We start from the raw sequence: 57507 nt of genomic DNA, 5'->3' as shown, positions 1-57507 counted from the left end.
CCAGCCACCGCAGGAGGATCCATGACCTCGGACCACCGCCGCGCCCGCGATCTCGTCGACTTCGACGGCACACCGGGGCCGTGGAACGCCATCACCGACGTCCCCGGGGTCGAGGTCGGCTACACCACGCTGATCGACGGCGATGGCCCGCTCGTCCCCGGCGAGGGTCCGGTCCGCACCGGTGTCACGGCGATCCTGCCCCTCGGCCACGAGGGTGTGGGGACGGCAGTCGCGGCGGGGATGTTCTCCTTCAACGGCAACGGCGAACTCACCGGCAGCCACTGGGTCGAGGAGAGTGGTTCGCTCGCACTGCCCGTTGCGATCACCAACACGCACGCGGTCGGCCCGGTGCACCGTGGCGTGCTCGAGTGGTCGCTCGCGCAGAACCCGGCACTGCAACAGGGCTGGCACCTGCCGGTGGTCGGCGAGACCTTCGACGGTTACCTCAATGACATCAACGGCCGGCACGTGCGCGAGGAGACCGCGATCACCGCACTCGACGCCGCGACGTCCGGACCGCTCGCGGAGGGCAGCGTCGGTGGCGGCACCGGGATGAACTGCTACGGCTTCAAGGGCGGCACCGGGACCGCGTCGCGCGCCGTCACCGTCGGCGAGCAGCCCTATGTCGTGGGCATTCTCACCCAGGCGAACTTCGGCTCCCGCGAGGAACTCACGATCCGCGGCCGGCAGCTCGGCAGACAACTCGCGGACGACAACCCGATGGAGACCAGCGACTGGCTCGCGCCGCCCGGGTCGGGCTCCTGCATCACGATGGTCGCGACGGACGCCCCGCTACTGCCCGGGCAGTGCAAGGCGCTCGCGCGGCGGGTGTCGATGGGGCTGGCGCGCACCGGCACGACCGGCAGCCACGTCTCCGGCGACGTCTTCCTGGCCTTCTCGACGGCCAACGCCGGAGCACTCGACAGCGGAATCGGTTCAGCAAGAACCGGATGGCGGCAGCTCGACTTCCTGCCCTGGCCCGCGATGAACGTCCTGTATGACGCCGTCGTGCGGGCCACCGAAGAGGCCGTCGTCAACGCGTTGGTCGCCGCCGAAACCATGATCGGCCGGGACGGTCACCGCAGTCCGGGCTTCCCGAACGACGTCCTCGGCGGACTCAGGGATTGACGAGTCCCGTTCGCAGAGCACGCATCGCGCCGGCCCAGCGCAGCAGTGAGTCGAGCATCGCGTCCAGGTTGCCGACTTGGTAGTCGCGCGGCGTGAGCTGCACGAAGTCGATCATGTCGTCGTAGATCGACAGCGACACCTGCGCGCGAACGGTCGCGATCTGCACCTCGCCCAACGTCGACTTCAGCTGCTCGCCGGAGCGCAGCCCGCCACTGGACCCGTAACAGATGATCCCGGCGGCCTTGTCGTTCCATTCGGCATACAGGAAGTCGATGGCGTTCTTCAGCGATGCCGCCATGCCGCGGTTGTACTCCGGTGCCACGAAGACGAAACCGTCATACGACTCGATCAGGCGGGACCAGCGCTTCGTGTGATCGTGCCGATAGTGTTGCGCGGCAGCGGGTTCCGGCTCATCCAGCAGCGGGAGGCCGACGTGCGCCAGGTCGATCAGGTCGTATGACGCGTCGCCGCGCGCAGCCGCCCGCTCGAACGCCCAGTCGGCGATCGTCGGGCCGACGCGGTCGGGTCGGGTGCTGCCGATGATGATCGCGATCCGCAGAGAAGTCACCTGCGGACTATAGGACGAAGCCGGCGTCCGGCGACCCGGCCGGACGCTCCCGGCGCCCAGGTGTGCCTGGCACGATGGCTGTGTGGAGTTGCGCCAGTTGGTGTATTTCGTTGCGGTCGCAGAGCATCTGCACTTCGGACGTGCTGCGGCGGCCTTGTCGATCGGTCAACCCGCGGTGAGCCAACAGATCGCCCGGCTCGAACGCGAACTCGGAGTTCCCCTGTTCGACCGTTCACGTCGGACCGTGCGGCTGACGGTAGCTGGCGGACGTTTCCTTCCGGAGGCACGAGCGGTGCTGGCGGCGGCCGAGCGCGCGGCGCGTGCCGCCGCGGTCCCGGGAGGCGGTGCGCTGCCGTCCGGAACGTTGCGGCTGGGCACCAGTGCCGGACTCGGCGAACGGTTGGGCGAAGTGTTGCGGGTCTTGGGTGAGCTACTTCCCGGCACGGCGCCTGAGCTGGTGACCGCGCCGACGCGAGCACGCCTGGAACGAGTCGCAAGCGGCCAGCTGGATGCCGCGTTCGTCCGCGGGGTGACCTCGGCTGCCGGCACCGAATTGATCGAGGTATGGCGCGATCGCCTGCTCGTCGTGCTGCCTGCGTCGCTCGCGCCCGGCGAGGACACGATCGGATTGACCGAGCTGGCCGCGCTGCCGCTGAGGATCGTCCCGCGCCGGCAGAACCCACCGCTGGTCGATCTGGTGCAGGACGCTTGTGCGGCACGGGGTTTCGCACCCGTCATCACTGAACACGTCGGTCTGCTCGAAGGCCTGATCGCATCGATCGGCTCCGGTCCGCCCAGTTGGTCGATCATCTACGAGTCACAGGCACGGACGTTGCGGCAGCCGCATGTCGTGTTCCTTCCGACCGAGCCCGCGATGTTCATGCCGACGGCTCTCGCCGTCCCGGCGGATGCCACGTCGCGGCAGGTCGCACCACTGCTGCGGGCCTGCGCCGCTGCCGCGTCGATCGATCGGGAATCGTGATCGCTGCGAGTCCGGATCACGTCTGGTTCGGAGCAGCGCCAGTGGGTCGAATGGACCTGGCGGCGATTCCGTCGCCGAGTCCACCGACAGGAGACCTGCCATGCCCACCGTCACCGTTCAGCAAGGTCCGCGCAGCGTCGAGCTGAAGCGCGCCCTGGTCGCCCGCATCACCGAGGCGTTCGTCGACGCACTCGACGTGCCCGCAACCAGCGTGCAAGTGTGGATCCAGGAGACGCCGGCCGACAGCTGGGGCCAGGGCGGCACCCTGACCGCCGACAAGTAGCGGCGGCACGGACCATGCGCGCGATGATCCCGGACGGCACCGGGTCTGTGGTCGAGGCCGACGTCGCGGAGCCAGCACCCGCTGCCGGCGAGGTGGTGGTGACGGTCGAGGCCTACTCGGTCAACCGAGGGGAGACCTTCCTGCTGGAGGCGCCGCCGCGCGGCTGGCGACCGGGCAAGGACGTGGCAGGTGTCGTCGCCTCGGTCGGCCCGGGTGTGCACGGTCTCGAGGTCGGGCAGCCGGTCGTCGCGCACCCGGAGCACTCCGGCTGGGCCGAGCGCGTCGCCGTCGCGGCCGACCGCCTGGCGCCCCGCCCGGCGGACATGCCCGCGACCGTCGCGGCGGCCCTGCCGCTGGCCGGACTGACTGCACTGCGGCTGGTCCGGCTGATCGGGGCACTGCCGGGCCGATCGATCCTGCTGACCGGTGCGTCCGGCGGGGTCGGGCACTACTTCGTGGAACTGGCCACGGGACTCGGCGCACGGATCACGGCACTTACCGCGTCCCGGCCGCGCGGCCGGCGGCTCGCCGAGTTGGGGGCCGAGGTGCTCACCGATCTCACCGCCGCTCGCGGCGGGTATGACGTGGTGGTGGAGTCGGTGGGCGGCGCGTACTTCATGGCGACCTGGCGACTGCTGGACCCGCACGGCCTGTTCGTGTGGATGGGACAGGCGAGCCGGGAGCGACCGCTGCTCGACTTCTTCGACTGGACCGGCGGCACCAGCGCCACGCTGCGCCGGTTCGACTACACCGCCAGTCCGGTGTCGGTCGCGGACGACCTGGTAACGCTGCTCCGCCTGGTCCACACCGGCCGTCTTCATCCCGAACTCGGACTCGTCGCCGAGTGGGAGAACACCCCGGAGGTCCTCGCTGACCTCATCCGTCGCCGCGTCCGTGGCAACGCCGTCCTGGAGGTCACCTCATGACATCGACACGACCGACGCCCCACGCGAGCACCGAGGAGAGCCGCGCCGTGCTGACGGCATACCTCGACGCCCTCACCCGTGGCGACCTCGACGCGATCGCGGCGAGCTTCGCCGACGACGTCACCTGGTCGTTGCACGGCACGCTGCCGTTGTCGGGCACCCGGCGCGGGCGTGACGAGATCATGGAATTCTTGGTGGGAGCGATCTCGCTGTACGCGCCAGGCACGTTGTCCTTCACCTTCGGTGAGATGACCGCCGAGGGTGAGCGGGTGGTGCTCGAATGGCGCGCCCAGGGCATCGCGGCGGCGACCGGGAAGAGGTACGACAACGCCTACTGCGGGATCTTCGTCATCCGCGACGGCCGGATCGCCGAGGTCCGCGAGTATCTCGATTCCCTGCATGTGGCCCAGACCCTTTACGCCGCATGATGTGCTCATCATCCGTGCGGGTTCGCCCGGACGGGCGACGGTGTTGCTGCTGCGCGAAACGATCGGATACTGAGGATGAATACTGAGGATGTTGAGGAGCCACCGGATACCGAGGAGCCGTCACCATGAACGCCGCTGACGACGAACACCCGCCCGCCTCAAGCGCGTTCGGCTTCCGGCTCGCCGACGTCTTCGCCGCGTCGAGTTACCAGGGGAACGGTGTCGCCGTCTTCGTCGACCCACCACGGCTGACCGCAGGACAACTCCAAGCGGTGACCGTCGAGGTCCGCCAGTTCGAGTCGATCTATCTGTGGCCGACGCAGGACGATCGCGCGTTCGACACGAGGATCTTCGTCACGGATCGGGAGCTCCCCTTCGCCGGACACCCCATCCTCGGTGCAGCCGCCGTGGCGCACGAGCGGCTCCTGTTCACCGAACCCACGGGCGTTCCCGCCGGTGAACCGGTCGAGTGGACGTTCCGGTTGGGCACTCGCGCGGTGATCGCCCGCAGCGTCGCGGACGGCGAGGGCGGCTTCGACATCGAGACCGAGCAGGGCCGCCCCAGCCTCGGCCAACCGATGCCGGACAGCTACCGGGAACGCATCGCGGCCGCGCTGCATCTCGAACTCGGCGATCTCGATCCCGAGCTGCCGGTCCACTGGGTCAGCACCGGCCTGAAATACCTCATGGTGCCGGTCTCCGGCGCCGGTCTGGCCCGCGCGCGGATCACGATCCCCGACTTCGAGGAGCTGCTCGGCGAAGCGGGCGCAGAGCTGGCCTACGTGCTGGATGCGGACGGCCTCGAGGGACGCAACTGGGTCAACGACGGATCGGTCGAGGACATCGCGACCGGCAGCGCGGCGGGACCGGCGGCGGCATACCTCGTACGCCACGGTCGCGCGACCGCGGGATCCACGGTCTCCCTGTCACAGGGCCGGTTCGTCGGACGGCCCAGCACACTGCGCGTCGACGTGAGCGGCCGTCCCGACGACATCACGCGCGTGGTTCTGCACGGGCACGTCTGCCTGACCGGCACCGGCACCCTGGACCGGACACCCCGTCCGTGAGAAACCTCCCGGCAGGCACGGAATCGAGTCGCATCCTCGTTCGTTGGGCGTGATGTGGAACGCCTGGCGTTCCGGCACGGTCGTATGACGTGCACGGGCTGTTGAAGGTCCGCGTCGAATACATAAGGTATGAGGAACACTCGGGGGTCCGCGGAACGCCCGCGGCAGCTAGGAGGCTCGCAATATGTCCAACCTCGATCTGAGCGGTGGGCTCGGTGACCAGTTCCAGCAGAACAACGGTGGGCAGCAGCAGTCACCGACGCCGCAGCAGCAACCGGCGGCACCGCAGCAACAGCAGGCCCCGGCGCCGACCGCGCCGGCACCCGCTCCCAACGTGCCGCCGGTCGCGGCCCCTGCCTCGACGGGTCTCGTGCTCGAGGCGCCCAGCGCTGTCCCGGTGATCCAGGACCAGCAGGCCGTTCAGGCGGTCCCGGTCGCGCCCGAGGCGCAGACCGAGCTGGACAAGAAGGCACACGCGTTCGTCACCGAGCTGACCTCGATGGACATGAAGGCGCCGTCCTTCACCGACAAGGTCAACTCGATCGTCAACATGGGCGACAGCGAGATCCGCCGCACCTCCGACGTCTCCAACCGGATGTTGCAGCGCCCGGCCGCGCAGGCCGGCAAGGACTCCGCGCAGTCCAAGGTCGGCGGCACGCTGGTGGACCTGCGCCGCACGATCACCGATCTCGATCCCAACCGGGCCGACCTCAAGGGCGCCAAGAAGATCCTGAAGTGGCTGCCCGGCGGCAACAAGATCGAGAACTACTTCATGAAATACCAGTCCGCGCAGAGCCACCTGGACGCGATCATCCGCTCCTTGGCCGCCGGTCAGGACGAGTTGCGCAAGGACAACGCCTCCATCGAGGTCGAGCGCAACAACATGTGGCAGGCGATGCAGAAGCTGGGCGAATACAACCAGCTGGCAACGGCGTTGGACGGCGCGGTCGAAGGGAAGATCGCCGAGCTGTCGGCTGCCGGCCGCACCGAGGACTCCGACATCCTGAAGTCCGACGTGCTCTTCGCGGTCCGCCAGCGGCGGCAGGACATCATGACCCAGATGGCCGTGTCGGTGCAGGGCTACCTCGCCCTCGACCTGGTCCGCAAGAACAACCAGGAGTTGATCCGCGGTGTCGACCGCGCGCAGACCACGACGGTTGCGGCACTGCGCACGGCGATCATCGTCAGCCAGGCGCTCGCGCAGCAGAAGGTCGTGCTCGACCAGATCACCGCCCTGAACAGCACCACCTCCACCATGATCGAGGAGACCTCGAAGCAGCTGCGCACGCAGGGCACCGAGATCAACAAGCAGGCGGCGAGCAGCACGATCGAGATCGACAAGCTGCAGGCGGCCTTCGACAACGTCTTCGCGACCATGGACGAGATCGACAAGTTCCGTTCGGAGGCCACGGTGTCGATGTCGCAGACCATCGGTGCTCTCGAGGGCCAGGTGCAGCGCGCCAAGCCCTACCTCGAGCGCTCGATGCGTTCGCAGGGCATCGACGCCAAGACCGCGGCCAGCTTCGAGCCGACCGGCGGCAACCAGCAGCTGCCGGGCGGTCAGCAGTAAGGCCGAAGAACCGTGGGATTGCTGTCACGTCTCTTCGACCCGGAGGGCTCGTCGGGTCGCCTACGCGCGCAGACCCAGGCCCGTTTCGATGCGGTGTCCCAGTCGGTCACCGACCCGTCGGGCGACTCGGTCGAGGCGTTGCTGCGCAAGACCCAGTCGTTGGTCCTGGAGATCAACAGCAGCGCCGGCGACCTGCCGACGATCGGTGTGGTGCTGGCGCGAGCGGTCACCGACACCGTGCGTGAGGTGCTCACTTCCGGTGAGGCGGACCGGCTCGACATCGGCGTGCGCGTGGCGATCAACGGCACGTTGACCGACTACCTGCCGGGGTCGATCAGGGCGTATGTCGGAGCGGTGCGCGCCGCAGGCGCTGACGCCGAAGAACGCGCGACCGACGCTCTGGTGGAGCAGCTCACGACATTGCGGCACAGCGTCGAGCAACTGGCCGAGGCCAGCCGCATGCGGGACATGCAGGCTCTGCAGGTCCACGGCCGCTTCCTGGAGGACAAGTTCGGTGAGTCCGACCTGGACCTGTGAGACTGGGTGGGTGAGAGTACGCGTCCGGGTGGATCTCGGAATGGAGAGGTGTAGACCGTGAGCCCGATGGCCAAGGGTGCCAACATTGCACTGCAGCGCGAGTTGCCCAATCTGACCGGTGTGGTGTTCGGGGTCGACTGGGAGACCGGTGGCGAGCGGGTGCTCGACGACAACCTCACCCTGTTGACGGTGCTGGTCGGCGCCAACGGTCAGGCGCTCTCCCCCCAACACGTCGTCTACTTCAACCAGTTGGTCTCGGCCGACCTGTCCACCGCGCAGCTCGAGCAGGCGCTCGGCAGCGACGACGAGCAGGTCGAGGTCGAGTTGTCCGAGGTGCCGGACGAGGTCGCCAAGGTGGTCTTCGTGCTCTATCTGTCCGAAGGTAGCGGCAGCAGCCGCCACCTCGGCCAGTTGAAGAGCCTGGTGGTGCGGCTGCTCAACCTCGACGGAGGCGCCTCGATCATCTCCTCGGTCGACCTGGCCGATGACCTCACGAGCGAGAGCGCGCTGAAGCTGGCCGAGCTCTACCGGCACGCCGGCCAGTGGAAGCTGCGCGTCCTCGGCATGGGCTATTCGTCCGGGCTGGCCGGCGTGGCCAAGGAGTACGGAGTCCCGTTATGAGTGGGACCCGCACGGACCTGCCGTACCTGCGCTCGCGCAGGTTGCGGCGGCCTGCTGACGCCGCGCCCGCTGCTCCGGCTCCCGCCGCTGCGCCCGCCCCGCAGACTTCCGCTTCGTCGCTGGACCTGAGTGCGCCCTCGGCGCCGGACCCGGCGCCGTCGAGTTCGTCGCTGGACCTGAGTGCGCCCTCGGCTCCGGCGCCGTCGAGTTCGCCGCTAGATCTGAGCGCGCCGGTCTCTCCCGAGGCTCCGAGCACCGGCTCATCACTCGACCTCGGCAGCACTGACCCCGCGGCGCCGTCGACGCCGTCTGGCGGTACGTCGCTGAACCTCTTCGATGACGAGGAGCCCGCTTCAAGTGGCGGGACGTCGCTGTCGCTGGACGCACCGTCCGGCGCACCGGCCCCGGTGCGGACCTCACCCCGCGGCCACGCCCGCCTCGCGGAGCACGACCTCGGGTTGCCCTCGATCCGGGCCGACGAACGCCGGCTGATGACCGAGCACGAGCCGGTCGTGGCGCTCACCCGGATGCAGTCCGCGGCCGGCGCTCTGGAAGCCAAGGTCGCCGTACCCAACCCCTCCGAAGTCGTCCTCGGCCTCGTCTTCGAGACCAGCGACGGTCGCCAATCCCTCGTGCTACCAGGCCTTTCCCAGCAGGGACCCGACCCGCGGCGCCCGATCTTCCGGGCGACCTCCAGCGGCGTCGCGGTCAACCTGCGTCGCATCCCCGGCGTCCATCGGCTGTTGCTCTTCGCGGTGCCGACCAGGCCGTCCAAGCAGTTGCCCGGCGGCACCGTCACCGTCACGACCTACGGCGGGTCCCGCCTGGAGGCGCCCCTGGTGGCCGGTCCGACGCTCGGCGCCCAGGCGTTGATGACCGCGTACGTCGTGGAGGGCCGGCTCGTCATACGCGCTGAGCACGACCCTTACTCCGGCACCCTGCAGCAGATCTGCGCGGCATACGGTTATCGAGAGATCTCCTGGCGCGACCCCTACACCCCGCTCGTATGACGAGCTACCACAAGGTTTACGACAAGAAAGGAAACTCACCATGGCAGTGAGCCTCAGCAAGGGCGGCAACATCTCGTTGGCGAAGGCTGCTCCCGGGATGACGAACGCCGTGGTCGGCCTGGGCTGGGACCCGCGCACCACCGACGGTGCACCGTTCGACCTGGACGCGTCGGTGCTGCTGCTGGCCGACACCGGCAAGGTGCGCAGCGACGCCGACTTCGTCTTCTACAACAACCTGACTGGCGACAACGGGTCCGTGCAGCACATGGGAGACAACCGCACCGGCGAGGGTGAGGGTGACGACGAGGAGGTTCACGTCGCGCTCAACCAGGTCTCCGCCGACGTGCAGCGCATCGTCGTCGTTGCGTCCATCGACCAGGCGGACGCCCGCGGGCAGAACTTCGGCCAGGTGGCTGATGCCTATATCCGCGTCTACGACGGCGACGACCCGCACAACACCGACAAGGGTGTGCGCTTCGACCTCGGCGAGGACGCCTCGACCGAGACCGCGCTGATCTTCGGTGAGCTCTACCGCAACGGCGGCGAGTGGAAGTTCCGCGCGATCGCGCAGGGCTTCGCCGGCGGTTTGGCGAGTGTCATCACCCAATTCGGCCTGCAGGTCGGATGATCCCATCCGTCATCTGACGTCTGCGGGGCCACGACCGGGGAACCCTCGGTGGTGGCCCCGCGTTGGGCACACCGTGAAACCGCTCACCGGTGGCGGTCGTCATACTGGCACTTCCGTCTGTCCCCGTCACGCCGAGATGAGCTCCTTTTGCAAGCCCTGAAGCACTTCCGCATCGACTTCGTCATCACAGCCGCCGTGCTCGTGGTTGCGTTCCTCTACGACAGCTGGGCCGGCGTCGGTCTGACCGCGATCCTGATCGTGGTCGAGATCGTCTTCTCGTTCGACAACGCGGCGGTCAACGCCAAATACCTCGACCGGCTGAACCACTTCTGGCAGACGATGTTCCTGACCGTCGGTGTCATCGTCGCCGTCTTCGGCATGCGGCTGGTCTTCCCGTTCGTCATCGTCTGCCTGTCGGGTTCGATCAGCCCGTGGAGTGCGCTGAACCTGGCGCTGGAGAAGGGTGACCCGCACACACCGGGCACCTACGGCTACATCCTCACCGAGGCCCACCCGGCCATCGCGGCGTTCGGTGGCATGTTCCTGCTGTTGCTCTTCCTGGACTTCATGTTCGACGAGGACCGCGAGATCAGCTGGCTCACCTGGATCGAGAAGCCGCTGAAGAAACTCGGCAAGCTCGATGTGCTGTCCGTCATCATCGCAGGCATCTTCCTGCTGGTCGCCAGCGAGACGCTGGTGCACGAGACGCACGTGCACACGGCCGTGCAGATGCGCTCGATCGTGCTCTTCTCGGGTCTGCTCGGCATCATCCTCTACCTCGCCGTCAGCGGTCTGTCGACGATGATGGAGGAACGCGAAGCGGCCAAGGACCACGAGTTCGAGGAAGCCGACGCACACTCCTCGACCGGGCAGAAGGTGCTGCTGGCGGGCAAGGCAGCCTTCTCGATGTTCATCTTCCTCGAGGTGCTCGACGCGACGTTCTCCTTCGACGGCGTCATCGGCGCCTTCGCGATCACCCCTGACCCGATCATCATCATGCTGGGCCTGGGCGTCGGTGCCATGTACGTCCGGTCGATGACCATCTTCCTGGTCCGCAACGGCACACTGGCCGAATACCGCTTCCTGGAGAACGGCGCCCACTGGGCGATCGGCGCGCTCGCGGTCATGCTGGTCATCAGCATCCGCTACGACCTGGGTGAGTTCGTGATCGGTGGTGTCGGCATCGCCTTCATCCTGGCTGCCTGGGCCAGCTCGATCCTGGCCAACAAGCGAGACGCAGTGGCCGAGGGGGCCACTGACTCAACCGAACAAGGAGCCAACGTATGAGTATCAGCCTCTCCAAGGGTCAGACCGTCGACCTGCGCAAGCAGGACGGCGGCAACCTCACCCGGGTCCGGATGGGCCTGGGCTGGGACGCCAAGGTCGTCACCAAGAAGAAGATGTTCGGCGGGAGCAAGCAGGTCCAGCGCGACATCGACCTGGACGCGTCGGCTCTCGTCATCAGTGGTGGCCGGGTGCTCGACACCGTCTACTTCGGCAAGCTGCGCTCCAGCGACGGCTCGATCCAGCACACCGGCGACAACCTCACCGGTGAGGGCGAGGGCGACGACGAGTCGATCAACGTCGACCTCGGTGCGGTGCACGGCTCGGTCGAACACATCGTCTTCGTGGTCAACTCCTACAGCGGCGAGAACTTCACCGAGATCGACAACGCCTTCGTGCGTGTCGTCGACTCGGTGGCCGGTGACACCGAGCTGGCCCGTTTCCAGCTGACCGGCTCCGGCACGCACACCGCACTGGTGATGGCACGCGTGTCGCGCACCCCGTCCGGCTGGAACTTCACCGCGATCGGCGCGCCCGGCAACGGCCGCACCGCACGTGACCTCGAGCCGCTGGCCCTCAGCGTCCTCTGAGCGCGGATCCCTGCCCCAGATCTCGCATGACGACGCGCGACGGTGATCGGCCGCTTGGTGTCAGCCTCGACATCTGGGGCACGCTGCTGGGCAGCGACCCGGCGTTCAAACCGGTCCGCAACGCCATGCTGCGGGACGCGGTGGCGCCGGACCTGCCCGCCGACACCTTCGACGCGGCGATGCGGCAGGCCGATCGTGACGTCGACGACCGCTGTGTCCGCGACGGCATCGACGTCGGTTTCGTCGGGCGGATAGCGGCCACCTTGGTGGCACTCGGCCGTCCGATCGACGAGGTCGCTGCCCGCGCCCCCGAGCTGTATGTCGCGCAGGAGGCCCTGGCACTCGCACACCCACCGCGACCGTTGCACGTGGAACTTCCCGCCGCCGTGTCCGCGCTTCCCCTGCCGGTGGTGCTGACCAGCAACACCGGCATGCTGCCCGGTGAGCTGATGCGAAAACTGTTGGCACTGGCCGGTTTCGGCGCGGTCCCGGGAGTCTTCTCCAACGAGCTCGGAGTCGCCAAGCCGCACCCGCGGATGTTCCGGGCTGCGTGCGACGTGCTCGGCATACCAGCTGGTGACGTGCTGCACGTCGGCGACAACCCGGACGCCGACGTCGCCGGTGCCGAAGCCGCCGGTATGACGGCCGCGCTCGTGCAACCCGATGGCATTTCCACGCTGCGCGTCCTGGAGAGCTTGCAACCACCCCACGAAGTTCTCCCCCGCTCCGCTCCTCCGATACTTCGCGGGGACCCCGGATGAGCGCCCCGATCACCCAGGTCGTCGCACACCCGCTCACCGGAACGTCGACTCACCCCGTCGACGCGCGGACCGGCGCCGACTTCGACACCGCGACCTACTCGCGGATGAAGCACGGCGACCTGCCGGCGATGCACCGGCTCGCCGACGAGCTGGCCGACGCCCTCCTGACGCAGTGCCCGTCGCTGGCCACCGACACCCGACCGGTCATCCTGCCGGTCGCCTACCTGGTGGCGCCGCCCGCCTGCCGCTACCTCGCCGACCGCATCGCCGCACGGCTGAACGCCGCCCGGCCGGTCGCGCCGGAGGCGCGCGTCATACACGTGCACAAGGACTCGGTGACCCACATCGACTACGCCGCGTCGTCCGCGCAGGATCGCCGAAACGACTTGGCAAGCATCGGTTTCCGGCTGACCGAGCCGGTGCGTGACGCCGTCGCCATCGTGGTCGACGACGTGCGCGTGACCGGCCTCGCCGAGCAGGTCATGGTGGATCTGTTGCAGGACAACGGAGTCGGGCAGATCGTCACGGCATACGTCGCCACCTGCGACGAACAGCTGGCGGCCGACCCCAGCGTCGAGGCGGCGCTCAACCACGCCGAGATCCGCTCGATCCACGACATGCTCCCCGCCGTGCGACGTGGTGACTTCGTGCCGACGATCCGTTTTCTCAAGCGGTTATTGGCCGACCCGGGCGCTGCCGACTTCCTCGCGGCTTGCCCGACCGAGCTCGTGCAACGCTTCCGCGGCGATGCCGAGGCCACCGGCCCGACGTTCCTCGCCGGCTATCCCGCCGGAACCGCCGCGCTGTTCGCGGAGTCCGACCTCCGGTCCGAAACGACGCCGGAAAGGGTGGGCCCGTGAATCGCACCAAACGCATCTGCCTGGCAGAGCTGGAGTCCGAGCACGGACTTCCGCAGGCCGCACTCGTCGACGCGCGCGGCTACTCGCGCTTCAAGCACGGCGACGCCGCTGCGGGCCGGCGTTTCGCCGTCGCGCTCGCGGCGTTGGCCGCCCAACGTCTCGACAGCCGCCAGGTGCTGGTCACGAGCTCGGCGTTCGGGCAGGTGCCGCCCGCGGCATACAGCCTGCTGATCCCGTTCGTGGAGCACCTGCGCCTGCTGCGTCCGGACCTGCAGGTCGGCGCCTTCCGAATCAGGCGTCGTGGCGTGAGCAACGGCGACTACTCGCGGATGACCCCGGCCGACCGACGCGCTGCGATCGGAGACGCGGAGCTGACGCCCGAGCGGGACATCACCGGCGCGATGGTGCTCGCCCTCGACGACATCCGGGTGACCGGCAACCACGAGCGCGTGATGGACCGCTGCCTGACCGAGGCGGGTGTGGCCGACGTCTGGCACCTGTATGTCGTGGACGCGGCCGACTTCGCGCAGTCCCCGCAGATCGAGTCGGTGCTCAACGAGGCGGCGATCGGCGGCCCGCACGACCTGCTCGAGATCGCCGGCGAGCGCCGGTTCGTGCCCAACGCGCGACTGTGCCGTCGAGTGTTGGCGCTGCCCGAGGAGCAGCTGCGGCACTTCGTGCAGCAGGCCCAACCGGCGCTGCTGGGCTGGCTCGGTGCCGCCATTGAGCACGATGGGCTGGGGCGCGTTCCGGCATACGAGGCACGGGTGCAGGTGTGGGACGCGATGCTCGCCGAGACCGCGCAGGAAGCCGACGCCGGCGCGAGCTGACACACGCCCGTCGAGATGCGCCGGACGGCACGGCACCCCCTGCGCAAGTGGTGCCACGTCACGACTTGATATCGAACCCGTAGCTCCCAGGGAACTCCCAATGGTCTCCCACCATGCGAATTTAGCGTGGCCGCAAGTTGGTTCCACATCCTGATCAGCCCGCTCGGCATCGGCCGGGACGATCGATGCGCGATGCGAAACGGCGGGGGTGGTTACGGGGGCGGCCACACGAGCAGACAGCGCGCGCCGACGTCCGAGACGTGCCGGGTCGACGACCACGACCTGGAGTGATGAACCGGCTCTTCCTGGCGACGCCAGGAAGTGACGACAAGGAGAATCACATGCGCTGGACACAATTGGTCGCCCTCACGGCCGCAGGTGCGGCCGCTGTTTCATTGGCCGCCTGCGGTAGCGGCGGATCGCCGAGCAAGAGCAGCGGCGGTGGTGGCGCCAACACGGCAGCCGCCGCGCAGACCAAGGCAGCGGTCGCCGCGACGAACCCGAACCTCAAGGGCCCTGCGCCCGCGATCTCGGGCGCGAAGAAGGGCGGCACGCTCAACATCGATGACGGGTCGAACCCGCCGACGATGGACCCGTCGGGCATCTACTACATCGACTCGAACGCCTACGCGACGCAGTACCTCTTCCGCACCCTGACGCAGTACAAGATCGTGAAGGGCAAGCCGGTCCTGGTGCCGGACCTGGCCGAAGGTGTCGGCAAGCCGTCGGCCGACGGACTGACCTGGACGTTCAAGATCAAGTCCGGCCTGAAGTACTCCGATGGCAAGCCGGTCAAGCTGGCCGACTTCGTCTATGCGATCAAGCGGTCGTTCGCCACGGAGAGCGTCGCCGCCAACGGCACCAACTACCAGATGGAGTTCCTGAAGGGCGGCAGCACCTACAAGGGCCCGTTCCGGCAGCCGAACGCGAAGTTCCCGGGCGTGACGACCCAGGGCAGCGACACGCTGGTCTTCCACCTGACCAAGAAGATGCCGTCGTTCAACTACTTCGCGTCGTTCCCGGAGTTCAGCCCGATCCCGCAGAGCGCGGACACCAAGGGCAAGTACCAGATGCACCCGCTGACCACCGGCCCCTACCAGGTGCAGACCTACACCAAGGGCCAGAAGATGGTGCTGACCCGGAACAAGTACTGGAACGCCACGTCCGACCCGGTGCGACACGCCTACCCGAGCAAGATCCAGATCAACTTCTCCGTGCAGGACCTTCCGTCGCAGCAGCGGATCCTGGCCAACAGCGGTGTCGGCACCAACACGATCAACATCGACGCGATCGATGCCTCGCTGGTCTCCAAGGTGACCGGTGCGCAGAAGGACCAGTTCGCGCTCGGATCGTCGTCGTGTGAATACTTCGACGAGCTGGACAGTCGCAAGATCCCGCTGAACATTCGCAAGGCGATCGGCTACGCGTGGCCCTTCAACGAGATGCGCAAGGCGGCCGGCGCCTCGTCGCTGAGCTACCAGCCGGCGACCACGTATGCCGCACCCAGCCTGCAGGGCTTCAAGAAGTACCCGGCACTGCCCTACGCCACCGGTCAGGGCAACGGCGATCCCGCCAAGGCCAAGGCGATCCTGAAGAAGGCCGGCAAGACCGGCTTCCAGCTGTCGTACTACTACATCAGCGACAAGCCGACGAAGGTCAGCGCGAACAACGCGTTGAAGGCCGGACTCACGGCCGCCGGCTTCAAGGTCAAGGACATTCCGGTGTCCACAGCCGAGTACGAGAAGAAGATCTCCGACCCGAGCGCCCCGGTGAACATGGGCCAGGGCACGCCCGGCTGGTGCTACGACTGGCCGACCGGTGACTCGGTCTACCCGGTGCTCTTCAACGGCGCCGGCATCTCGAACGGCCTGTCCGTCGGCCAGTTCAAGAACGCGGCCGTCAACAAGGAGATGGATGCGATCGGTCAGCTGCCTCCGGAGAAGGCGGCGCCGAAGTGGGCGGCTCTCGACAAGGAGCTGATGACGAAGTACTTCCCGTCGATCCCGGACGACTACTCGATGAACTCCGCGACATACGGCAAGAACGTCCAGAACGTCGAGATGAACCCGCTGATCAGCATGCCCAGCCTGACGGCGCTGTGGGTGAAGTGACGCCCTGACGCAGCGCCCCATGACCGGGTGGTCGGGAGAGGTGACTCTCTCGACCACCCGCCGGGCCACCACTCTCCCTTGTGATGACCCGTTCATGCGGCTGCGGATCCGGTGAGCCAGCGCCGATCCGGGTCCGCAGCTCGCAGCACGCTTCCCGGAGCACGAGCGGCTCAGCCGGCGACCGCGCTCCAGCGCCCGCGCCGGCGGACCACCTCGATGGGGTGGTCGAAGCACTCGGTCACCAGCTCGGTCGTCAGCACGTCGGCGACCGGACCGGCGGCGACCAGCCGACCCTTGCGCAGTAGCGCCGCGTGGGTGGTCGACGGTGGGAGCTCCTCGAAGTGATGGGTGACCATCACGCTGGTCAGTTGCGGGTGCGCCACGGGAAGTTCGGCGATCGTGCGGATCATCTGTTCGCGGGCCGCGACGTCCAGGCCGGTGGACGGCTCGTCCAGCAGGAGCAGCGGCGGATCCGTCATCAGCGCACGGGCGATCAGCGCGCGACCGCGCTCGCCCTGCGACATCGTGTGCCAGCGGGGCTTCTCGTCGATCCCCATCGTCTTGAGCAGCAGGTGCGCTCGATCCAGGACGGCGTCGCTCGGTTGCCACCGCGGCACCAGCTCGATGGACCCGGTCTCACCGGTGAGCACGATGTCCTGCGCGCTGAGATTGGAGCGCAACGGGTGGCGGGGATTGACGAAACCGATGAAACGGCGCAAGTCGCGAAGGTCGACGTGACCCAGTTGCTCGCCGAGGATCTGCGCGGTGCCCCGGCTGGGAAAGGTCACCGCGCCGCAGATGTTCAGCAGTGTGCTCTTGCCGGCGCCGTTCGGTCCGATCAGCGCCCAGTGCTCACCGCGTCCCACGGTGAGGGTGATGTCATCGAGCAGTCGCTTCCCCTCGCGGATGAAGGCGACCTCGTGCAGTTCCAGGGCGGTGTCGGTCATCGCGCTCCACTCTGGCATTCCGCCGGACCGACGGACACGCTGTCTCAGGCGTCGGGCGTAGGGGTTACTCGTCAGTTGACTCATGGGTAAGTTGGTGAGGATGACGGACCAGCACCAGCTCGACCAACACCAGCTCGACCAACACCAGCTCGACCAACAGCGGGCGACCAGAGTCCACGCTTTCACCGACGACGCGTTGGGCGACGACGACGCGACCGGGGTGGCGCAGCGGATCCGCAGTGGCGAGATCAGCGCGGTCGAGGCGGTCGACGCGGCCATCGCCCGCGCCGAGCAGGTCGAGGAGTCGCTGCAGGCGCTCCGGCATCCCGACTTCGAGCGGGCCCGCACACGCGCGCAGGACCCTGGAAGCGCCGAATTCGCCGGCGTACCAGCGGCGTTCAAGGACAACATCAAAGTCGGCGGTATGCCGATGACCGAGGGCTCGCAGGCGTTGCCGCCGACCCCGCAGCCGAAGGACGGCCGGATCGCCGCGCAGTTCCGGCAGACCGGCATCATCCCGATCGGTACGACGACCATGCCGGAGTTCGGCTGGACGGCGACCACCGAGACGCTGACCGGTCAGACGCACAACCCGTGGAACCTCGGCTACTCCAGTGGCGGCAGCTCCGGCGGTTCGGCCGCATGGGTGTCCTCCGGTGTCGTCCCGATCGCGCACGGCAACGACGGTGGCGGCTCGATCCGCATCCCGGCCGCGGTCTGCGGGCTGGTCGGGCTGAAGCCCACCCGTGGGCGGCTGCGGTTGACCGACGGCGGCGAGGCGATGCCGGTGCGGATCGTCACCGACTCGGTGCTCGCCCGGTCCGTTCGCGACGTCGCGAACTTCTACCTGGCCGCGCAGCGGGTGCACCGCAACCGGCTGCTGGCTCCCATCGAGGGCGTCGACCGGCCGATCGACCGTCCGCTGCGCATCGGGCTGTTGCTCGACTCCCCGCTGGCGCCGCCGACCGACGATGCGACCCGGGCGTCCGTCGAGGCTCTCGGCCGGCTGCTGGAGACGCTCGGTCACCACGTCGAGCCCTACACGTTGCCGGTGCCGGAATTCTTCAAGCAGGACTTCATCGACTACTGGCGGTTCCTGGCGATGGCCGTCGAGGGCTCCGGCGCGCGGATGTTCGGCAAGGGCTTCGACCGGTCCAAGCTCGAGCCGTTGACGCAGGGGCTCGCCGAGCAGGGCAAGCACCGGCTCTGGAAGGCGCCGGTCTTCATCAGCCGGTTGCTGGCGACGTCGGCAGCCTCACGCATCGCTTTCGCGAAGGGTCCGGACGTGGTGCTCAGCCCGGTGCTGGCGCACACCACCCCGAAGCTCGGCTACTTCTCGGCCGATCTGTCGGCGGAGGAACACTTCCGGCGGCTCGTCGACTACACCGGCTTCACGCCGCTGCACAACGCGACCGGCGGCCCGGCGCTGTCCGTGCCGTCCGGCATGACCAACGAGGGCCTGCCGATCGGCGCGATGCTCTCCTCGAACCACGGCACCGAGTCGCTGCTGCTGCGGCTGGCCCTGCAGATCGAGCAGGCCCAGCCGTGGCAGCGGATCCAGGACTGATCCGGCTCAGCCGAGGGACACCGAGCCATCGAGCAGCACGTCGCTTGTCTCCATGCGTGGTTCGACACCGGAGTCCGGTCCCTGGCAGACGCCCTTGATGCGGGTCCCGAAGATCGTGCGGGTGCCGCTGTAGGTGCCTTCGCCGGTGGCGCCGGCATAGGCGCCGGTGCCGTGGTCGATGGTCCAGTCGCCGGCCAGCGTGACGACGGCGTGGCAGGCGTTGAGATTCAGGTCCATCGTCTCGCCGGCGGACGAGACGTCGACGACGACGGACCCGTTCGGGAAGGTGAAGACCGCCTGGCCGCCGTTGTCGTCCATGTCCTCGACGTCGGTGCCGACGCCGGCGATCGGCCCGTGCCCGATGACCTGGCTGAGCTGGTCGGAGACCTGCGAGTTGTAGTGCAGCTGGAACGCCTGCTGACCGCCGGCCGGTGCCGCGTGGGCGACGCCGACGGAGGCGGCCGTGAGCAGGGCGGCGACCGCGGTCGTCGCGAGTGTGGTTCGGGTGAACGTACGCATGATGAATCCCCTTGTGGATGAGTGCGATCCGACCTGACGGTTGGTCGGCCGCCGGCGATTGGCCGGCACGTCATACGTTGTCGTTCCGGTCGGCTGCGCGCGTCTGCCCGTGGGCCGAACCCGTGGGCGTTCGGGTATGACGTGCTCCGGTGTGCACGTCCACCCACGGGTGGAGGCGTATCCACCCGGAAAAAGACGCGGGTCGACCCGTTGCGGGGCCACGATGACGGGATGGACCGACCCACTCGACCGTCGCGCTTCGACCTGGCGCTCAGTGGGTTGCTCACGGTCGCGGCGGTTGCCGAGGTCGCGCTGACTCCGGCACTGACACCGAAGGTGCCGGCGATGGTCTTCGAGGTCGTCATGGCGGTGGCGCTCGCATTCCGCCGAGTGCGTCCGATCCCGGTCGTGGTGACCGTCGCTGTCGCGGGGACCGTCGACACCCTCGTCGGTGTGCCGCTCAACCAGGGGACGATGGTGCTGGCCGCACCGGTCATCGCGGTCTACTCGGTGTGTGCGTGGGCGTCGACCCGAGAAGCATTGCTCGCTTCGGCGATCTTCTTGGCAGCGTTCGCGATTCAGTCCTGGGCGTTCGACGCCGGTGTCGGCAACTGGCTGTTCGGTTTCGTCTTCGTCGTCGCCACGCTCATCGCGGGGATCACCATCCAGGTGCGGACGCGCGAGGCGGAGCGGTTGCGGGAGGCGGCGGTCCGGCACGAGGCCCAGCTGGAGATGCAGGCGCGCGATGCGGCCGAACACGAACGCACCCGGATCGCGCGCGAGTTGCACGACGTCATCTCGCACTCGGTCACGGTCATGGTCGTGCAAGCGGGTGCGGCCGAGCGGGTGAGCGTGGCCGGCCCGCCCGCTCCGGAGGCTCTGGAGGCGATGCGCACCATCCAACACGTCGGCCGGCAGGCGCTCGGTGAGCTCTCCGGGCTGCTCGGAGTGTTGCGCGACGGAGACGAATCCGTAGGCCTAGGACCGCAACCCGGGCTCGGCGCGCTGCCGGAACTCTTCGAGCGGTCGGCTGCCGCGGGCGTTGTCGTCTCGGCGGACGTTGCCGCGGACCTCGGTCGCAGCCTGCCGGTGGGGCCGCAGCTCGCGACGTTCCGGATCATCCAGGAGGCACTGACCAATGTGCGCAAGCACTCGGCCGCTCCGTTCGCGCGGGCGCAGGTGTGCGTCGCCGACGGCATACTCCGGCTGACGGTGGACGACGACGGCCCGCCGCGTGAGCAGGGACCGGTCGCACCGGGTGGCGGGCTCGGGCTGCGAGGAGCGCGCGAGCGCGCCAAGGTGTATGGCGGCACGGTCGACGCCGGTCCCACGCCGACCGGTGGCTTCCGGGTGTCTGCCACGATCCCGGTGGGTGACGGGCGATGACTGATCGCGAGTCCGGCGACGGGGTCGGTGACGTCGGCGTCTCCGGGGACGCACGAGGTGCCGCCCCGTTGCGTGTCGTCATCGCTGACGACCAGGCGCTGGTGCGTGCGGGATTCCGGATGATCCTGCAGAGCGACCCCGGCATCGAGGTGGTCGCTGAGGCCGAGGACGGCAGTGCGGCCGTGGCGGCGTGTGCACGGCATACGCCCGACGTGGTGTTGATGGACCTGCGAATGCCGGGCATGGACGGGCTGGAGGCGACTCGGGCCCTGCAGGCCGCCGGGTCGCCCGTGAAGGTGCTGGCGCTGACGACGTTCGACACCGACCGCCACGTGTATGCCGCGCTGCGCGCCGGCGCCGCCGGCTTCCTGCTCAAGACCGCTCCGCCGGACCGGCTGGTCGATGCCGTCCGCCAGGTCGCGGCCGGTGACACGCTGCTTGCCCCGAGCATCACCCGTCGACTGATCGAGGACTTCACCCGCCGCCCGCCGCCTGGCGAGGCCGGGTCCGGGGCCGGCCTGCTGGCCACGCTCACCGCGCGTGAGGTGGAGGTGCTGCGTGAGATCGCGCACGGGAAGTCCAACGCGCAGATCGCGCAGTTGTTCTTCGTCTCCGAGGGCACGGTCAAGACGCACATCAACCGGATCCTCGCCAAGCTGGGCGCCCGGGACCGTGCGCAAGCGGTGATTGCCGCGTACGAAGCCGGGCTGGTGCGCCCGGGTGAGCGCGCGCCGGAGTGATGAGCTGGAGTGATGAGCCGGAGCCGGCGGTCACTCGTCCGTGAGATCATGCTGCGTGGCTTGTGTCCTCGCCGATGTCCGACCTGCAGCGCAGCCCGACGTGGCAGTGCTGTACGCGATGAGGTCGGGCTGCGAGCGGTGGCTCGCTGAACGCGGCATCGAGCAATGGGGCGTCGGTGAGGTCTCCGTCGATGAGATCGCCGCACAGGTCTGTCGAGGCGAGTGGTTCGTCGGTGTTGCAGCGTCGCACGTGGTCGTCGGGGCGCTCCGATATCTCGCTACTGATGAGGACGTCTGGCCGGACATCCCGTCCGGCGCCGCGCGCTTTGTGCACGGGTTGATGGTCGACCGTCGCACCGCGGTGGCCGGAACCGGTGCGGCTCTATTGGCGTGGGCGGAGGCTCGGGCGACGACGGACGGCATCGGTGTGATGCGACTCGACTGTGTCGAGTCCAACCATCGATTGCGAGATTTCTACCGCGGCCTCGGGTACGTCGAGGTCGGGCGTCATGACTTCGACGGACAGTGGTTCAGCGCGACGTTGTTCGAGAAATGCCTCGCTCCGCCGTCAGATTGAGCGGGCAGGGCCCGCTCCGGAGTCGTTCGGGAGGGCGGGTTCGTCTGTGCGGGTGGCGGCGACATGAGAGGTCATCCGGGTCGGGCGCTCGAAGTTGACACGCCTGCAGCTCACTGTCCACATCTCTACCCTGCCCACTGTGGACGAAGGCGCCGGCAAGCGGGGGATGTGCACAACATTGGCTAATGAAAAGTGTTGTGCATCAAGGAGATTCGTGAAAGAATCGAACACATGAGCGATGAATCGACAGATGCGATCGAGGGCGCAGCTGGCGTCCTCGATGCGACTGCCGTACGCGCGTTCCACGACCGACTCGACGGAGACGTCGCGGTCGACGCCGAGGACCTGTTCGCCGAGATCCGCGCCTGCGAAGAGCTGAAGAACGCCCTGTGCGCCCGCCAGGCCCGAGCGGCGGTGGCCGCGCACACGATCCAACGCTCACGCGACCTCGAGCACGGCATCAGCAAGGCCGACACCGCCCGGATGGTCGGCTCCCAGGTCGCCGCCGCCCGCCGGTCCGCGCCGCACCTGGGTTCCCGGCTGCTCGGCCTCGCGCACGCCGTGACCGAAGAGATGCCGCACACCCGGGAAGCGCTGGCCGCCGGCGTCATCTCCGAATGGGACGTCACCGCCCTCTGCCGGGAGACCGCGTGCCTGTCGCGGGATGACCGCGCCACCGTCGATGCCGCCGTCGCCGACCAACTCGGCACGGTGAGCCACCAGCGGCTGGAGGGATCGGCCCGCGAGCATGCTTACCGGCTGGATCCCGAGGCGTTCACCGCACGTCGAGCTCGCGCCGAATCCGAGCGTCGCGTCACCCTGCGACCGGCGCCGGACTGCATGACGCGACTGACTGCACTGTTGCCGGTCAAGGACGGCGTGGCCTGCTATGCCGCACTGTCGGCATACGCGAAATCCCATGCCACACCCGAGCATCCGCGCGGCCAGGTCATGGCAGACGCCCTCGTCGAACGCATCACCGGCCGCGCACCCGCAGACGGCGCCGACGTCGAGGTCAACCTCGTGATGCCGTTGGACAGCCTGACCGGCGACGCGCCGGCATACGTCCCCGACTACGGGCCGATCCCCGCCGACCTCGCCCGTGAATGGGTCGGCGACGACCCGGACCAGCAGACCCAGGTGCGGCGGTTGTTCACCTTCCCCGGCTCCGGCGACCTGGTCGGCATGGAGTCACGGGCCCGCACCTTCACCGGACTACTCGCAAAATTCATCAGACTGCGCGACCAGACCTGCCGGACCCCGTTCTGTTCAGCGCCGATCCGGCACATCGACCACATCACCCCTTACGCCGACGGCGGTCCGACCGACGAACGCAATGGCCAAGGGCTGTGTGAGCGGTGCAATTACGTCAAAGAACACCCCGACCACCATGTCACCGGCGACGCCACCCGCACCACCACCTCGACCGGCGGGCTGGTCGCAGCCAGTCACCCACCGAGTCCACCCGGTATACCGCCACCGACCAGATCACACGCCGAACGCACTCTCATCGACGTCATGTGGACGCACTACACAACGCCGCCCGATCACGGGGACGTCGGCTGAGCACTGCCCGTCTCGGCCCGAATCAGTCGCGTTGCCAGCGTGTTTCGCCGCCGACGACCGACTGCAGCACCTGAGCCTCCCGGATGCGCACCGGCTCGTCGGCGAGGATCGCGGGATCGGTGATGTCGGTGTCCACGGCGATGAAGTCCGCGAGCATCCCGGCGGTCAGCATGCCGCGATCGCCGGCGGCGCCGGTGAGCTTGGCCGGACCGGTCGTGTAGCCGGCGATGGCCTCGGCGACGGTGACGCGCTCGTCGGGCTGGAAGCCGCCCTCAGGCGTGTTGTCGCCGCGCTGCCGGGTCACCGCGGCATGTATGCCGTGGAACGGATTCGCCTCCTCGACAGGCGCATCCGAACCGAACGCCAGGTCGACACCGGCATCCAACACGGAGCGCCAGCCGTACGCGACGAGGTCGTGATCCGGAAGAAGCGAACGCACCAGGTCGATGTCGCTGGTGCAGTGCGTGGGCTGCATGGACGCGGTGACGTCCCACTTCCGCAGACGCGCCACGTCGCCGGGCTGGAGGTACTGCGTGTGCTCGATGCTCAGCGGCAGGGTCGTGCCGGTGTCGCGGCGGATCTGCTCATAGACTTCCAGCACGTCATGGCACGCCTGGTCACCGATCGCGTGGGTCGCGACGGCGATACCGGCGTCGACGGCGGCGCGTGCGGCGTCATACATCTGCCGGTGGGTCATGACCGCCATACCGAGGTTGGTGGGGTCGTCGGCGAAGCCGCGGCTCATGTGGCAGGTACGCGAGCCGAGCGCACCGTCGCTGAATAGCTTGACCGGCCCGACGCGTAACCAGTCGTCGCCGTCGCCGGTACGCCGACCCTGCTGGATCGCCAGGTCGAGCGCCTCCATCGGGATGCCCTTGACGACCCGGATCGCGAGTTCGCCGGCCTGGTGGAGCTGGATGTATGCCGCCCGGGCCTCCTCGCCGTTGAGGTCGGTGACCGCGGTCAGCCCGACCGACAGCAGGTGCTCCTGGGCAGCCAGCAGCAACCGGGGCAGGTCGCCCGCGTCCGGTCCGGCGGCGATGTCGCCGATGGGGTCCTGTGCCGACTCACGCAGGATGCCGGTGGGGTTGCCGCCTGCGTCGCGGACTGCCATACCGCCGGGCGGGTCCGGCCACGACGCGACGATGCCGGCTCGGCGCAGCGCCTCGGAGTTGGCCCACATGGTGTGTCCGTCGATGCTCGACAGCGCGATCGGGTGGTCGCCGCTGACGGTGTCGAGGTCGGCCGCGGTGGGCTGCACCGGGCGCTCCCACTTGTTGCTGTCCCAACGGCCGCCGAAGATCCAGGCGCCGGCCGGCAACGACTGCGCGTGCTCGCGCACCCGCTCCAGCGCGTCCTGCAACGATCTGGCACCGCGCAGGTCGACCGACACGAGGGACCGGGCGATGCCCGCCGTGTGGATGTGCGCGTCGTGCATGCCCGGGAGGACGACCTCGCCGGGCAGCTCGACGATGTCGGAGGGGCTGTGCGTGGTGGCGAGCTCGGCACCGTCTCCGACGGCGGTGATCCGGTCGTTCTCGACCAGGATTCCGGTGACGAACGGCCGGCTCGGGTCACCGGTGAAGACGCGCGGATGGCGGAAGAGTGTTGACACGGCGGCCAGCTTAGGGAGGGATAGGAGGGGAATGGTGATCGGTGTCCGGGTCCGGATGCCGACATCCGTCGACGTTCTCCATGAAAGGAGTCGGTCAAAATGGTGTGGGTTTGGATCATCATTGCGGTGATCATCATCGCGCTGATCATCTGGTTCTTGATGCGAGGGAGGAGCTCGAAGAGCGAAACCACCGAGCGGCAGGGGCAGGTCGGGCGCCACGCGTCCGGTGAGGACCGAGCGGGTAGCGGCCGGTCTGCCGGTGACCGATCAGGTTCGGAATCGACCGGTTCCCGAGGCGCTGCAGGCGGCGCGGCCGCGGCGACCGGAGGCGCTGCTGCTGCCGGTGGTGCGGCTGCAGTTGCCGGCTCCTCGTCGTCCGACGACCACGCGACGAGCCGTGATGCGGCTGCTGATAGTGCGGGCGCGGACAGGGCGGGCGCGGACAGGGCGGGCGCGGACAGGGCGGGCGCCGACAGCGCTGCTATCGACGACGCCGGTGCTGGATCCGCGGGCGCGGGTGACGCAGCGAGTGGCACGACCCACACCACGACCAACTACGGCTCGGCCGCTGACCCGACCCCGGAGTCCGCTTCGGCGATGCCGGCCGGCGAGCCGGTCCAGGGTGCGGCCGCCGGCCGCGAGGCCGACGCCGGTACTGGTGCAGGTGCTGGACCGGGGACCGGCCCCGACGCGCCGACGACCGCTGTTCCGGTCGTCTCGCAGGACCAGCGCGGCCAGGGCGCCCAGGGCCGCCACTCCGCGTTGCCGGCCGACGGCTCCGACGAGTTCGACGACGTGCACGACGCTGTCGACACCGCACACTCCCCGACCGGTGAGCCGGTCGACGGATCAGTATCGGGGACGGCGTCCGCCCAACCGCAGAGCGTGAGCGACGCGCAGCCGCCGCTTCCGACCGCGACCGACCCGCAGCGGGTGACCAGCGCCGCAGCGGTCGACGGCACCGCACGTGGTGGCGGCAGCGACGAAGAGATCGCCGCGCGGAACGACGACCCGACACCGCGGCAGGCTGACGCACCGCCGGAGAGTGCCGCGTCCGCGGCTCGGCGCGACGACAACGAGTTCCAGGACACCGAGGTTCGGCATCCCGCGGCTGGTTCGATCGCGCCCGACCCAGGCACCGGCAGTGCGGCCGACGCAGGCACCGGCGGTGAGGCCGACACGGCCACCGGCGGCGGCACGGTCACTGGTGGCGGCACCGGCACCGCAGCTGCGGCCGCTGACGCATCGGCAGCCGACTCCTCCGGCGACTCGTCCGGTGGGCACACCGCCGGGTATGCCGTAGCCGGTGGTGCAGCGGTGGCCGGCGGAGGCGCGGCAGCCGTCGCGGCTTCGCGGCACGACGACGACGCGACGTCGGGTGACGCGAAAGCCGACGACGCGAAGGCAGCCGACGCGAAGACCGATGAAGTGAAGGCGGACGACAGGACGTCCACTGACGCACCGTCAGCTGCGACGCCCGGCGAGAAGGTCGGCTACTCGGTTGATTCATCCACCGGCACGACGGCGGGATCGGCGGGATCGACGTCCGGTTCGGCGGGATCGACCTCCGGTTCGGACCCGATGACCGAGCGCTTCGGCGAAGGCGCGGCGTCGCCGCGTCCGGACGGTTCGGCACCCGACGGCTTCGGCATCAAGGGCAACGCCGATTCGATGCTGTTCCACACCCAGGACAGCCCGCGGTACGACGCCACCAGCGCAGCGGTCTGGTTCCGGGACGAGAAAGCAGCCACCTCGGCCGGTTTCGCGCACTGGAACCGCGACAAGCGCGGCTCCGTCGGAGCGGGTTCGACCGGCTCGGACACGTCTGGGACCGGCACTGGTTCGGCGGGCGCAGGTTCAGCCGGGACCGGCACTGGCCCGGCGGGCGCGAGTTCGGCCGGAACGGGTTCGGCTGGTAGCACGACGGCCGGCACCGGGCCCGCGGCGGACAGCACGACCGCCGGCTCGGACTCCGCAGCAGGCAGCACCACCGCCGGCTCGGAGACCGCATCAGGTGGCACGTCCTACACCGTGGGCACGAGCCACCCCGGCCCTGCCGTCACGGGAGTGACCGGGACCGCAGCCACTGGCGCCGCCGGCGCTGCCGCCGCGAGCGGAACGTCGGACACTGCTGCCGGAGAGTCGGGCGCGACCGCAGCGGCACCGGTCGTCGGCGCAGCTTCGACGGACGCGAGCGGAGCCACTGGTTCTACCAGCGCCTCGGCAACGGACGCCGCGGCGACCAGCGCCCCGGCAACCAGTGCTCCGACCGAACGCGACCCGATGCAGGACCAGTTCGGCGAGGGCGCCGGATCGCCGCGTGAGGACGGCAGCGCGCCGTCGGAGCGCCATACGATCAAGGGCAACGCCGACTCGATGTTGTTCCACACGGCCGACAGCCCGCACTACGAGCGGACCGCGGCCGAGGTGTGGTTCACCGACGAGGAAGCCGCCAAGAAGGCGGGCTTCAAGCACTGGGACCACCGGCGGCGCTGACCGCTGAACCCGGCACAACCACCCGACCCTGGACGGCCGCGACCTGCGGCCGCCCAGGGTCAGGTGGTTATATGGCCAGGTGACGGCCCTGACGCGTGAAGTGCGCACGCTGTGGCGGGGACCGCTCACCGCGCCGGAGAGCAAGCTCCCGCGCCGCACGCTCGTCACCGAGACCGTCCTGGTGCTGCTGCTCAGCCTCGGAGCATCGGCGATCTACTCGATCCTGTCGATCATCCGGATGCTGCAGTCGACCACGGCGCTCAACCACCAGACCTCGTCACTGAACAACTCGCAGGCCACCCAGTCCTGGCTCGATCTGACCTACCAACTGGTCGGGATCGGCCTCGGCGTCGTGCCGGCGCTGCTGGCGATCCACCTGCTCGGCCGGGAGATCCGCCGGCCCGCGGCATACCTCGGGATCGACCGCTCCCGCCCGGGCCACGACATCGCGTGGGGGCTGGGGACCGCGTTGGTGATCGGCATACCCGGCCTCGTGCTGTATGTCGTGGCGCGCGACCTCGGCTTCAACACGACCGTGGTGGCTGCCGACCTCGGCAGCCACTGGTGGGCGGCTCCGGTGCTGCTGCTCTCGGCGGCCCAGAACGCCATCGCCGAGGAAGTCGTCATGGTCGGCTACCTCTTCACCCGGTGGAGCCAGGCCGGCTGGCGGCTGCCGGCGATCATCGTCTGCTCCGCGGTCATCCGCGGCAGTTACCACCTCTATCAGGGGTTCGGCGGATTCGCCGGCAACATCGTGATGGGGCTGATCCTCGCCACCGTCTATCTACGCACCAGGAGAGTTCTTCCGTTGATCATCACCCACGCCGTGCTCGACTCCGTCGCGTTCGTCGGCTACGCCCTGCTGCACGACCACGTGGGGTGGCTGCAATGAGTAGCGCGCCCACCTTCGACCGGATCAAGGTCGACAAGGTCAGCTGCGTCCAGGGCGAGGTGACCATGCTGGCGCCGACGTCCCTGACGGTGAAGTCGGGCGAGAACATCGCGATCCTCGGTGAGAACGGCGCCGGCAAGACCACCTTCCTGCGGGTCCTGACCGGCAACCTGGCGCCGACCACCGGCACGGTGACGCTGGACGGTCAGCCGATCGACGAGCGCGACCACGCGACCCGCCGGGTCATCGCTCCGCTGATCGGACCGGTCGCCGGTTACCGCGATCTCACCGTCGGCGATCACCTGATCCTGATCGACCAGACCTGGGGTGGCGACCGCGACGGCGCGGGCGAGCGCATCGCCGCGGTCCTGAACAGGCTCGACATACTCCGCTTCGGCAACCGCTTCCTGTCCGAACTTTCCTCGGGGCAGAGGCAACTCGTCGAGCTGGCGATGGTGCTGCTGCGGCCCTCCGCGCTGCTGGTGCTCGACGAGCCCGAGCAGCGACTGGACGAGGGACGGCGGGCGCTGCTCGGTGAAGTGCTCCGCGAGCGGGTGGCGGCCGGCGGGTCCGTGGTCTGGGTCTGCCACGACAAGGAGCTGGCCAAGACCACCGCGACCCGGACCGTGCACTTCCCGCAGGGCGCCTGATGGCCGCCCAGATCACCAGGGAGGAGCGCGAACGCCTCTCCGACGCCTACGAACTGCGTTATCGCGGCGAGGGCGGGCCGATGTCGTCCGCGCTCTTCAGCGCCTACCTCGCAGCCCTGGTCGGCACCGTCTACGGGTCGGTCCTCGCGCATTACGTCTTCGAGGAGTGGCCGCAGATACTGCACTGGATCGAGCGGCAACCGATCTTCGCGACCGGCATCGCGGTCGTCGGCGTGCTGCTGGTCGCCGCCGTCGCGTTCAAGGTCGGCGGCGCTCGCGGTCCGGTGCTGCCCGAGCCCGGACACATCGAATTCGTCGTCGCCACAGACCTGCCCAGACGATTGACGCTGCGGGACGCGTGGCGCGGCAGCCAGCTGATGGTGCTCACGTCATGCCTGTGCCTCGGTGTCGCGCTCCCGATCGGCTTCACCATGGCGGGCGGCTCGGCCACCGCGCTGGTCGTCGGTGTCGTGCTCGGGCTGCTCGGCGGCATCCTCATCGTGCAGTCGTGGCTGCGCGGCCAGGTGCGTGGCCACGCACCCCTGGGCGGTATGGCGAGCTGGCCGCTGGTCGAGGCGATCCCCGGCGCCACGATGCTGCGCCAGTCGCTGCTGTCCGAAGCGGTCACCTCCTCGCTCATCGTGTCGGACACCCGGCGCGCGCGTGCCCAGGCGTTCTCGCTGAAACTGCGGCACAAGCCGGAGCGGATCCGGGTTGCCGGACCGCACGTGACGGTCGTGCTGGCCGACGTCACCGGGCTGCTGCGCACCGGCTGGTCGTCGTTGGGCTGGCTGGTGCTGGAGCTCGTGGCGGTCGTTCTGGTCGGTCTCAACGCGCTGCAGAACGCCAGCTCCCCGCTGCTGCTGCCGATCCTGGTGGTGCTCACCCACGTCGGCGCGTCCGGACTGACCCGCGGACTGCAGGGCCAGGCCGCCGCGGCCGGCGACCAGTCGCTGCTCGGGCTGACCTGGACGCACGAGGCCGTGCTGCACCTGGCGCCGCTCGCGATCCTGCAGTTCGTCGTGGCCACCGCCGTCGGCCTGGCCACCGGGTCCGGCGGTGACGCCGCGGCATACGGCGTGACGATCGCGCTGCTCGTCAGCGGCGGGCAACTGCTCTACGCGCACAAGGGTCCGGCGCCGGGCATCTTCATGTCCGGACCGGGCCGCGGTGGCGGCGTGCTGTGGGCCATGCACCCGGGGATCGTCGTGTTGGCGGGCGGCTTCGCAGCCACCCTCGGCGCCGGCACCGCCGTGATGGCCGGTGCGGTCGTGCTGGCGATCGGATATTCGCGCAGCTCAGCGGCTTTCGCGCCGGCGCGCGTCAACTGACCCTGCGGACAGGTCGCCACCGGTCTGCTCCAGCAAGGCTCGCGCGGCGGCACGTCCGGACTCCACCATCCGGTCGAACTGGTGGAACTCCAGCAACCCCACGCCCATCGAGTGCGGGGTGAGGACCCACGCACCCAGTCGCGCCGCATCCGCTGGCGTGCCACCACCGATCATCAGGGTGCGCAACAACGTCTCCCCCAACGGCGGCACCCGGACCGGCCGTGCGGGCTGACCGGGCACCGTCGCACGGTGCTGGCCGCTCATCGAGACACCGACCGCGATGATCGGTCCCTCGTTGCGCTCGGTCAGGGTGCCGACCGGCAGGTTGTCCAGCACTCCGCCGTCCACCAACAGCCGCCCGTCGCGAGCGATCGGCGGCAACAGGACGGGCAACTGCGACGACGCGCCGATCGCATCCGCCAACGATCCGCTGCGGTGGACGACCGAGGTGCGCGTGAGCAGGTCGGTGCTCACGCACCGGAACCCGCGAGGCAGTTGCTCGATCCGCAGGTCCCGGTAGGACCGCTGCAGCGCACGCCGCACCCGCGCACCACGCGCGAGGGAGGTGCGTGGCAGGTGGTAGTCGCTCAGGATGCTCTCCCGGACGAACTCCTGGTATGCCGTGTCGCTCACCTCGTCGGCAGTCACCCCCGTCGCGTACATGCCGGCGATGACGGCACCCATGCTGGTGCCGGCGAGCCGATCGACCCGCACCCCGGCGGCCTCCAGCTCGAGCAGCACACCGACCTGCGACAGGGCGCGCGCGCCGCCACCGCCGAAGACCAGTCCCAACGCTTCACCGGACAGCCTGTCGGCCAGTCCCTGTATGGCGCTCGGCGCGTGACCGGCGACGACGTCGCGGTCGGTCAGGCGGCTGACCCGCCAGGGGTCGACCGCCAGCAACCAGGCGTCGCGGGAGGTCGCCGTGGTGGCTCCGACGAGGACGAGCTCGGGCCGGGCGTGCGTCGGGAGTATGGCGCTGGGTGGCGCCTCCGCCATACGTCCCACGAGCACGACGACATCGGCCTCCCGCGCGCACCGGGCGGCAGACTCGGTGTCCTGGGTCGGACTGACCACGAGGACCAATCGGTTGTCGGACTCGGCCCGGTCGATCTCCGCCCGCGGACTGTGGCCCGGGAGCAGAGCGACCCGCAGTCGCCGGCTCAGAGCTGTGTGCAGCAACGCAGCGACCGCGTCCGCATCGGCGCCGGGCCCGGCGCCGATGACTGCGACAAGCCCGGGTCGCGCGGCGGTGCGAGTGACCGGCGGCCGGGCATCCGCCAGCCGACCGGCCAGCACGGTCACCAGCGCCGACAGGGCGACCGGATCCTGGGCAATTGTCTTGTCCATCAATGCTTTCGAGATCTCGAGCACCTCGCAGTCGCGTCGCGCGCGGACGGACGCGGAGCGTTCGCCACCGGTCAGCAGCGCCAGCTCGCCGATGACGGCACCGGGACCGAGCTCGCGCACGACCTCGTCCCCGATGACGACCTCGGCGCGGCCGGAGAGGAGGACGAACATCCGGTCGGCGGTCTCCCCGCGGCGCATCAGCCAGTCCCCGGCGGGCACCGTCCATCGGGGACCGGCCGCATTCAGCTGTATCCGGGTCGACTCGGGCAGCCGCCGGAAGAGCGAGTGCTCCTCCGGCGGCAGGTCCCCGCTCAACACGACCGAGGACGTGTCGGGCTGCTGCACCCGTGCACCCGCCGCGGTTGCGGCGTCCGCCGCTGCGTTGCCGGCCCGCTGACGGATCGGCCCGAGGCACAAGGCGATCACGGCGCCCGCAGCGAAGCAGTAGATGCTGATCTGCCAGCCGTGTCGCAGGTTCGGCACCACGTTCAGCGCCGTAGGCGTACCCAGGATCGCGACGAGCAGTGCGATGCCGATGGTGCCGCCGACCTGCCGGGTGCTGGAGATGACCGCCGAGGCCGTGCCGAACTTGTCGCCGGGCTGGGTGACCAGGCCGGCTGCCGCCAGGAGCGGCAGGGTGGCGCCCACCCCGATCCCGCTGATGATCTGGCCGGGCAGCCACTGGGCGAGGAACGCCGGTGAGGTGCCCACCGCTTCGACATACCAGACGTAGGAGAGCACCCAGACGACGAAACCGGCGGCGATCACCCACCGGTAGCCGAGGCGCTCCGCGACCGGTTCGAGCAGTCCGGCGGTGGCCGCGGCGGCGACCGCGCCGGGCACCAGCGCCAGCCCCGACTCCAGCACCGTGTAGTGCCAGACGTATTGCAACCAAAGGACATTCGTCAACATGTAGGCGAAGAAGCCGACACCGGCGACAGCGGTGGCGATGTTCGCGACGAGGAACGGCCGGTAGCGCATCATCGCCAGGTCCAGGACCGGCACCGGGTGTCGCACGGAGCTGAGCACGAAGCAGCCGAAGAGAAGCACCGCACCGCCCGCGACGACCCACAACGTCACGCTGGAGCCGCCCCACTCGGACGCCTTGATGATCACTGTGGTGGCCAGTGCGAGCGCACCCGTCAGGAGCAGGGCGCCGCGTATGTCGGGCAGCCTGCGGCGCCCGGGCGCCCGGCTGTCGACCAGGTTCCGCCGGCCCAGCAACCAGGCGCCGGCACCGAGGGGGACGTTGACCCAGAAGGCCCACCGCCAGCCGCCCGCCTCGACCAGCGCACCGCCGACTGGTGGGCCGAGCCCGGCCGCCACGGCGGCAGCGGCCGACCACAATCCGACCGCGCGAGCCCGTCTGGCCGCCGGGAACCCGTCGATGACCACGGCGAGGGACGCCGGCACGAGCATCGCTGCTCCGAGCGCCTGGACCACACGTGCCGCGATCAGCACCTCCACCGACGGCGAGAGCGCACACACCGCCGAGGAGAGGGTGAACACGCCCACGCCCAGCAGGTAGACGCGACGCCGCCCGATCAGGTCGCCCAACCGGCCGAAGATGATCAGGAACGCCGCGAAGATGATGTTGTAGGCGTTCAGCACCCACGAGATGGTCCCGATGGACACGGTCGTGAACGAGTCGCGGATGCTCGGGAACGCGATGTTGACGATCGTGACGTCCAGGAACGCCAGCAGCGCCCCACCCGAAGCCACCAGCAGCACGGTCCGCTCGGGGATACGAGCCCGGCGCGCCTTCGGCCGCGGCGGGATCCTGCCGGACGAGTCGTCCTGTGTCTCAACGTCATACCGCAGCGCCATATCGGGAGCATGTGCGAGTTGCCGGCGCGAAACCTCCGTGAGTTCACGGATCTTTTTCCGGCGGCGGAGCAGGACCCTGGAAGGCATGCTTGTCCGATCTCCGAGGAGCCGCATGATGTTCCAGCACTTTCCGAGTCGCGCCCTGCGGGCGCGTGTCGTCCTCGCCATACTTTCGGCGCTCGCACTGCTCGGCGCCCTGTTCGCGGCGCCGGCCCCCGCCGGCGCGAGCCCGACCCCGACCGCCACGCTCAGCGTGAGCGCATCGACCGACCCGGTGCTCCTGGCCGCGTTGAACGGCGCACCGGGCGCGTCCATCCCCACCGTGCTCACGGCCGTGAATGTGCAGTTCGAGGCCACGGTGTCGCTCTCGTCCGCGCAGAACAAGGACACGACCGTCGCTCTGTCGCCGAGAAGCGGTGTCGGCCGGCTCAGCACCACCCAGGTCGTCATCCCCGCCAACACCACCAGCGTGACCGTGGACGAGAAGTACGACACTGCGACCTCGGCGTTGCAGATCCACGCCGAGGCCATCAACAGCAACAAGATCGCGAGCGGCAACTCGGCCGCCTTCCGGGTCGAGTCCTCGCTCAGTGTCCTCGCCGGCGGAAGCTCGCCCCTCACAGCAGGGGCCGACGGCGCCGGGTGCACCACGGTCGGCCCGGCCAACCCGATCTGCGGCATCGTCGACCTGCCGAACGGCACCACCACCAACGCTGTGATGACCATTGGGCCGTGCAACGCCGGGACCCCGCACTGCCACACCGGCAACACCGTGACGCAGTTCATCGCCGGTATGACCGGCCTCTACACCCGTGCCGACCCGGCGAGGATGACGCTCGTCTGCGACAAGTCGCTGTGCGGCAAGGGCGGCGTGCCGCATTACACCGCGCAGTGGGCGCAGTCGGCGACGGACCCGCTGACGGCCGCACCCGCCTGCCCGAGCAAGGGCGTCATCGGCGCCGATCAGGACTTCTGCACCGACTACGTCTCCAGCTCCCGCGACAACGCCGGCGACCTGTTGCTGGTCGTGCTCTTCGCCAAGGACGTGCGCGGCACGATCTGATCAGCCGGCGGCCGACTCACCGGGTTCTGGCGGTGACACACCGAGCGTGGCCAGGACCCGGTGCGACTCGTCGCGCAGGTCGTCGTCGCGGGTTGCGTCGGCCAGTGCGAGGCGGAGCAGCGCGGGCTCGAAGCCGCCGAAATCTCCTGTGTCCTGGTCCAATCCGGCCCGAGCGGTGGCCGCTGCTTCGCGCGGGAGACCTTGCGCCACCAGGGCGTGCGCCCGGATCCGATGCAGCCTGGCCAGCGTGTCGGCGGCTCTGGCCTCTGCCGCCTCGAAGGCATCGTCCAGCAGCGCGAGCGCTTCGGCCGGACGCCCGGTGTCCAGCAGCGCCTCGGCCCGTGCGGCGTCGAGCAGGATGACCTCGGTGGTCAGGTGCAGGCCCTCCAGCACTTCTCGGGCCCGGTCGAAGAGCTGCCAGGCCTCCGAGCGGTCGCCGACCCCGGCCCGCGCGCGGGCCTGCTCGCGGTAGGTGAGTCCGATCAGCTCCTCGTCGTCGACCCCGAGCGCCAGTCGTAGCGCCGCGTCCAGGACGGGAAGCGCGTCGGCGTGGCGGCGTTGGGTGACGAGCACATCGGCGCGGTTGTAGAGCGCGGTCGCTTCGTTGGCGTCGTCACCGAGCCGGCGGAAACTGCCCGCCACTCGGGCGAATCCGTCGACTGCCTCGTCCCATCGCCCGGTGTTGTAGGCGTCGATCGCGAGGTTGTTGACCGTGAGTGCCTGGCCACTCAGGTCGTCGAGTTTCTCGTAGAGCGCGAGGGCGAGCTGGCCGTACGGCCGGTCCTCGGTGGCGGTCGAGGCGCCATACGCCAGATGCAGGGCGTTGTAGGCGTGCGCCAGGACCGTCTGGTCGCCGGACTCCTCCGCCCACCGGACACCCAGCCGTCCCCAGCGCAGTGCCTCGGCCGTCCGCCGTTGCAGGTGCCGGCAGAAGCCGTACCGGGTGGCGAGCGTCGCGCGGACGCCCGCGGCAACCGGCCCCTCGACCCCTTCGAGCAGTTTCAGGGCACGGGTCAGCTGCGCCAGCGCGGGCTGATAACGCCCGAGACGCAAGGTGATTCGCGCTTCCTTGTAGAGCACCTCGGCAGTGGCGACCACATCCGGGCGCAGGTCCCGTCGGGCCTGGCGCAGCGCGGTCAGCGCGCCGGCGGAGTCGCCGGCCATGTCGCGGCATTCGCCGAGTGAGACGTATGCCGCGGAGCGTGCCGCCGGCGTCGTTCCCGGCCGGTTCGCTCCGGCGTCCAGGGCGCGCGCGTAGAAGACCGCGGCCTGCCCGTAGGCGTATTTCGCACGCGCTTCGTCACCGGCCCGCAGCGAGTAGGACCAGGCCTTGTCCGCCAGGCCGGCGGCGTGGAAGTGCATGCTCAGCAGCGCGGGTGTCGCGGTGGCCCGGTCCGGGGACTGCTCGAGGGCGACCGCCACCTGCTCGTGCGCCACCCGGCGCAGCCGGAACGGCAGCCCGGCATACGCGACATCTCGCACCATCGCGTGTCGGAACTCCACCACACCGGTCTCGACCGGGCGGACGAATTCGGCCAGCCGGTGCGGCAATTCGGCCGCCGTGGTCAGCTCCGGGCGCAGCTGCGCGACCAGGGCCGGATCGAAGCGCGTGCCCAGGACCGCGGCGATCCGCAGCAGAGTCCGATCCGTGGGAGCCAGCCGGTCGATGTCCGCGATCAGCACCGCCTCGACCGAGTCGGGCAGTTCGTCGTCGGTCCCGGTGGATGCATCGGTCATCGAACCCAGCGAGGTCAGGAAGAGCGGGTTGCCCTCGGCGCGCTCCGCCATCGCCTCCAACAGGTGCCGGCTCGGCCGTCTGGTGCCGGAGACCGACTCGAGCAGCTCGAGCGCCGCCTCCGGTGACACAGCGGCCAGTACGACGCGCAGGTCGGGCACGGCCAGGACCGGTTCGTAACCGATGGGGACGTAACGCCGCGTGACCACGACACACCACGACTGCCGGTGGCTCTCCACGGCCAGTCGGTGCAGCAGAGCGCTGGACGCCTCGTCCATCAGGTGGGTGTCCTCGAAGACCAGCAGCGTCGGGCCGGGCAGCAGGGCGGCGAGCAGTGCCACCGTCAGCTCCTCGATGCGGCCACGCCGGAACTTCGGATCCACCTCCCGCACCTCGCGGGTCGGCGTCAGGTCCAGGTCGAGGGGTATGCCGAGCAAGGGCAGCCACGGCAGTAGCTCCGGCACCGTCGCGTGCACGCGTCCCGCCAGGCTCAGGGCGATCGCCTCCGGTGTGTCGTGCGGCGAGATGCCGAGCACGGAGCGCAGCAGGCTGCGCACCGCGATGTAGGGCATGCCCGTGTCGTAGCTGCTGACCGTCGTGACGTGGCTCGTCATACCGTCCGGCACGGTCAGCTCGGCGACGAGTCGGGACTTGCCGATGCCCGGCTCGCCGACCACATCGACGACCGAGCCCCTCCGTTCCATCGCCGCGGCGAGTGCCCCACTCAATGTTGACAATTCGTCGGCGCGGCCGACGAACGGCGTCTCGACCTGACCGGCCCGACCGTCGAGCACGCTGTGGACGACGACGGCATCGACCGGGTCCCGTTTGCCCTTGACGGCGAACGGCTCCAGCGGCGTCGTCTGCAGCTGTGCGTCGCACGCGGCGACGGCCGCCTCGGTGGCCACGACCTGCCCGACCTGCGCGTGGCCGAGCAGCCGTGCGGCGAGGTTCACCGCGTCGCCCTTGATCGAGTAGGTCCGGCGGACGGCGGGACCGAAGTCCCCGGCGAAGACGTGGCCGGTGTTGACACCGACCCGTGCCCCGAGGGCGCCGTCGTGCGCCGCGATCTCGGTGGCCGTGCGCAGCATCCGCTCCAGATGGTGACCGGTGCTCTGCGGCGCCCCGGAGGTCAGCATGATCTTGCCGCCGTCCGCTGCGATGTCGGACTCGAAGAAGGTCACGCCGTGCTCGAGGCACGCTCGTTGCACCGTCGCCACGACCTGGTGGACGGCTTCTGCCGCAGCAACCGACCCGCTCTCGCGAAGCAGCCTGTCGATGCCGAGGAACTGCACGAAACCAACTGCGATGGAACGGTGTTCGGGGTGTCCTGCCATCTCCTGCACATGAGCCCGGATGGCGGGCGGAAGCGTGTCCGCGATCGGTGCACTCGGGCCGGTCAGTATGTCGGCGGCCGTGCCGGGCACGTCCGGACGCGTTCGCAGCAGTCGTGCCGCAGACCCGGCGACCGGCACGACGCCACCCAGCGCGGCCGCCGGCAACCGGGCGGCGGCTGCCGTGCTCAGCAGGATCTTCCCGGCCGCACAGGCCTGTTCGACGGCTGCCAGCTGACTCGTGTCCGGCCCGGCGACCACGATCTCGCGGTGGCTGGCCGGGTCGCCCACGAAGAAGACGTCGAACCCGCCGCTGTGCAGACCGATCGACATACGCAACGGAGCCGGCACCGGCAGCGCGCGGTTGCGGACGAGCGCGCGCAACTCGGCCCGCATGCGGTGTGCGGCGTGCGCGGCCCGCCGGGTGTGACCGTCGCCCCGGAAGAGCAGCAGCACGGCGTCACCGCCCCATTTGAGCAGGTCCGCGCCGTCCTCGAACGCCGGAGCGAGCAGTGCTCCGAAGGTGAGGTCGAGCGTGTCGCTCATCAGCTCGGCGCCGACCTTGCCGCGCCGGGCCAGGCGCTCGGTCAGCGAGGTGAAGCCGGAGATGTCGGCGAAGACCATCGTGCAATCCAGCCGGCGATGCCGCAGGTCGGGCTGCTCGGTGAGCCATTCGGCGGCCAGCCGGGGCACGAACGGCCGCAGAGCCGTTGCGGGCCGGTCGGATTCGCGGGACACGGATCGTCACCTCTCACTAAACTTCGTGTATCGGAGCGAGCTGAGAGGCGGTGTCATCAGCATGCGCGAAGCGATCCGCCGGCCGGCCCCGCCCGACCCTCCGGGACCCGTCTTCCTCGGCCGACAGCAGGAGCTCGCGATCCTGCTGTCGGCGCTCAACAGCACGTCGTCGACCGGCCGGTTCATCGCGGTGCTCGGTGCGGCCGGGATCGGCAAGACCGCGCTCATCGATGCCGCTCTCGCCCGAGCCCCCGCGTCGACCCGCGTCCTGCGCGCGGCCGGCGACGCCATGTCGCGGCGCCATACCCACCGACTGCTGCTCGACGCCTTCGCGCCGGTGCTGACGGAGGAGGATCGACGCGCCATGGCCGGGCAGGCGGAGTATGTCGTCGGGGAGCGACTGCACGCGGCGATCGACCAGCTGGGCACAGCGCCCGCGGTGCTCGTCCTGGAGGACCTGCACTGGGCCGACCCGGCGTCGCTCGGCCTGCTGGCCAGGTTGAGCGGGACGCTCGGGCAGATGCCACTGCTGGTCATCGGGTCCCTGCGGACGCAGGCCCGCCACGAGACTCCGCCGGCACTCGATCACCTGCTGGGCGCGCTCGCCGAGCGCGAGCTGCTGCGGACGGTGACGCTCGGACCGCTGCCGGAGACGACCTGTGTCTCGATCGCCCAGCAGCTGACCGGTGGCCGGGTCGAGGGCGTGCTCGCGCAGCGCCTGGTGGCGGCGGGCGGCAACCCGCTCTTCCTCGTCGCGATGATCCGCGCGCTGCTGCGTGACGGCGCGGTGGCGATCGGACCGCGCGGCGAGGCGCTGCTGGACGCTCCGGCGGGACCCTCGCCGTCCCTGTCGATGGTGATCATGCGATACCTGAGCCATCTCAGTGCGCCGACCCGGGAGCTGCTCGCGTCCGCCGCGATGCTCGGCACCCGGTTCCCCGTCGCGCACTTGCGGATCGTCTCGGACCGGGCGATGAGTTCGCTGGTCCCGATGCTGCGCGAGGCGTTCGCCGCCGGCATCCTCGAGGAGACCACGCACGAGCTGCTCGGCTTCCGGCACGCGCTGATCCAGTCGGTGCTGCTGCACGACCTGCCGGGCATCGTGCGCGCCGAACTGCACCGGGAGATCGCGCTGCGATTGGAGGCGGAGCAGGTCGACCCGGCGACGGTGGCCGAGCACCTGCTGCGCGCGCCCGCCGCCACGCAGGACGTGCCCTGGTTGCTGCGACTCGCCGAACACACCGCGCTCACCGCCCCGGACACCGCGACCCAGCTGTGGCGTCTCGTCGAGTCGGTCACGGACGAAGCGGATCCCTGGCACTCGCAGGCCAGCACTGGGCTCGCGGCCGCGGCCCTGCGCGACGGCCACATCGTGGAGGCGGCGCAGATCGCCGAACGCACCCTGGAACGCCAGGTCCCCGTCCCGACGCTGACGGTGCTGGCGACCATCCGCACCCATGCGCTGATGCTCCTGCACCGGCACGCCGAGGCACGCGACGCTGCCGAGGAGTATGCCGTGTCCCAGGTGCTGGAGCCGGCTGCTCGTGCCGAACAACTCGCCTTCGCCGGCTGGCCGCGTCTGTTGCTGGGTGACCTGGCCGGTGCGCGGCGGGTGGCCGAGGAAGCGGCTGAGCTCGGTGCCGAAGCGGGTAGCCGCGGCGCGGAGGTCTACGCGCTCACCCTGCAGGGCCTGATGGCCAACTGCCGTGGAGACCTCGACGAAGCGGTCCGGTTGCTGTCCGACGCGGTCGCGAAGGTCGACGCGCACCCGTCCCTGACCGGCATCGAACCCTTCCCGCACGCGCAGTTCGCGGTGGCGCTCGCCGACGTCGAACGCACCGACGACGTCATCACGCAGCTGCACCGGGGACTGCAGGTCTCCGCCGCGTTCGACTACCACACCGGTGTCCTCGCTGCGCACGCTCTCGGCGCGCACGCGCTCAGCCACAGCGGCAATCTGTCCGACATCGCCGCCGAACTCGACGCACACCGCTCGATGGTCGGCGCGATGGACGTGCGACTCGACCCGCCGGTCCGAGGGTTGTGGGCACACGTGCTGGAGCACCAACACGGACCGGACGCCGCCCGGGAGTGGGCGCTCGGACTGGACCCCGTCCCCGATCGCACGACGTGGGCAGGTCGCGGCCGGGCCTGGATCTGGCAGGGCCGCAGCCAGGTGGAGCGAGCCCGCGGCGACGTCGCCGGGACGTTCGAGGTCCTCTGGGCCGGCTGGGAGGAGTTCCGTGCCACCGAGATGCTGATGGACAGCGCCGAGCTCGGACTCGACCTCGTCGACCTGGCGCGAGCCGTCGTCGTCGCGGGCGTGGGCGATGCGGCGGTCGCGCGGGACCGCGCGGACGAGGTCGTCGAGGTGCTGACCGCGCTCGCCGACCGCAACGCACCGGTGGCGCATCTGCGCGCGACGGCGCTCGCGGTGCGGGGTGTGGCGAGGGACGAGCCGCAGGCCCTCGTCGACGCCGCAACCCTCATGGGGACCACCGCCCGGCACCTCGACCACGCCCGGATGGCCGAGCTCGCCGCGCTGGCGATGCGGACGCGCGGGTCCCAGTCGAGGCGACTGGCGGAGACCGCTTTGCGTATGTATGGCGAAGTCGGTGCCGACCACGACGTGACCCGCGCCCGCGCGCAGTTCCGCCGGGCCGGTGTGCGCGTCGCGAGTCCGCCGAGGGATCGACCACGAAGCGGTTGGGAGTCGTTGACCCGCACGGAGGAGCGCATTGCGCGACACCTGGCGACCGGTGAGACGAACCCGGAGATCGCCGAGAGCCTGAGCGTGTCGCGGCGGACGGTCGAGAGTCATGTCTCAAACGTCCTCGCCAAACTCGGGTTGCGTTCGCGCACCGAGGTCGCCGTGTTCGTCGCCCGTCGTGTCGACGATGTTCGACAGGACGGCTAGCAGGTCGATCCAGCCGCAGAACAGCACAGGCTCGCCGTGGTCCCCCACGCGCCCGGTCGGCGGGTCCGTACTGTCGACCCAGATCTCGATGCGCACCACCCCAGCGTCATACCGGAGCTGGCTCCGCGGATCCGTGAGTTCACGGATCTTCCGGGTGAATCTCCCTCAACGGTCGTCGCTCGCGCGGCAGGGTGCGGCCGTCCGGCAGCTGCACGGCGTATGGCGCAGCCCCCTCCGGCGGCACGCCGACCGCGGCCATGGTGGCGACCTGCCAGCCCGGCGCGACCGTCAGCAGCGTCTCGACGGCGTCCCGGTCGAAGCTGCGGAACTGCCGCACCGACAGGCCCATCGCCTCGGCCTGGATGGTGAGGTGCGCGACGGCCTGGCCGAGGTCGTACATCGCGAATTCGGAGTATTCGTAGTCGGTTTCGTCGACCGTGCGGTGGCACAGGTTGACCAGCAACAGGCTCGCGAGAGTGCCCCAGCGCCGGGCTCCGCCGAGCAGGTGGAGCGTGAGGCGGCGGTGCATCGCGTCACCGCGACGGGCCGCCACGAACGCCCACGGCTGCGAGTTGCCGGCCGACGGCGCCCAGCGCGCGGCCTCCAGCAGGGTCGCGACGTCCGCCGGGTCGAGCTCGTGATCGGTGCGGAAGTCCTGCGGACTCCACCGCTGTCGCAACAGCGGATGCAGCGGGCCCGGATCTGTCATGGCTCGGTCACCCGATCAGTCCACCACGCGCAGGCTGCGCGGTGCCACACCAGGCTCGGGCATCCGTAACGGCTTGTCACCCGGGCTGATCCGGCCGAGCACCCGCGGCGTGCCGGCGCCGGTCAGCGCCCGGCCGTCCGGCCCCGGCAGCACCCCCGGTATGCCGTGCCAGGTCAAATAGCCGATCAGCGCCATCAGGTAGCCCTCCTTGTCGTCGACCGGCAGTCCCAGCTCGTCGCTGGTGGCCAGCCGCGCCGGGGCCAGGTGCGCCGCGAGTCGGTCCATCAGCACCGGATTCCGCACGCCGCCGCCCGAGGCGTAGACCTCGGTCACGTCGTAGGGCCGCAGTGCGTCCGCGACGGTCACCGCGGTCAGCTCGGTGAGCGTCGCCACCAGGTCAGCAACGCTCTCGCTGATCGAGTAGCGCGGGGAGCGCAGCGGAGGAGGTGTATCGAGACCCCGCGCATCGAGATCGAGAGCATCCAGGTAGTCGGCCCGGAAGAGCTCCCGCCCGGTCGATTTCGGCGCCGGCAGAGCGAAGTACGGCTCGGCCAGCAGCCGCTCGAGCAGGGCCTGGTCGATGCGCCCCGCAGCGGCGAGACGACCGTCCGCGTCATACAACCTGGTGCCGGAAGTGGCGGCGGACACCGCCGCGTCGATGAGGCAGTTGGCCGGTCCGGTGTCGAACGCCGCACTGCCGTGCGCCGACGCGACGGTCACGTTGGCGATGCCGCCGAGGTTGAGCAGGGCCGCGCTCCGCTGGTCTCGATACGGGCTCGTTCCTCGCCCTACTCGACCCGCGCTCAACAGCAGCAGATCCATCGTGCCGGCAAGTGGGGCGCCCTGACCGCCGGCGGCGATGTCGCGGCTGCGGACGTCGCTGACCACCGGCAGGCCGGTCCGCTCCACGATCGCGGCGGGCTGCCCCAGTTGCAGTCCGCCGTGCGCGGTGCCGCCCTCGACCCAATGGAAGACGGTCTGCCCGTGGCTGACCACCAGATCGGCAGTCCCGCCGGCGAATTCGTCGATGGCCGACTGCACCGCGGCGGCGATCTCCCGGCCGGCGACGATGTCGAGGCGGCATACGTCCTCGGTCGTGGTGGTGGCCGGTGGCAACAGCGCCAACAGACCGGCCTGTGTCGACAGCGACCACGGGTGCGTGCGGGCGCCCAGCGGGCGCAGGGTGAGCTCGCCCCGGTCGGCGCCGTGCAGGTCCGCGACCGCGACATCGATGCCGTCGACCGACGTGCCGGAGATGCAGCCGACGACGATCACGGGGGGCTCCTGAAATATTCGACACGTTCCCAGCCAACTGGCAGACAATGCGCAAGTTGTGACGCCTGGTGTCCGCAGCGGTACGCAAACGTGCACCATGAGTCACACAACGTGTCGCTCAGGATATGTCAATCTTTTCCAAGTGGAGACTTGCTCCTGGCACGTAATTATCATTCGACGGTTACAGTGGCCGACAGAAACATCAGGTGGTTCGGGGGCGCAACCGACCGCAAACGAACACCTTGCGACGCCCCGCGCCGTAGGTCGGAAGGGACGTCATGGCAATCGAATCAGGTGACCCGTCGGTGGATCCCACGCGTGACGTGCTCGTCCGCATGCGGTCCGCGCTCCCTCAGCTGCAACCGGCGGAGCACCGTGTCGCCGAGGTCGTGTTGCGTGACCCGGCAGGTGCCGCGCACCTGTCGATCACCGAGCTCGCCGAACGCGCCGACACCTCGGTCGCGACCGTCGCCCGCTTCAGTCACAGCGTCGGCTTCGGCGGCTATCCCCAGCTGCGACTCGCACTCGCCGGCGCGGCTGCCCGCGAGTCCGCACTCGGCGGTCCGACCCGTCAGCCGCCCGCAGATCTGAACGAAGCCCAGACCACCGAGGACATCGTCGCGGCGATCGTGCACCACGAGGTGCGTGCGTTGCAGGAGACCGCCGAGCACCTCGACCTGACAGCGCTGGACGCCGCCGTTGAGGCCGTCGCGGCGGCACCGCGCGTTGAGATCTTCGGCATCGGCGCCAGTGGCCTGGTCGCGACGGACCTGCAGTACAAACTCATCCGGGCCGGCCGGGTCGCCTTCTGCTGGACCGAGTTCCATGCCGCGATGACGTCGGCGGTGCTGCTCGGCGCGTCCGACGTCGCGATCGGCATCTCGCACTCCGGCAGCACCCAGGACGTCGTCGAGGCGCTCGCCGCGGCGAAGAACGCCGGTGCGACCACGATCGCCATCACGAACTTCTCCGGCGCACCGATCGTCGAGTATGCCGACATCGTGCTGACCACGGCCGCACGTGAGACCGCCTTCCGGTCCGGTGCGCTGGCCAGCCGGACCGCACAGCTGGCCGTCGTCGACTTCCTCTTCGTCGGGGTCGCGCGGACCTCGCTGGAGGCGACCACCGAGGCGCTGCGACGCACCCACGAAGCAGTCCGGGACAGCCGACCGATGAAACGGCGCAAGACGTCGGCGAAGGGGAAACAGAACAAGTGACGCGGAGCGAGCGCAGCGAGCGACCAAAGGCTCAGGTGAATGCCGGCATCCGACGAAGGAGGAGGGCGGCATGAACCTCGGTGAGCTGACCACCGAAGCGCGCAATCCCCGCAGTGCCGACCTGGACGTGATGGACACCCGGCAGATGCTGGAGCTGATGAACGACGAGGACCGGACCGTGGCCGTCGCCGTGCGTGACGCGCTCCCGGAGATCACCGAGGCCGTTGATCTGATCGCGGCATCGCTGCGCTCGGGCGGCCGATTGATCTACGTCGGCGCCGGCACCAGTGGACGGCTCGGGCTGCTCGACGCGGTGGAATGCCCGCCGACATTCGATACCGACGCCGATCAGGTGACCGCGCTGCTGGCCGGTGGCCAGTGGGCGTTCGTCGAGGCCGTCGAGGGCGCCGAGGACGACATGAGCACCGCGGCCACCGACGTCGACGGACTGGAGGTCGGACCCGACGACACGGTCGTCGGGATCGCCGCGAGTGGGCGGACGCCATACGTCATCGGTGGCCTGCGTCGCGCACGCGAGCGCGGTGCGCAGACCGTCGCGCTCGCCTGCAACCGCGGATCGCTGATCGGCAAGGAGGCCGAGGTCGCGATCGAGGTGGCGACCGGCCCCGAGGTGTTGACCGGCTCCACCCGGCTGAAGGCGGGCACCGCACAGAAGATGGTCTGCAACATGTTGTCGACGGCGGCGATGGTGCGAATCGGCAAGACTTACGGCAACTTCATGGTCGACATGCGGCCGACCAACGCCAAGCTGGTCGACCGGGCCCGCCGGATCGTCGCCGCGGCGACGGAGTCGGACGAGCAGACCGCTGCCGACGCGCTGACCGCGGCCGGCGGCCGCACCAAGGTCGCGGTGGTGATGCTGCTGGCCGGTGTCGACGCGACTCGGGCCGAGCAACTCCTCGAGAAAGGCAGCGGCAGCGTCTCGGCCGCGATCACCCCCTAGATCTCGATACGGCCCTCCCACCTCGCCCTACTCGATCCGCCAAGGGCCCCCTGTGCACAATCTGTGACCCGGGTCACCCCGCCATCTACAGTTGTCGCATGACGAACCTCGCCGCCAATCTCGCCCGCACCGCCGAGCAGCATCCGGATGCTGTCGCGGTCAGGCTCGACGACTTCACGCTGACCTACGCGCAGCTGCGGGACGCGGCGGCGAAGTTCGCGGGCAAGCTGGCGGCGCGCGGCATACAGCCCGGTGACCGGGTCGCGTTGTCGCAACCCAACCTGCCGACGTTCCCGGTGATCTTCTACGGCGCGCTGTGGGCCGGCGCGACGGTCGTGCCGATGAACCCGCTCTTCAAGCCACGCGAGATCGCCTACTACCTCAGCGATTCCGGCGCTTCGCTGATGTTCGGTATGCCGGGAGACGGACCGCTGGGCGCGCAGGACGCCGGCACCGACTTCGAGCTGGTCGATCCCACGAACCCGGCCGCGCTGATCGGCGACGCCGACCCGCTGCCCGAGCCGGTGGAGCGCGCGGACGACGACACCGCCGTCATCCTCTACACCTCCGGCACCACCGGCCGCCCGAAGGGCGCTGAGCTGACACACCACAACCTCGACGACAACTGCGAGATGGTCGTCAGTCAGCTGGTGCACATCGGCCCGGGCGACGTGATCATGGGCTGCCTGCCGTTGTTCCACGTCTTCGGCCTGACCTGTGGTCTGAATGCCGCCGTGCGCAGCGGCGCCACGATGACGCTGATCCCGCGCTTCGAGCCGGGCAAGGTGCTGGAGATCATGCAGCGCGACAAGGCGACGATCTTCCAGGGCGTGCCGACGATGTACAACGCGATGCTCGCCGCAGCCGGTGATGTCGAGAAAGGGAAGGACGTCGACGTCTCGTCGCTGCGCACCTGCTGCTCCGGTGGTGCGGCACTGCCGGGCGAGGTGATGCGCAAGTTCGAGGAGCGGTTCGGCGCCAAGATCCTGGAGGGCTACGGCCTGTCCGAGACCTCGCCGGTGGCGTCCTTCAACCTGCCCGACCGGCCGCGCAAGGTCGGCTCGATCGGGGTGCCGCTCAACGGCGTCGAGATGCGGCTGGCGCAGCCGGACGGCTCCGACACCCCCGTGGGCGAGATCGGCGAGATCGCCATACGCGGCGACCTGATCATGAAGGGCTACTGGGGCCGTCCGGAGGCGACCGCCGAGGCGGTGCGCGACGGCTGGTTCTACTCCGGCGACCTGGGGAAGATGGACGAGGACGGCTACTTCTTCATCGTCGACCGCGCGAAGGACATGATCATCCGCGGTGGTTACAACGTCTACCCGCGCGAGATCGAGGAAGTCCTCTACGAGCACCCCGACGTCGTGGAGGCGGCAGTCATCGGCGTGCCGCACGAGCACTACGGCGAAGAGATCGCGGCATACATCGTCCGCTCGCCGGGATCAGAGTTGGACGCCGAGACGTTGACCGAGTGGGTGAAGGAGCGCGTGGCGGCATACAAATATCCGCGGCGGCTGGTCTTCATCGATGCGCTGCCCAAGGGTGCGACGGGCAAGATCCTCAAGCGCGAGCTGCGCGAGCCGGTCACATGATGCTCAGTATTGACTACGCATAGCATTTCTATATACCATACGCCCATGCAACCCGAACATGTCGATCACGAAGGCGCCCGGCTCCTCGGTGCGGTCGCCCGGCTCAACCGCTGGGCGACCCGGCACGCCGAGCTGCGGATCCCGCCCGCGCAGGGCCGGCTGCTGTCGCTGATCGACGAGCTCGGGCCCGCTCGCATCGGTGAGCTCGCCAACGCCGATCACTGCAGCCAGCCGACGATGACCACCCAGGTGCAACGTCTGGAGGCGGCCGGTTGGGCGACGCGTTCGGCCGACTCCAACGACGCGCGGGTGGCGCTCATCGAGCTGACCGGGCAGGGCCGCGCCCAGCTGGAGCGGTTGCGTGCGGCTCGCGCCGCGGCGCTCGCACCGGAGCTCGCGCGGCTCAGTGAGCAGGAGCGCCAGTCGCTGCGCAGCGCGACCGAGATCATCCTGGGCATCGTTCACCCGGGTGACGATGACCAATAGTCTGCGCCGGGCTCTAATCTGAGCGTATGTCGAAGCCCCACCCCGCAGCACGCGCCGAGGACGCGGTCAACGCCGTCGTCGCTCGACGGCTGCGCAAACGGGGATGGAAGCTGCAGGTCATCCCCTTCACCGGGTATGGCGGCACCGGCTTTGCTCGCGTGCTGGCCCGTGTCGTGTTGGCCCGGGACGGGCAGCCGGCCACCGCACCGACGGCTGAGGAGGCGCCGACCCGGCGCGGCTTCAAGGTGTTCTTCACCGCGCCGCTCGCCGAGGTCGAGGTGCGGATCAGCTGTGGTGCGGCCAGCGCAGAGGCGACGACCGACCGCGGCGGCTACCTCGACATCGAGCTGACCGGCCACGGTCTCGAGCCGGGCTGGCAGGTCGCCACGATCAGTGTCGACGAGCTGGACCTCGAGGTGCCGGTGCAGGTCATCTCGCCGGAGACGAGCTTCGGGATCATCAGCGATGTCGACGACACCTGCCTGGTCACGGCCCTCCCGCGGCCGATGATCGCCGCCTGGAATTCCTTCGTCCTGGAGGAGACCGCCCGCAAGGTCGTCCCCGGGATGCCGGCGATGTACCGCTCACTGCTGGCGGCCAATCCCGGGGCGCCGATCGTCTACCTGTCCACCGGCGCCTGGAACACCCAGCCGATCCTGATGCGCTTCCTGCGGCGGCACGGGTTCCCGTCCGGGCCTGCGCTGCTGACCGACTGGGGTCCGACCAACGACAGCATCTTCCGCAGCGGCCAGGCGCACAAGCGCTCCTCGCTGCGCCGGTTGGCGCGCGAGTTCCCGCACATCCAGTGGCTGCTGGTCGGCGACGACGGCCAGCACGACCCGGTGATCTACGAGGACTTCGCCGTCGAGCATCCCGACAACGTCGCGTGCATCGCGATCCGGCAGCTGACCGCGACCCAGCAGTTCCTCTCGCACGGTCACCCGCTGGTGCGCGACGAGCTGCGCGGCCGGCCGATCCGGATGATGGTGTGCGAGGGCCCCGACGGCTTCACACTGCACCGGCTGGTGCGCAAGGCGCTCGCGGACGGCCGCGACACGACACCGACCGCCGGGGAACGGAGCGACGCCGATGCCTGAGCTGCCCGAGGTGCAGGGCCTCGTCGACTTCCTGCGGTCACGGGTGGTCGACCTGCCCGTCGCCCGGGTCGACCTCGGGTCGTTCTCGGTGCTGAAAACCTATGACCCGCCGGTGGATTCGCTCGGCGGCCTGTCGGTGACCGATGTGACCCGACACGGCAAGTGGGTCGACATCGACGTCGACGGGATCCACCTGGTCTTCCACCTGTCCCGCGCCGGCTGGTTGCGCTGGTCCGACAAGTTGCCGCAGACCGTGGTGCGACCGGGCAAGTCGCCGATCGCGCTGCGGATGCGCTTCGCCGACGACTCCGGTTTCGACCTGACCGAGGCCGGCACCCAGAAGCGCCTCGCGGTATATGTCGTGCGCGATCCGGCCGAGGTGCCCGGCATCGCGTCGCTGGGACCGGATCCGTTGGAGATCTCGCGGGCGGACTTCGCGGGGCTGCTCGCGGGGTCACGTAGTCAGATCAAGGGGCTCTTGCGGGACCAGTCCGTGCTGGCCGGGGTGGGCAACGCCTACTCCGACGAGGTGCTGCATGCGGCGAAGCTTTCGCCATACGCCGCTGCCGGGAAGCTGGACGACGAGGCGGTCGACCGGCTGTATGACGCGCTGCGCGACATACTGACCGGCGCGATCGCGGCGGCGTCGGGCAAACCGGCGAAGGATCTCAAGGACGCCAAACGTGCCGGGATGCGCGTGCACGGCCGCACCGGCGAGAAGTGCCCGGTCTGCGGTGACGTGGTGCGCGAGGTGTCGTTCGCGGATCGATCGATGCAGTATTGCGCCACCTGCCAGACCGGTGGCAAGCCGCTGGCCGACCGCCGTATGTCGCGACTGCTGAAGTAGCGGCTCGGGCCGGTCAGTTACGCCCGGACGCTGCGGCGCGTGCACAAGTCTCCCCAGTGTCGGGATCGGTACGGGTCCGGGGTGCAGAATGCCCGCGTGAAAAGTGATGCGGTCGACCTCGAGGCGCGGGCGGGCGAGCTGGAGCAGTCGCGCTTCCTCACGGTGCGCGGCGGTATGGCGTTCGGCGGGCTGGCCTACCTGCTGGTCGGCGGGCTGTTCCTGGTCTATTTCGGCGCCACCCAGGGGGACGACGGGCACACCGTGAGCCCGGTGCTTGTCGGCATCGGCTGGTTGCTCGTTGCCGCGGCGGCGTGCGGCAACCTGGTGATGCTGCGTCGGTTCGTGCGCTTCTGGAGCGAGCTGCGCGCCTGGGTTCGGGCGTTGGTGCGGCGCGACGCGGACGACACGGAGTGCGTGGGTCTCGAGTCGCAGCTCAAGCGCCGCAGCACGAGGAGCACGGCCGGGCCGGCCGGCTCGTTCACCATGGGAGCGGCGTTCGTGGTGCCCTTCGGGCTGGTGCTGCCCTTTCTGGCGCTGCTCGTCGAGGTCATCGCAGTCGCCGATGCGGTCAGTGGCTCCGGAACGCGCGTCGTGACGGCTGTCTTCCTGGGGGCGGCGCTCGCGGCGACCGTGCTCGCCACCGGTTTGGCCGTCTTCGTGCTGTGCGGGCTCGGGTTCGCCGGCGTGCCGCTGCGGCGGTGGCGGGGCCGGCGTGCCGGCTGATCGACCGGCATACCCCTGCATACGGATTCCGCCAGTTTTCGTAGGCCGCTCGAACTCTTGGGCTGCCTGTCGATCATCGGGCGGGGCGGATGGGTCAGGATTGAGGCATGACTGATTACACGACGCCCGAGCAATTGGCGGACGACGCCGTCGTCGTCGATGTGCGCGAGCAGAACGAATGGGATGCCGGGCACGCGCCGGGCGCCATACACATTCCGATGGGTGAGCTGCCGTCGCGGCTCGACGAACTGCCCGAGTCCGACGAGCGTGACCCGCTGCCGATCATCTGTCGGTCCGGCAACCGGTCCGGTCGCGTGGTGGCCTGGCTCAACCAGCAGGGGTTCGACTCGGCCAACGTCGAGGGCGGCATGAAGCAGTGGATGTATGTCGGCAAGCCGGTCGTCACCGACTCGGGTGCCGACGCGCAGGTCATCTGACCGGCGGGCGACCCCTCCGCCATACACTGCCGCGGTGAACATCCTGTCGATCCAGTCCTCGGTGGCCTACGGCCACGCGGGCAACAGCTCTGCGGTGTTTCCGTTGCAGCGACTCGGCTTCGAGGTGTGGCCCGTCTACACGGTGCACTTCTCCAACCACACCGGGTATGGCGAGTGGCGTGGCCCGGTCTTCGAGCCGGAGACCGTCGCCGACGTGATCACCGGCATCGAGGAGCGCGGCGTGCTCGGCGAGTGCGATGCGGTGCTGTCCGGTTACCAGGGCGGTGAGCAGGTCGGCGCGGTGATCCTCGACGCGGTGTCGCGTGTGAAGGCCGCCAATCCGAAGGCGATCTACTGCGCGGATCCGGTGATGGGCGACGTCGAGCGCGGCTTCTTCGTGCGGCCGGGCATCCCGGAGTTCATGCGGGACAAGGTGATTCCCGCGGCGGACATCGTGACGCCTAACCAATTCGAGCTGGACTTCCTGACCGGTTCGGAGGCACGCACGGTCGATGGCGTGCTGCAGGCGGTGGACTCGCTGCGCGACCGCGGGCCGCGCACCGTCTTGGTCACGTCGGTGCAGACCGACGAAACCCCAGCAGATTCAGTGCAACTCGCGGTCGTCACGGATGACGGCGCGTGGCTCGTGACTACGCCGCTGCTGCCGATGTATGTCTCCGGTGCAGGTGATGCGACGGCCGCGATCTTCCTCGCGCGGTGGCTCACCGAGACTCCTGCGAAAGCCCTTGCGGACACTGCGGATTCGGTGTTCTCGATCATGGAGCGCACGCATCAGGCGGGCACTCGTGAGATCCAGCTGATCCAGTCGCAGGACGCCATCGCGCATCCGCAGGACCGGTTCGAGGTCGTCCGACTGCGCTGATCTGTCAGCGCACCACCCGTGTCGGCTCCGGGACGACGGGATGGCCGTCCGCGGCATACTGCCGAAAGCCGCCGATGAGGTCGGTGGCGCGGCGAAAACCGAGTCGTTGCAGGTCCCGTGCGGCAATGGAGGACGAGTAGCCCTCGTTGCACACCACCACGATCACGTCGTCGAAGCCCGGCGCTCCGTCCATCGCCGCGCCGCTGGTCGGGTCGAGGCGCCATTCGAGGACGAGCCGATCGATCACTCGGCATGGTCCAAGGTCAAGATGAGCACATGACCGAATCCTTCAAGGTTGCCGCGGCCCAGCTGGACACCCGAGAGCCGCACCGGCGGGCAGCGCTTGCCGCCCTGACCGCCCACATCGCCAGCACTGCGCCCGATGCGGTCGTGTTGCCCGAGATGCCGTTCTCACCGTGGCTGGCCGCCGATCGGGTGGGCGACCCGGTTGCTGACTCCCGGCGGTGGCAACACAGCGTCGCGGAGCACGACGCAGCCGTCAGGCGGTTGGCGGATCTCGGTGCTCCCGCCGTAGTCGCGCGCGACCGACGCAGGCCCGGCGGAACGAAGCGTTCACGTGGACGGCAGCGACCGGAGCGGTGGGGCTCCGCGAAAAGTACTACTTGCCCGATGAGGCCGGCTTCTGGGAGGCCAGTTGGTATGACCGAGGCGAGCTCCGCCTCGGGTCGGCACGCGCCGGCGCCGCGCGGGTCGGCATCCTCCTGTGCACCGAGCTCTGGTTCTTCGAATGCGCACGGCACTACGCCCGCAGCGGGGTGGAGTTGTTGTGCATCCCCCGTGTGACCCCGTTCGACTCCCTTGACCGGTGGCTGGCCGCCGGCCGGGCGGCCGCCGTCTGTGCCGGCGCGTACTGCGTGTCGTCCAATCAGTGGGTGCCATCGGGCTCAGGAGTCGAGGCCGGCGGGGCAGGCTGGGTGATGAGCCCCGACGGTGACGTGCTCGCAGTCACCACCGACGACGAGCCGTTCGTCACCGTCGAGATCGACCTCGATGTCGCCCGTGCCGCGAAGCAGACCTACCCGCGGTACGTCCGCGAGTGACGAGTTCCTCGCCGCGCCGATCGAGTCCGTTCCCATGATGCGCCGACCGAGGGCGTGCAGGTACGTGGCGAAGCCTTCGGGTGCTCTCCCGATGAGTCGCCCGGAGGTCAGCACCTCGATGGTTGCGGCGTCTCGCACCTGCAAGCCGCGTCGGCGGAACGCCTCCACGAGAGTGCGGTCCTCGTGCGCGGCGAGTGGGGCGAACCCTCCGGCCAGGTCGTAGGCGGCGGCATCGAAGCTCATGTTGGCACCGTAGACACCGTGCTGGGCGCGGTCGGGGTGATGCCTGGCGAGCCAGGCCTCCATGAGCGGAATCGGTAGATCGTCCGAGCGGGGCCGTACCGAGCCGAGGACCAGGTCAGCTCCCGCACGGCGGTGTCGCAGGTGAGCCAGCAGCCAGTCCGAGGGGACGACGCTGTCGGCGTCCGTGCAGGCGATCCAGGTGTCGTCGGCTCGGGAAGGCACGAGCTGTCGCGCCCGGTCGATCCCGGCCCGCCGTGCTGCACCCACGCGGTGAGCGTGCACTGCCAGCACCTCGGCACCTACGGCTTCGGCGATGCGTGCTGTGTCGTCGCTGCACGCATCGGCGACCACGGTGCAGGTGGTGCGTGCGTTGACTTCGTGCTCGGCCCGTGCGCAGGCGATCCGCGCAGCTGTCACCGCGGCGCCGATCAGTTCCTGCTCGTTGTGCGCCGGGATGACCACGTGCACCGTCAGCGGGCTCATGCGCCCGGGTCGGGCAGCTGCTGCAGGTCGCACAGCAGGATCATTTCCACATCGCGGTCGCGGTACACGGCCTGCGATGGCGGCAGCGTGGAGCCGGCGAACGCGTGGTGCACGGCGGCCGCGTCCAGCGGCCAGCCATCGATGGGATGCCTCCAGTGCGACAACAGCACCACCCCTTCCGGCGCAAGGCAGCGCTCGATGCGGGCGATGGTCCGCGCCAGAGCAGCCGGGCTCAGGAAGTACCCAACCTCGGAGAACACCACCAGGTCGTAGCTCCCGCGCGGCCACTCGTCGGGGACTTGAGCCGTCGCCAGTTCGACGTTGGCGGGGACCCGCGATGTCGCCGCAGCGATGGCGGCAGGAGAACTGTCGATCGCCATGACCCGATCCGCCATACCCGCCAGCTGTGCCGTCAGGACACCGGTGGAGCAGCCGACCTCCAGGACCTGCCCGAACCGGGCGCGCGGCAGCATGGCCAGTGCGAGCTGCCGCTTGCGCTGCTCGTACCACCGGCTGTCGGCGCCCCACGGTTCGGACTCGCGCTGGTGCAGTTCGTCCAGGACGGTGTCGGGTGGGACCTCGTCGTGGAGGAACAGCTCGCTGTCCGGTTCGGCGAAGTGGCGGAGGAAGTCCGGCTGCAGGATGGCCTCGTCACCGGGCTGGTCGCTGAGCGGTCGCACCTGGCTGCGGTGCGCGTCGATCGCCCGCCGCTTGGCCGCGCGTGCTGCCGGGGTCAGGTGCAGCTGCTGCAGTCGATCCGCCTGCAGGTCGTCCGGGGTGTACTGGTGGCGGAACCAGATCGGATACTCCAGCAGCGATGCATCGGTGCGATGTGCGGCGGCCGCCGCGGCAGCGCCGGCGGCGTCGTGGTCCGGGTGCCCGTCCTGCCGGTACGGCGCCACGATCAGGACTTCGCCCGCTCGGTCCAGCCGGCCGGCCTGCGCCACGATCGACGCGGTGAGCTCTTCGACATGGTCGGCGACCTGCCCGTCCGGTATGCCGCCCACGCGGACCGACCCTGTTCGCAGCCCCAGCGCAGTGGCGGCGCGCTCCGCCTCAGCGGACCGGATCCGGGTGAGTGCCGCCTTGTCGTGGGTGGGTGAGCCCGGATGGGAGCACTCGCCGGCGGTGAAGATGAGGAGATCAACCGGTATGCCGGCAGCGGTCGCGGTGGCGATCAGCCCTCCCGCCCCGAGGGTCTCGTCATCGGGGTGTGCTGCCACGACGACGATGTGCCGCACGCCCGCGAGGGTGGCTTCGGCGGCCCCCTTGACGCTGGGATGATCCGCCCAAACGGACTGGCTGACTCCGGTATCGGTGTGATGGAAAGTCATCGGCGCGACGGCTTTCGGGCCGGTGCCGTCATTGCTGGTCCTCGGCGATGAGCAAGCGGCCGAGGGCTGCCAGGTCACGCTCGGCATGGTGCTGGCGTACGTAGAGGCGCAAGTCGCTCACGCGCTGGACGTAGTCGACCTCCGTGGTCAGCGGCGCCGGGCCGAGTGCGTGGTCAGCCACTCGCAGCACGTCTTCGGCGGTGTTCGCGCACACCGACCGTGCGCGGTTCGCGAGGACCGCCGGCGATGGGGCACGATCGCTGTCCACCTGGTCGGCAGCTGCCCGCAGGGACTGCTCGCAGGCCCAGAGCGACACGTCGAGTTGCCCGATGTGCAACTCCGCGATCTGGTCCGGCGTGCGACGAATCGCTCGCACCCGCTCGGCGAGGCCGAGCGCTCCGCCGAACCAGATGCTCCCGACGCCGATCCCGCCCCACGCGAACCCTTCGCGTTCGAGATACCAGCCCGGCGGTCCGACGGGAGTTGCGCTCACCCGGTCGAGTCGGATGCCCACGCTGGTGACGTCGGGCAGGCCGTGCGCCACCCACTGCGAGGTGCGGTCGACGCGGACACCCTGGTCGTGCAGGTCTATCGAGAACAGGCCGCGTTGCCGGTCATCCACCCATGCGGTGATCAGGGCGCGGTCGAGCCGACCGGGCAGGGAACACCACGGTTTGACCCCGTTGAGCAGCCAGCCGTCGGCAACCTGCTCGGCCGACAACCGCGTGCCCGGTCCCTCGGCCGCGAACACGCCCCAGGTCTCCGTCGGTCCGGGCGGAGCTGGATGGTGACCGTCCGCTGCGGCCTGATGCAGGATCGCCAGAGCATCCAAGTGCGGCTCCACGACCCTGGCGACAGTCAGATCGACCGTCGCCAGCGACGCGAGCGACGACCACAACTTCCAGGTTTGCCCCATTGCCGGCAGCGGCAGCTCCGCACCGAGGCGCCGGGCGAGGCTCAACGCAGCATCCACCACGTCCGGGGCCTCGTGAGCCTCGCGCGCGGCTCGCACGACCGCGTCGACGAGCAGCGGAGCCGGTCCATTGACGAGCGCGCCGACCGGGCGGCCGGGCGTGGCGGTGGACTCGGTCATACGCGGTCGGCTCCCTGTGGTCGGTGTTCGCTTCGCCCGGTCCTCGATCGCTGGAGGTCGGGATCGGCGGTTACGCCGTCGGCCTCGACCGACTTACGTCTCCGCCTCGTGATGGCGAAGGTACCTCAGCGCAGTGCTTCTCACCTACGGGCATGTCGTACCCAGAACCGGCCGTCGCAACCGGCTGTCGCTCGAGCCGACACAAGGTCTCACATCGGGTGGTCGATCTCCTGCTGGTGCGGGTAGTCATCGTCCAAGCCGCCGTCGACGGTGATCAACTGCTCGACCCGGTCTGCTTCGTTCGCATCGGTCAGCGGCACGCTGTCCGGCAGGGCTTTGGTACGGCGCCGCTGCAGTTCCGCGCGGATGGCGCGCACCTGGCGGTCCCACCGGGCGATCTCCGGGTGCGCGCGGTAATGGGCAGCAGCGCGCCGGCTGTTCAGGCGTTCCTCTATCCGGGCCAGTTCAGCGAGCAGTTCCCGAATCGTCCTGGCCCGTAGGTCCGCTGGTTCGGGTTGGATTGGGTTCATCGCGGTGCACCTCGGAACGCGACCATGAAATGACCATGAAAGCTGTGGGCGGCGACCGGGCGAGATCAGCAAGTGATGGACGAGAGGATGACTGGGCTGAAGACGGCCCCTTGATCCACACCCGGCCGCCGCGGTTGTTCGACGGTTACGGTTGCCTACGCGGTGTTATTCGCCTCCTTTCAGCGTCCGGTCCGATGTGTCGGTCTGCGAGGTGACCAAGTGCTGGTCGCTCTCGTTGCTGTGGATGACCTGGATCTGGCGCGGCTTGGCACGCTCGTGCAACGGGATGGTCAGGTTCAGCACGCCGTTGTCGTAGCTCGCGTCGATCCGCTCGGTGTCGATGTCGTCACCCAGGGTGATCTGCCTGCGGTAGACGCCGGCGAAGCGTTCACTGGTCAGCCATTGCACGTCGTTCTCCGGCGGCGGGGTCCGGTGCGCGGTCAGGGTCAGGACACCACGATCCACGTTGACGTCGATACTGCCGGGATCCATCCCGGGAAGGTCGGCGTGCAGTACGTAATGGTCGTCGACCCGGTAGAGGTCGATCGGCATGAACTGCGGGGAGCGCGCCGAGCCGGCACGCATGCCCAGCAGATTGCGGGCAAGGGCGTCGAGATCAGAAATCGAGTCAGAGCGCATAGCAACCTCCAACGATCAGGGGCAGCCTACCGGTTACCCGGAGGCAACCAACTACGAATTCCTACGGCCAAAAAATTAGCACTCTGCTGACGAGAGTGCCAGACCTGTCCGGAAAATTTTTTGGGGAAACCGCCGCGAGGATTTTCAGCGGATGACGGCGACCGGATCGGCAACGACCGGGAGTCCCTCGGCGGCATACTGTCGGAAGCCACCGACCAGATCGGTCGCGTGCCGAAAGCCGAGGTGCTGCAGGTCGCGGGCGGCGATCGACGAGGAGTAGCCCTCGTTGCAGACGACGACGACGACGTCGTCGAAGCCCGGTGCGCCATCCATGGTGGCGCCGCTGGTCGGGTCCAGCCGCCATTCGAGGACGAGGCGGTCGATCACGACGGACCCGGGCACGTGCCCCTCCACGAGCCGGGTGTGATCGTTGCGGATGTCGATGAGGTGGCCGCCG

General features: G+C 69.4%; 53 protein-coding genes and 1 pseudogene (1 of these 54 only partly in view). 39 read left to right on the top strand and 15 right to left on the bottom strand.

Annotated elements, in window-relative coordinates; all coding sequences use genetic code 11:
• Positions 1-21 precede the first annotated feature (21 nt).
• The gene (locus IEX71_RS11860) at positions 22-1128 is read left to right on the top strand and encodes a DmpA family aminopeptidase (protein WP_188837204.1); all 1107 of its coding nucleotides are present in this window, start codon (positions 22-24) and stop codon (positions 1126-1128) included.
• Here IEX71_RS11860 and IEX71_RS11855 read toward each other — a convergent pair.
• A complete protein-coding gene (locus IEX71_RS11855; RefSeq protein WP_188837203.1) occupies positions 1118-1696 on the bottom strand; it encodes an NADPH-dependent FMN reductase in 579 nt (192 codons plus the stop codon). The genes IEX71_RS11860 and IEX71_RS11855 overlap by 11 nt on opposite strands.
• Before the next feature lie 82 nt (positions 1697-1778).
• On the opposite strand from IEX71_RS11855, the gene IEX71_RS11850 reads away from it, so the two are divergent.
• The 17 genes from IEX71_RS11850 to IEX71_RS11770 all read left to right on the top strand — a co-directional run bounded on the left by IEX71_RS11850 (position 1779) and on the right by IEX71_RS11770 (position 16184).
• On the top strand, positions 1779-2678 hold the full coding sequence (locus tag IEX71_RS11850; RefSeq protein WP_188837202.1) for a LysR family transcriptional regulator: 900 nt from the start codon (positions 1779-1781) through the stop codon (positions 2676-2678).
• Complete coding sequence (gene dmpI, locus IEX71_RS22890; protein WP_188837201.1) at positions 2605-2961, top strand: 4-oxalocrotonate tautomerase DmpI; 357 nt, start codon at positions 2605-2607, stop codon at positions 2959-2961. Before IEX71_RS11850 ends, dmpI begins: the two co-directional genes overlap by 74 nt.
• 23 nt (positions 2962-2984) lie before the next feature.
• Complete coding sequence (locus tag IEX71_RS11840; protein ID WP_229749662.1) at positions 2985-3887, top strand: quinone oxidoreductase family protein; 903 nt, start codon at positions 2985-2987, stop codon at positions 3885-3887.
• Entirely contained in the window at positions 3884-4315 is a 432-nt protein-coding gene (locus IEX71_RS11835; RefSeq protein WP_188837199.1) for a nuclear transport factor 2 family protein, read from the top strand. The genes IEX71_RS11840 and IEX71_RS11835 overlap by 4 nt, the downstream gene beginning before the upstream one ends.
• A 125-nt stretch (positions 4316-4440) precedes the next feature.
• The gene (locus IEX71_RS11830; protein WP_188837198.1) at positions 4441-5382 is read left to right on the top strand and encodes a PhzF family phenazine biosynthesis protein; all 942 of its coding nucleotides are present in this window, start codon (positions 4441-4443) and stop codon (positions 5380-5382) included.
• Between the two features lie 184 nt (positions 5383-5566).
• Positions 5567-6952 (top strand): toxic anion resistance protein, encoded by a 1386-nt coding sequence (locus IEX71_RS11825; RefSeq protein ID WP_188837197.1) that lies wholly within the window; start codon positions 5567-5569, stop codon positions 6950-6952.
• 12 nt (positions 6953-6964) lie between these two features.
• On the top strand, positions 6965-7489 hold the full coding sequence (locus IEX71_RS11820; protein WP_188837196.1) for a hypothetical protein: 525 nt from the start codon (positions 6965-6967) through the stop codon (positions 7487-7489).
• A 66-nt stretch (positions 7490-7555) separates the two neighbouring features.
• On the top strand, positions 7556-8110 hold the full coding sequence (locus tag IEX71_RS11815) for a TerD family protein (RefSeq protein WP_188837290.1): 555 nt from the start codon (positions 7556-7558) through the stop codon (positions 8108-8110).
• A complete protein-coding gene (locus IEX71_RS11810; protein ID WP_188837195.1) occupies positions 8107-9120 on the top strand; it encodes a hypothetical protein in 1014 nt (337 codons plus the stop codon). The genes IEX71_RS11815 and IEX71_RS11810 overlap by 4 nt, the downstream gene beginning before the upstream one ends.
• 40 nt (positions 9121-9160) lie before the next feature.
• Positions 9161-9748 carry a TerD family protein gene (locus tag IEX71_RS11805; RefSeq protein ID WP_188837194.1) on the top strand — a complete coding sequence of 196 codons (588 nt, stop codon included), beginning with the start codon at positions 9161-9163 and terminating at the stop codon, positions 9746-9748.
• A gap of 147 nt (positions 9749-9895) precedes the next feature.
• Positions 9896-11035, top strand: a complete 1140-nt coding sequence (locus IEX71_RS11800; protein WP_188837193.1) for a DUF475 domain-containing protein — start codon at positions 9896-9898, stop codon at positions 11033-11035.
• The gene (locus IEX71_RS11795; protein ID WP_188837192.1) at positions 11032-11622 is read left to right on the top strand and encodes a TerD family protein; all 591 of its coding nucleotides are present in this window, start codon (positions 11032-11034) and stop codon (positions 11620-11622) included. The genes IEX71_RS11800 and IEX71_RS11795 overlap by 4 nt, the downstream gene beginning before the upstream one ends.
• A 26-nt stretch (positions 11623-11648) precedes the next feature.
• Positions 11649-12383, top strand: coding sequence for an HAD family hydrolase (locus tag IEX71_RS11790; RefSeq protein WP_229749661.1), 735 nt, complete (start codon positions 11649-11651; stop codon positions 12381-12383).
• Positions 12380-13243 carry a phosphoribosyltransferase family protein gene (locus IEX71_RS11785; RefSeq protein WP_188837191.1) on the top strand — a complete coding sequence of 288 codons (864 nt, stop codon included), beginning with the start codon at positions 12380-12382 and terminating at the stop codon, positions 13241-13243. Before IEX71_RS11790 ends, IEX71_RS11785 begins: the two co-directional genes overlap by 4 nt.
• A complete protein-coding gene (locus IEX71_RS11780; RefSeq protein ID WP_188837190.1) occupies positions 13240-14073 on the top strand; it encodes a phosphoribosyltransferase family protein in 834 nt (277 codons plus the stop codon). Before IEX71_RS11785 ends, IEX71_RS11780 begins: the two co-directional genes overlap by 4 nt.
• Before the next feature lie 126 nt (positions 14074-14199).
• Positions 14200-14364 carry a hypothetical protein gene (locus tag IEX71_RS11775; protein ID WP_188837189.1) on the top strand — a complete coding sequence of 55 codons (165 nt, stop codon included), beginning with the start codon at positions 14200-14202 and terminating at the stop codon, positions 14362-14364.
• A gap of 50 nt (positions 14365-14414) precedes the next feature.
• The gene (locus IEX71_RS11770; protein ID WP_188837188.1) at positions 14415-16184 is read left to right on the top strand and encodes an ABC transporter substrate-binding protein; all 1770 of its coding nucleotides are present in this window, start codon (positions 14415-14417) and stop codon (positions 16182-16184) included.
• Between the two features lie 170 nt (positions 16185-16354).
• Here IEX71_RS11770 and IEX71_RS11765 read toward each other — a convergent pair whose 3' ends face one another.
• The gene (locus tag IEX71_RS11765) at positions 16355-17131 is read right to left on the bottom strand and encodes an ABC transporter ATP-binding protein (RefSeq protein ID WP_188837187.1); all 777 of its coding nucleotides are present in this window, start codon (positions 17129-17131) and stop codon (positions 16355-16357) included.
• Positions 17132-17231: 100 nt separating this feature from the next.
• On the opposite strand from IEX71_RS11765, the gene IEX71_RS11760 reads away from it, so the two are divergent.
• Entirely contained in the window at positions 17232-18698 is a 1467-nt protein-coding gene (locus IEX71_RS11760) for an amidase (protein WP_188837186.1), read from the top strand.
• A 6-nt stretch (positions 18699-18704) separates the two neighbouring features.
• Here the strand turns inward: IEX71_RS11760 and IEX71_RS11755 are convergent, their stop codons facing one another.
• Positions 18705-19217 (bottom strand): hypothetical protein, encoded by a 513-nt coding sequence (locus IEX71_RS11755; RefSeq protein WP_188837185.1) that lies wholly within the window; start codon positions 19215-19217, stop codon positions 18705-18707.
• Positions 19218-19448: 231 nt separating this feature from the next.
• On the opposite strand from IEX71_RS11755, the gene IEX71_RS11750 reads away from it, so the two are divergent.
• The 4 genes from IEX71_RS11750 to IEX71_RS11735 all read left to right on the top strand — a co-directional run bounded on the left by IEX71_RS11750 (position 19449) and on the right by IEX71_RS11735 (position 23486).
• Positions 19449-20603, top strand: a complete 1155-nt coding sequence (locus IEX71_RS11750; protein WP_188837184.1) for a sensor histidine kinase — start codon at positions 19449-19451, stop codon at positions 20601-20603.
• Positions 20600-21343 (top strand): response regulator, encoded by a 744-nt coding sequence (locus tag IEX71_RS11745; RefSeq protein ID WP_188837183.1) that lies wholly within the window; start codon positions 20600-20602, stop codon positions 21341-21343. Before IEX71_RS11750 ends, IEX71_RS11745 begins: the two co-directional genes overlap by 4 nt.
• Positions 21344-21443: 100 nt before the next feature.
• Positions 21444-21920, top strand: a complete 477-nt coding sequence (locus IEX71_RS11740) for a GNAT family N-acetyltransferase (protein ID WP_188837182.1) — start codon at positions 21444-21446, stop codon at positions 21918-21920.
• A 231-nt stretch (positions 21921-22151) separates the two neighbouring features.
• On the top strand, positions 22152-23486 hold the full coding sequence (locus tag IEX71_RS11735; protein ID WP_188837181.1) for an HNH endonuclease: 1335 nt from the start codon (positions 22152-22154) through the stop codon (positions 23484-23486).
• A gap of 22 nt (positions 23487-23508) precedes the next feature.
• On the opposite strand, the gene IEX71_RS11730 is transcribed toward IEX71_RS11735, so the two are convergent.
• Positions 23509-25101, bottom strand: a complete 1593-nt coding sequence (locus IEX71_RS11730) for an amidohydrolase (protein ID WP_188837180.1) — start codon at positions 25099-25101, stop codon at positions 23509-23511.
• Positions 25102-25200: 99 nt separating this feature from the next.
• Here IEX71_RS11730 and IEX71_RS11725 point away from each other — a divergent pair, with 99 nt between their 5' ends.
• The 4 genes from IEX71_RS11725 (at position 25201) to IEX71_RS11710 (ending at position 30470) form a co-directional block, all read left to right on the top strand.
• A complete protein-coding gene (locus IEX71_RS11725) occupies positions 25201-27597 on the top strand; it encodes a sunset domain-containing protein (RefSeq protein WP_188837179.1) in 2397 nt (798 codons plus the stop codon).
• 79 nt (positions 27598-27676) lie between these two features.
• Entirely contained in the window at positions 27677-28489 is an 813-nt protein-coding gene (locus tag IEX71_RS11720; RefSeq protein WP_308420974.1) for a CPBP family intramembrane glutamic endopeptidase, read from the top strand.
• A complete protein-coding gene (locus tag IEX71_RS11715; protein ID WP_229749660.1) occupies positions 28486-29139 on the top strand; it encodes an ABC transporter ATP-binding protein in 654 nt (217 codons plus the stop codon). The genes IEX71_RS11720 and IEX71_RS11715 overlap by 4 nt, the downstream gene beginning before the upstream one ends.
• Positions 29139-30470: a hypothetical protein gene (locus IEX71_RS11710; protein ID WP_188837178.1), complete on the top strand. Its 1332-nt coding sequence runs from the start codon at positions 29139-29141 to the stop codon at positions 30468-30470. The genes IEX71_RS11715 and IEX71_RS11710 overlap by 1 nt, the downstream gene beginning before the upstream one ends.
• Here the strand turns inward: IEX71_RS11710 and IEX71_RS11705 are convergent.
• Positions 30438-33647: an MFS transporter gene (locus IEX71_RS11705; protein WP_188837177.1), complete on the bottom strand. Its 3210-nt coding sequence runs from the start codon at positions 33645-33647 to the stop codon at positions 30438-30440. The two genes, IEX71_RS11710 and IEX71_RS11705, sit on opposite strands and share 33 nt — an antisense overlap.
• Before the next feature lie 112 nt (positions 33648-33759).
• Between IEX71_RS11705 and IEX71_RS11700 the strand changes: the two genes are divergently transcribed.
• Positions 33760-34710: a hypothetical protein gene (locus IEX71_RS11700; RefSeq protein ID WP_188837176.1), complete on the top strand. Its 951-nt coding sequence runs from the start codon at positions 33760-33762 to the stop codon at positions 34708-34710.
• Here the strand turns inward: IEX71_RS11700 and IEX71_RS11695 are convergent, their stop codons facing one another.
• Complete coding sequence (locus tag IEX71_RS11695) at positions 34711-38517, bottom strand: adenylate/guanylate cyclase domain-containing protein (RefSeq protein ID WP_188837175.1); 3807 nt, start codon at positions 38515-38517, stop codon at positions 34711-34713.
• A gap of 61 nt (positions 38518-38578) precedes the next feature.
• Here IEX71_RS11695 and IEX71_RS11690 point away from each other — a divergent pair, with 61 nt between their 5' ends.
• Positions 38579-41434, top strand: a complete 2856-nt coding sequence (locus IEX71_RS11690) for an ATP-binding protein (RefSeq protein ID WP_188837174.1) — start codon at positions 38579-38581, stop codon at positions 41432-41434.
• 139 nt (positions 41435-41573) lie between these two features.
• On the opposite strand, the gene IEX71_RS11685 is transcribed toward IEX71_RS11690, so the two are convergent.
• Both IEX71_RS11685 and IEX71_RS11680 read right to left on the bottom strand, forming a co-directional pair.
• Positions 41574-42143 (bottom strand): nitroreductase family protein, encoded by a 570-nt coding sequence (locus tag IEX71_RS11685; RefSeq protein ID WP_188837173.1) that lies wholly within the window; start codon positions 42141-42143, stop codon positions 41574-41576.
• 15 nt (positions 42144-42158) lie between these two features.
• On the bottom strand, positions 42159-43418 hold the full coding sequence (locus tag IEX71_RS11680) for an anhydro-N-acetylmuramic acid kinase (protein WP_188837172.1): 1260 nt from the start codon (positions 43416-43418) through the stop codon (positions 42159-42161).
• A 278-nt stretch (positions 43419-43696) separates the two neighbouring features.
• On the opposite strand from IEX71_RS11680, the gene IEX71_RS11675 reads away from it, so the two are divergent.
• The 9 genes from IEX71_RS11675 to pdxY all read left to right on the top strand — a co-directional run bounded on the left by IEX71_RS11675 (position 43697) and on the right by pdxY (position 51667).
• Entirely contained in the window at positions 43697-44635 is a 939-nt protein-coding gene (locus tag IEX71_RS11675) for a MurR/RpiR family transcriptional regulator (protein ID WP_188837171.1), read from the top strand.
• 70 nt (positions 44636-44705) lie between these two features.
• Positions 44706-45599 (top strand): N-acetylmuramic acid 6-phosphate etherase, encoded by an 894-nt coding sequence (murQ, locus tag IEX71_RS11670; protein ID WP_188837170.1) that lies wholly within the window; start codon positions 44706-44708, stop codon positions 45597-45599.
• A gap of 98 nt (positions 45600-45697) precedes the next feature.
• A complete protein-coding gene (locus tag IEX71_RS11665) occupies positions 45698-47194 on the top strand; it encodes a long-chain-fatty-acid--CoA ligase (protein WP_188837169.1) in 1497 nt (498 codons plus the stop codon).
• Between the two features lie 45 nt (positions 47195-47239).
• Entirely contained in the window at positions 47240-47680 is a 441-nt protein-coding gene (locus tag IEX71_RS11660; protein ID WP_188837168.1) for a MarR family winged helix-turn-helix transcriptional regulator, read from the top strand.
• 26 nt (positions 47681-47706) lie between these two features.
• Entirely contained in the window at positions 47707-48777 is a 1071-nt protein-coding gene (locus tag IEX71_RS11655; RefSeq protein ID WP_188837167.1) for an App1 family protein phosphatidate phosphatase, read from the top strand.
• Positions 48770-49624, top strand: a complete 855-nt coding sequence (locus IEX71_RS11650) for an Fpg/Nei family DNA glycosylase (RefSeq protein WP_188837166.1) — start codon at positions 48770-48772, stop codon at positions 49622-49624. The genes IEX71_RS11655 and IEX71_RS11650 overlap by 8 nt, the downstream gene beginning before the upstream one ends.
• A 96-nt stretch (positions 49625-49720) precedes the next feature.
• Complete coding sequence (locus tag IEX71_RS11645; RefSeq protein WP_188837165.1) at positions 49721-50347, top strand: hypothetical protein; 627 nt, start codon at positions 49721-49723, stop codon at positions 50345-50347.
• A gap of 107 nt (positions 50348-50454) precedes the next feature.
• On the top strand, positions 50455-50784 hold the full coding sequence (locus tag IEX71_RS11640) for a rhodanese-like domain-containing protein (RefSeq protein ID WP_188837164.1): 330 nt from the start codon (positions 50455-50457) through the stop codon (positions 50782-50784).
• A 34-nt stretch (positions 50785-50818) separates the two neighbouring features.
• Positions 50819-51667, top strand: a complete 849-nt coding sequence (gene pdxY / locus IEX71_RS11635) for a pyridoxal kinase PdxY (protein WP_188837163.1) — start codon at positions 50819-50821, stop codon at positions 51665-51667.
• 4 nt (positions 51668-51671) lie between these two features.
• Here pdxY and IEX71_RS11630 read toward each other — a convergent pair whose 3' ends face one another.
• Positions 51672-51914 (bottom strand): rhodanese-like domain-containing protein, encoded by a 243-nt coding sequence (locus tag IEX71_RS11630; RefSeq protein ID WP_188837162.1) that lies wholly within the window; start codon positions 51912-51914, stop codon positions 51672-51674.
• A gap of 217 nt (positions 51915-52131) precedes the next feature.
• On the opposite strand from IEX71_RS11630, the pseudogene IEX71_RS22830 reads away from it, so the two are divergent.
• Positions 52132-52641 (top strand): annotated as a pseudogene (locus tag IEX71_RS22830) (nitrilase-related carbon-nitrogen hydrolase); the annotation flags it as partial.
• Here the strand turns inward: IEX71_RS22830 and IEX71_RS11625 are convergent.
• From IEX71_RS11625 to IEX71_RS11600, 6 genes are all read right to left on the bottom strand, one after another.
• Positions 52573-53454, bottom strand: a complete 882-nt coding sequence (locus IEX71_RS11625) for a glycosyltransferase family 2 protein (RefSeq protein ID WP_188837161.1) — start codon at positions 53452-53454, stop codon at positions 52573-52575. The pseudogene IEX71_RS22830 and the gene IEX71_RS11625 sit on opposite strands and share 69 nt — an antisense overlap.
• On the bottom strand, positions 53451-54866 hold the full coding sequence (locus tag IEX71_RS11620) for a bifunctional PIG-L family deacetylase/class I SAM-dependent methyltransferase (RefSeq protein WP_188837160.1): 1416 nt from the start codon (positions 54864-54866) through the stop codon (positions 53451-53453). The genes IEX71_RS11625 and IEX71_RS11620 overlap by 4 nt, the downstream gene beginning before the upstream one ends.
• On the bottom strand, positions 54817-55881 hold the full coding sequence (locus IEX71_RS11615; RefSeq protein WP_188837159.1) for an acyl-CoA dehydrogenase family protein: 1065 nt from the start codon (positions 55879-55881) through the stop codon (positions 54817-54819). The genes IEX71_RS11620 and IEX71_RS11615 overlap by 50 nt, the downstream gene beginning before the upstream one ends.
• A gap of 209 nt (positions 55882-56090) precedes the next feature.
• Complete coding sequence (locus IEX71_RS11610) at positions 56091-56411, bottom strand: hypothetical protein (protein ID WP_188837158.1); 321 nt, start codon at positions 56409-56411, stop codon at positions 56091-56093.
• 165 nt (positions 56412-56576) lie between these two features.
• On the bottom strand, positions 56577-57050 hold the full coding sequence (locus tag IEX71_RS11605) for an Hsp20/alpha crystallin family protein (RefSeq protein WP_188837157.1): 474 nt from the start codon (positions 57048-57050) through the stop codon (positions 56577-56579).
• Between the two features lie 144 nt (positions 57051-57194).
• A protein-coding gene (locus tag IEX71_RS11600) for a rhodanese-like domain-containing protein (protein WP_229749659.1) crosses the window boundary here: on the bottom strand, positions 57195-57507 show its 3' portion. 107 nt of this gene lie beyond the right edge of the window; 313 of the gene's 420 nt are visible here — the last part of the coding sequence; its start codon lies beyond the right edge, outside the window — the gene reads right to left on this strand; it ends in the stop codon at positions 57195-57197.

The organism is Flexivirga endophytica, assembly GCF_014640635.1.
GTDB classification, from domain to species: Bacteria; Actinomycetota; Actinomycetes; order Actinomycetales; family Dermatophilaceae; genus Flexivirga; species Flexivirga endophytica.
Note: the sequence above shows the minus strand (reverse complement) of the source record. Positions and strands in the feature narration are given on the sequence as shown.

Bases quoted from the DNA above. Each gene is read 5' to 3' on its own strand.
- IEX71_RS11860 (WP_188837204.1), top strand. From the start codon at position 22: ATGACCTCGGACCACCGCCGCGCCCGCGATCTCGTCGACTTCGACGGC.
- dmpI (WP_188837201.1), top strand. From the start codon at position 2,605: ATGCCACGTCGCGGCAGGTCGCACCACTGCTGCGGGCCTGCGCCGCTG.
- IEX71_RS11840 (WP_229749662.1), top strand. From the start codon at position 2,985: ATGATCCCGGACGGCACCGGGTCTGTGGTCGAGGCCGACGTCGCGGAG.
- IEX71_RS11835 (WP_188837199.1), top strand. From the start codon at position 3,884: ATGACATCGACACGACCGACGCCCCACGCGAGCACCGAGGAGAGCCGC.
- IEX71_RS11830 (WP_188837198.1), top strand. From the start codon at position 4,441: ATGAACGCCGCTGACGACGAACACCCGCCCGCCTCAAGCGCGTTCGGC.
- IEX71_RS11825 (WP_188837197.1), top strand. From the start codon at position 5,567: ATGTCCAACCTCGATCTGAGCGGTGGGCTCGGTGACCAGTTCCAGCAG.
- IEX71_RS11815 (WP_188837290.1), top strand. From the start codon at position 7,556: ATGGCCAAGGGTGCCAACATTGCACTGCAGCGCGAGTTGCCCAATCTG.
- IEX71_RS11810 (WP_188837195.1), top strand. From the start codon at position 8,107: ATGAGTGGGACCCGCACGGACCTGCCGTACCTGCGCTCGCGCAGGTTG.
- IEX71_RS11805 (WP_188837194.1), top strand. From the start codon at position 9,161: ATGGCAGTGAGCCTCAGCAAGGGCGGCAACATCTCGTTGGCGAAGGCT.
- IEX71_RS11795 (WP_188837192.1), top strand. From the start codon at position 11,032: ATGAGTATCAGCCTCTCCAAGGGTCAGACCGTCGACCTGCGCAAGCAG.
- IEX71_RS11790 (WP_229749661.1), top strand. From the start codon at position 11,649: ATGACGACGCGCGACGGTGATCGGCCGCTTGGTGTCAGCCTCGACATC.
- IEX71_RS11785 (WP_188837191.1), top strand. From the start codon at position 12,380: ATGAGCGCCCCGATCACCCAGGTCGTCGCACACCCGCTCACCGGAACG.
- IEX71_RS11770 (WP_188837188.1), top strand. From the start codon at position 14,415: ATGCGCTGGACACAATTGGTCGCCCTCACGGCCGCAGGTGCGGCCGCT.
- IEX71_RS11765 (WP_188837187.1), bottom strand. From the start codon at position 17,131: ATGACCGACACCGCCCTGGAACTGCACGAGGTCGCCTTCATCCGCGAG.
- IEX71_RS11760 (WP_188837186.1), top strand. From the start codon at position 17,232: ATGACGGACCAGCACCAGCTCGACCAACACCAGCTCGACCAACACCAG.
- IEX71_RS11755 (WP_188837185.1), bottom strand. From the start codon at position 19,217: ATGCGTACGTTCACCCGAACCACACTCGCGACGACCGCGGTCGCCGCC.
- IEX71_RS11750 (WP_188837184.1), top strand. From the start codon at position 19,449: ATGGACCGACCCACTCGACCGTCGCGCTTCGACCTGGCGCTCAGTGGG.
- IEX71_RS11745 (WP_188837183.1), top strand. From the start codon at position 20,600: ATGACTGATCGCGAGTCCGGCGACGGGGTCGGTGACGTCGGCGTCTCC.
- IEX71_RS11735 (WP_188837181.1), top strand. From the start codon at position 22,152: ATGAGCGATGAATCGACAGATGCGATCGAGGGCGCAGCTGGCGTCCTC.
- IEX71_RS11725 (WP_188837179.1), top strand. From the start codon at position 25,201: ATGGTGTGGGTTTGGATCATCATTGCGGTGATCATCATCGCGCTGATC.
- IEX71_RS11715 (WP_229749660.1), top strand. From the start codon at position 28,486: ATGAGTAGCGCGCCCACCTTCGACCGGATCAAGGTCGACAAGGTCAGC.
- IEX71_RS11710 (WP_188837178.1), top strand. From the start codon at position 29,139: ATGGCCGCCCAGATCACCAGGGAGGAGCGCGAACGCCTCTCCGACGCC.
- IEX71_RS11705 (WP_188837177.1), bottom strand. From the start codon at position 33,647: ATGGCGCTGCGGTATGACGTTGAGACACAGGACGACTCGTCCGGCAGG.
- IEX71_RS11700 (WP_188837176.1), top strand. From the start codon at position 33,760: ATGATGTTCCAGCACTTTCCGAGTCGCGCCCTGCGGGCGCGTGTCGTC.
- IEX71_RS11690 (WP_188837174.1), top strand. From the start codon at position 38,579: ATGCGCGAAGCGATCCGCCGGCCGGCCCCGCCCGACCCTCCGGGACCC.
- IEX71_RS11685 (WP_188837173.1), bottom strand. From the start codon at position 42,143: ATGACAGATCCGGGCCCGCTGCATCCGCTGTTGCGACAGCGGTGGAGT.
- IEX71_RS11675 (WP_188837171.1), top strand. From the start codon at position 43,697: ATGGCAATCGAATCAGGTGACCCGTCGGTGGATCCCACGCGTGACGTG.
- murQ (WP_188837170.1), top strand. From the start codon at position 44,706: ATGAACCTCGGTGAGCTGACCACCGAAGCGCGCAATCCCCGCAGTGCC.
- IEX71_RS11665 (WP_188837169.1), top strand. From the start codon at position 45,698: ATGACGAACCTCGCCGCCAATCTCGCCCGCACCGCCGAGCAGCATCCG.
- IEX71_RS11660 (WP_188837168.1), top strand. From the start codon at position 47,240: ATGCAACCCGAACATGTCGATCACGAAGGCGCCCGGCTCCTCGGTGCG.
- IEX71_RS11655 (WP_188837167.1), top strand. From the start codon at position 47,707: ATGTCGAAGCCCCACCCCGCAGCACGCGCCGAGGACGCGGTCAACGCC.
- IEX71_RS11650 (WP_188837166.1), top strand. From the start codon at position 48,770: ATGCCTGAGCTGCCCGAGGTGCAGGGCCTCGTCGACTTCCTGCGGTCA.
- IEX71_RS11640 (WP_188837164.1), top strand. From the start codon at position 50,455: ATGACTGATTACACGACGCCCGAGCAATTGGCGGACGACGCCGTCGTC.
- IEX71_RS11625 (WP_188837161.1), bottom strand. From the start codon at position 53,454: ATGAGCCCGCTGACGGTGCACGTGGTCATCCCGGCGCACAACGAGCAG.
- IEX71_RS11615 (WP_188837159.1), bottom strand. From the start codon at position 55,881: ATGACCGAGTCCACCGCCACGCCCGGCCGCCCGGTCGGCGCGCTCGTC.
- IEX71_RS11610 (WP_188837158.1), bottom strand. From the start codon at position 56,411: ATGAACCCAATCCAACCCGAACCAGCGGACCTACGGGCCAGGACGATT.
- IEX71_RS11605 (WP_188837157.1), bottom strand. From the start codon at position 57,050: ATGCGCTCTGACTCGATTTCTGATCTCGACGCCCTTGCCCGCAATCTG.